The organism is Collinsella sp. TM05-37, assembly GCF_003436455.1.
Lineage (GTDB): Bacteria > Actinomycetota > Coriobacteriia > Coriobacteriales > Coriobacteriaceae > Collinsella.
Map to the genome: position 1 here is coordinate 1 of NZ_QSPN01000018.1, position 42,708 is coordinate 42,708.

Below are 42,708 nucleotides of genomic sequence, written 5' to 3' on the forward strand. Positions count from 1 at the left end.
GAGGCCACATTAAGTGGCCTCCTGTTCGTGCGGAACTCGCGATAAACCTAAGCCGGTGTCCCCGCTCTCCCGGGGCCTGTCGTGGCTTGGCCGTTGCATGCGGCTCGCTTTTCGGAACGGGGCTGACGGACACGTTCCGAAATCTACCACCGTCGCTGTGCAGGGTGTCTATAAAGAGCCGTGGCCAAAAAACATCAAATATGAGTACTGATACTCTTTTAGTAGCAGTAATTTTGACCACATTTAAGGTGATTTGACGTGTCGATCGAGCAGATAAGCTGCCGTATCTCCTCAAGTGTTCATTAAAGGAAGACCTTGATGCGAATAAATCTCATTAAGATCTTCTTTTATTAACGAAAATAATGTAGCTACAACGGTAACAGTACTCATATTTGCCGTTTTTTGGCCACAGTCCTTCGGAGGGTCCTCGAAAATAGTCCCGAGCCGGCACTTGGGGACGTTCCTATAATGCCGGCACTTAGGAGCGTCCCCAAGTGCCGGCACCGCGTCTGCCTGCGGCGGCCGCGCCCCGCTGCGTCGCTCCGCATCCTTGCGTGCTGCGCTGGAAAACGCTTCGCGTTTCCTCAGCTCCGCACCCTTGCGGGTTCGAATTCCTCCGCTTGCCCACAAGAAAGCGCCCTGGGCCGTTATGGGCTTAGGGCGCTCAGTTTTAATGGCTGGGACGGAGGGATTCGAACCCCCAACAGCCGGCACCAAAAACCGGAGTTCTACCGTTGAACTACGTCCCAATGTGTGGTGTTGCCCAAAAGCAACTCGTCTAGTTTACCTAATCTGCGAGGGCATCGCAAACGCCGTCGAGTAGGCGTACGGCGAGCGTCTGCGCGTCGCTGGCCGTGAAGGTGCCGTTGTAGCGCGTCATGCCCGTGAGCTCAATGCGAATGCGAGCCGGCTTCTGCTGCGCGGCGACATTGGCGGTGCGGATGCGCTGGGCCAGGTTGTGGCACTCGGCGAGGGCAATCGTGGCGCGTGGCGCGGCGTCGGCGGGCAGCTCGTCGCTTGCGATCTCGAGCACCAGGTCAACGTCGGTTGGGACCTCGGAGTCGCAGAGCATCATGCCGCTGTTGTCGGTCGTTGCCGTGGCGATGTTCCACATGCGCGAAGCAACGCTGCGTGCGATGGGGTCCTCACCGATAACGGCGATCTGGAAGCGCTCGAGCACGTTGGCGGCGCGAGCAAAACCGATGCGGGACTCGGCTTCGGTGACCGAGGGCTTGCCCTCCCACACATGGTGCAGGCGGTTGATGTAGGCGTAGGTGTCCTGGAAGGCCATGCCGTCGGCAAACAGGCCGACATTTTCCTGGAACTGCTGCAGGGCGGCCTCGGTATGCGGACCAAAGTAGCCGTCGTCTTCGCCACAGGCAAAGCCCAAAACGTTGAGAGCGCGCTGCAGGGCCTGCACATCGGCGCCATGGAAATTGGGCATGCGCAGATACAGAGTGCGGTCGCCCAGCTTATACGAGGCGTCGACCAGGGCGCTCCAACAGGGGATATCGACGGCATGACCGGCAGCAAGGCCGCTGTCGAGCCTGAAGGTGCTGACGGCCTGCTCGGTGGTGGTGCCAAAGCGCTTGTCGACAACCTCGGCGTCATCGATTGTATAGCCGAGCTGCAGAAGGCGGGACTGAACATCCTCGACGGCTGCTCCCTGCATGCCCGTGGTAATAGGTTCCATGAACGAACCCCTTTCGGCGTACCATTCGTACTATTTTGAGCGTGTGTCGGATAGACAACGCGAGACAATTTATAAACATGCACTCAATAGTGTAGCAACTTGTACCCAAACTCGCTGCCCACAGGTTTTATGACCCCCGCTAGTTAAGACGCTCCACAAAGAAATCTGCCATTGAGAGGAAGAGCTCGCGCGCATGCGGGTCGAGCTCGACGCCTTCGATAGCGGCCTTGGCCTTAGCGGTCAGGTCGAGCGCATAGGTGTGGGCGTAATCGATGGAGCCGGTCTCCTGGAAGATCTCCACGGCGCGTGCGAGCTGCGCAGGGTCCTCGGTGCCCGAGGAAAGGATTGCCTCGATCTCGTCGTGATAGCGCTCGTCTGACAGGGCATGCACGGCAACGAGGGTGCGCTTGCCCTCGGTGATATCGGTGCGGAAGTCCTTGTTGGCGGCCTCCTTGGTGCCGATCAAGTTGAGCAGGTCGTCTTGAATCTGGAAGGCAAGGCCCGTGTGCAGCCCAAAGGCGCGCAGTGCCTCAATCTGCTCTTCGCTGCCGCCGCCGATAATGGCTCCGGCGGCAAGCGGCGTCGCTCCGCTGTAGTACGCGGTCTTGTGCGTCGCCATGTCCAGGTAGTCATCAACCGAGATATCAAAGCGCTCGTCACGGACCCAACCCAGGTCAAGCGCTTGACCCTCGATGGTGCGGACGATCATCTCGGTAAGCTCGTGGAGCACACGCAGCTTCACGTCGGACTCGAGCGTGGGATCGTCGAGAACCGTCTTGGTGACCATGGTGAGCGCCAGGTCGCCACAATTGATGGCAAGGCCCGTGCCCTCGGTAAGGTGCATGCAGGGCTTGCCTCGACGAAGCTGTCCGTTGTCGGCGATGTCGTCGTGAATCAGCGCGCCTGACTGGAAATGCTCGATGGCCGCCGCTGCGCTGCGGGCGCTCTCAAAGCTGCCGCCTACCGCAGTGGCGGCGAGCATGCAGATGAGCGGGCGGTGGCGCTTGCCAGCGTTTGCCGTAAATGCCGAGAGCGGGGTATACAGGTAGCGCTCGATATCGGCGGAAGTCGCCTGTCCGTCAAAGAACGTGGCCAGATAGTCGTTAATCTGGTCAAAGTGCTGGGCTAAAAAGCTGGTAAACGGACTGGACACGGGTTCTCGCATTCTTTGATAGGTTGCATCGTTGCATTATGCAGACAACATATTGCCACATTAGGGCGTCGAGCGCGGCGGTTGAAGACGATTGGTCCATGCGGCCGCAAGTGCGGTAGGGGCTTGGCTAGATAAGCCCAAAGTGTTCGAGCGCGGTGACGACGCCGTCGTGGTCGATGCTGTCGGTGACATAGTCGGCCTTTTCCTTGAGGAAGTCCGGTGCATTGCCCATGGCGATGCCGACGTCGACGGCGTTCATCAGCGAGATGTCATTGCTGGCATCACCGATGCCATATACCGTTCCATGGTTGGGGTCGAGAGCGTCGAGTACGGACTGGATACCCTCGCGCTTGGTACATTCGCGAGGCGAAATCTCGGTCACTTCGAGCTCGAGCTCGTTAAAGCAGAGCAGCGGCTCAAACGTTTGATCCTGAGCGATGCGGTTGGCAAGCGACGTGGACATTAAGATCTTGTAGGCGCTGTAATGTTGCAGCTGCGTAATTGCATCGCCCACGGTGCGGGCGTATCCGGGGGCGTCGGGCACATCGGCACCCATGCGAACGACGCCATTGAGTCCCTCAAAACGAATCACTTCGTCCGATTGCTCAAGAATGGGAGCAAGGCGCTGCAGCATACCGGGCGTCATCGCCAAATCGCGGATCACGTGTCCCTCAAGTTCGACATAGCCACCCGCGAGGCAGACGATGCCGGTCCAGGGCAGATCGAGCAGCTTTGGATGGATGCAGCTCAGCGTGCGCCCTGTGCAGATAAACGCCATATTGCCCTTGGCGACAAAATCACGGATGGCTTGCGCAACCGCCTCGTTGGGATAGGGGGAGAGGTCTCGCTCGCTCTCGGGAAGCTCTTGTGCCACTCGAGGGTCTTGCCAGGCGAGTGTTCCGTCGATATCGAAGAAGCAGATATCGCCGCGCTTATGGGCTGCGCTGGCGGCAGGGGAGGCCGAGGTGGTGGGCACAAATCCCGGCTCGAGACCCATGATCTGGTCAAAATGCTCTTTAACGCGGGGAACGGAGATGCCGATAATCACCTGGGCGGTCTTGCCCGTAATGATGAGGCCCTTGGCGCCCACCGCGACAAACGACGCGTTATCTGCAACGATGGAAGGGTCTGCGACCTCGACGCGCAGGCGCGTGGCGCAGTTGGTTGCGCCCACGATATTGCCAACGCCACCTAAAAGCTGAATTACCCGCTCAGCGAGGACGTGATCTTGATCGGATTGAATACTGACCTCGCCATTGGGAGATTGCTCTTTGGCAAAGCCGCTTCCCGTTAAACGATCGATTGCCGCGCGATTGGAGACATGATCCTCGCGGCCCGGCGTCTTAAGGTCATAGACCAAGATGAGTGCTCGAAAACTAACAAAAAAGATGAGGCTAAAGGCAAGACCGATGCCGAGCGCCAAAAGGTAGGAGCCGGCATGCATTCGCATGAGTGGGATGAAGTTGAAGGCCGTCATTTCCATGAGACCGCCTGAGAAGATGCCGACGATACCGAAGAAGTTCATGGTCATGGCAAGGCAGGAGGATAGGACGGCGTAGAGCAAAAAGAGTCCGGGATAGGTGAACATAAAGAGAAACTCGAGCGGCTCGGTGACGCCACAGACCACCGAGGCGACGATGGCGGGCAAAAGGATGACCTTAAGGCCGGCGCGGCGTTCGGGTTTGGCGGTGAAATAGAATGCTGCCGCGATGGCGGGAAGGCCAAAGAGCTTGCCCCAGCCGGTGGCGGTAAAACCTGCCCAGGGCGCAAGTTCATTTAAAGGGCGCGTGCTATGGGAGAGAATGGGGAGCAGGTTGGTCCACGTGGCGTAAATACCGTCGTGAATGACCAGATTGTCGTAATAGATGGGCATATAGAGCAGATGGTGCAGCCCCATGGGCTCGAGTGCTCGCTCCAAAAACACAAAGATGCCCACGCCGAAGGGGCCGACGCCCGCAAGTGCGTGGCGCAGCGTTTCGGTCACAGCGTATGCGAAGGGCACGATGGCGGCCGAGATGGCGGCAAGGGCAAACACGGCAAAAAAGCTGATGAGGTAGACCAGCGAGGAACCCGAGAAGGTGCCGAGCCAATCGGGAACCTTGGCATCGTAGAAGCGGTCATGGATGGCGACGACGGTTGCCGATACCGCCAGCGGGCCGATAATGCCGGTGTCGAGCGTCTTGATGCCGTCGATGACGGTGATACCGCTGGCGGGGGTCAAAGATGATGGGTACTTAAGCCCAAGGTTGTCTCCGCTCAGCTTAATGATCTCGCTCAAAAAGAAGCAATAGGCAAAATAGGCCACGAGTGCCTCGAGGCAGCAGCGTGCCGGTTGCTTTTGGGCAAGACCGATAGGCAGCGCTACGGCAAAAAGGAGCGGGAGACGTTTAAAGACCGTCCACGAGCCGCGCTGGATGATGGTCCAGAAAACGTACCAAGGGGTTCCGTATACGGCGAGGTCGCCGACGATGTCTACGGTCGTGGCGAGGGCGGAGATGCCGACCATGAGGCCTGATATAGAAAACAGCATGGCGGGCGCGAACATGGCTCCGCCAAAACGTTGGATTTTCTGCAGCATAATATGCCTTCCGGATGCAACATGCTGTGCGAGCAAGAACGTTTAAACAATGAACTCATTGTAGAGGACTGGCTGCTTGCCGCATTGACGGTTTTGATTCGGTCCGATTTGGGTTTCGGGGGAACCGTCGACGGTAAATAATCCGTACTTTACCGATAATCGGTTTAAACAACTTTAAGAAATGCTATCGTGCCTAGCCATACATATTCATTAGAGGTGAAATCATGCCAAAAGCGATTTACGAAGGAATCTACCGCGAGATCCGTTCGCGCATCATCGACGGGACCTATGCGTTTCAGGAGATGCTGCCAACCGAAGCCGAGCTGACCGCGGAGTTTGGCTGCACGCGCAATACCGTTCGACGCGCCTTGAGCATGCTGGCCGACCAGATGTTTGTGCAGCCTATACACGGTAAGGGCGTGCGCGTTATTTGGCTTAAGGGCGAAACCGACATGCTGGGCGCACTCGAAGAGGTTGAGTCGTTTGGCGAGTTCGCAAAACGCAACAATGCCGTCGCATCGACCGAGGTCAAGTCTTTTGAACATTTGATTTGCACTGAGCAACTCTCTCGTCGCCTGGGCTTTAAGGTGGGCGAGGAGCTGATTCGCGTCGTGCGTGTCCGAAGCCTCAACGGCAGCGCGCGCCAGGTGGACCACGGCTACTTTTTGGCGTCGATCGCCAAGGGCCTGACCCCCGAGATCGCGGCGGATTCTATCTACGGCTATCTGGAGCACAAGCGCGGCATCAAAGTGATGGCGAGCCGCCGTACGGTGAGTGTCGAGCTCGCCAACGATGAGGACTGCAGCTACTTGGACCTTGGCAAGTACAACTGTGTCGCCGTCATGGAGAGCCAGTCGTACACTTCGGACGGCATCTTGTTCGAGGTCACGCATGCCCGCACGCATCCCGAGATCTTCCACTACCGCGTCAACTCCAAGCGATAGCCGGCTAGCTCGCAGCCTGACGAGACTCATGCCCTCAAAGAGAAAACGCCCGGTCAAACCGACGATGCATCGGCTTGATCGGGCGTTTTCTCTGCATTCGATAATAAATAATTGTTTATACAAAACTTGTCAAGTATCAAGTTGAAATTACCGTTCACCGAAGTTTTTCTACCGCTCTAGTAATACTTGTTCAAACAACTAGCCAAATAGCGTATTGTACAAGTCAGCAAAAGGGGCAAAGTCCCCGAGCCAATCTCCGAAGGCGGCGGCAAAGGGTGCCGCCACGGTGTGAAAGGGTGGATTGTAATGAAGAACGAAATGAGCAGAAGGCAGTTCCTGGGCTTTGCTGGTTCCGCGGCTGCGGTTCTTGGTCTGGGCCTCGTGGGCTGCGGTGGTTCTGCCGGCTCCGGCTCCTCTGCTTCTGGTGACGCTGCCGAGGTCTACTTCCTCCAGTTCAAGCCCGAGGTCGACAAGGAGTGGAAGGAGATCGCCAAGGCGTACAAGAAGGAGAAGGGCGTCGAGGTCAAGATCGTGACCGCCGCCTCCAACACCTACGAGGAGAAGCTCAAGTCCGAGATGTCCAAGAGCTCCGCTCCGACGCTGTTCCAGGTCAACGGCCCCACCGGCCTTAAGAACTGGAAGGACTACTGCGCCGATCTTTCCGACACCAAGCTCCGCGGCGAGCTCATCGACGACTCCCTGGCGCTGCAGTCCGACGGCAAGGATCTGGGTATCGACTGGGTTCAGGAGAGCTACGGCATCATCTACAACAAGGAGCTCCTCGAGAAGGCCGGCTACAAGGCCGAGGACATCAACTCCTTCGACAAGCTGAAGGCTTGCGCCGATGACATCCAGGCCCGCAAGGACGAGCTCGGCGTTGACGGTGCCTTCACTTCCGCCGGTATGGATGACTCTTCCAGCTGGCGCTACACCACCCACCTCGCCAACCTCCCGCTCTACTACGAGTTCGAGAAGGAGCACAACCAGGAGGACGACGAGATCAAGGGCGAGTATCTCGACAACTTTAAGCAGATCTTCGACCTGTACATCACCGACTCCACCTGTGATCCTTCGCAGCTCGCCTCCAAGACCGGTGACGACGCCACCAACGAGTTCGCAACCGGCAAGGCCGTCTTCTACCAGAACGGCTCTTGGGCCTACGCCGACCTCACCAAGGCCGGTATGACCGACGACCAGCTCGGCATGCTGCCGATCTACATCGGCGTCGACGGCGAGGAGAACCAGGGCCTGTGCTCCGGCGGCGAGAACTACTGGTGCGTCAGCTCCCAGGCATCCGAGGATGCCCAGAAGGCCACCGAGGACTTCATGTATTGGTGCGTCACTTCTGACACCGCCACCAGCATCATCGCTGACAAGATGGGTCTGACCGCCCCGTTCAAGAGCGCTAAGGAGACCACCAACGTCTTCTCGCAGCAGGCCGTTGCCATGGCCAAGGACGGCAAGAAGACCGTTGCTTGGGACTTCGTCTACATCCCCTCTGAGGAGTGGAAGAAGAACCTCAAGCAGGCTCTCATCGCTTATGCTGCCGACAACACCAAGTGGGACGGCGTCAAGAACGCCTTCGTCGATGGCTGGAAGACCGAGAAGGCTGCTTCCGAGTAAGCAGTTGCTGCCCAAGCTATCTGATTAGCGACAGGGGGCGGGCAGACGTTGGTTTGCCCGCCCCCTGCATATTGAAAGGACCCTTCTATGGGCAAAGCACTCAAACGCTGGTGGCCGCTCTTTATGCTGCCCACGTGCCTGGCGTTTATGATCGGGTTCGTGATTCCCTTTATCCAGGGTTTCTATCTCTCGTTCTGCCAGTTTATTACCATCAATAACGCGCACTTTGTCGGTATCGAGAACTACGTGCGCGCACTGACCGACCCGCAGTTCTCCACGTCGTTCTTCTTTACCGTGGCGTTTGCCTTCCTGTCAACGGTGCTCATCAACGTGATCGCGCTGGCTATTGCGCAGGCGCTCACTCGCAAGGCGCTCAAGGGCACCAACATCTTCCGTACGATTTTCTTTATGCCTAACCTGATTGGCGGCATTGTACTGGGCTACATTTGGCAGATTCTGATCAACTGCCTGCTCTCCAACGTGGGTGCCCAGCTTATCGCCCTCAACTCCGCCGCTGGCTTCTGGGGCCTTATCATCCTGACCCTGTGGCAGCAGGTCGGCTACATGATGATCATCTACATCGCTGGTCTGCAGTCCATTCCGTCCGACTACATCGAGGCCGCCAAGGTCGACGGCGCCACGGCATGGCAGACGTTTTGGAAGGTTAAGATCCCTAACCTGATGCCGACGATCACCATCTGCCTGTTCCTGTCCATCACCAACGGCTTTAAGCTGTTCGACCAGAACCTCGCCCTTACCGGTGGCGCCCCGGCGCACTCCACCGAGATGCTCGCCCTGAACATCTACAACACGTTCTATTCGCGTGCTGGCATCGCATGGCAGGGCATCGGTCAGGCCAAGGCAGTTATCTTCTGCATCCTGGTTGTCGCTATTTCTATGATCCAGCTTAAGGCTACGAGGTCCAAGGAGGTGCAGCAGTAATGAAACGCGATAAGGCTATCAACCGCGCGCTCTCGATTTTCTTTACGATCCTGTCGCTCGCGTGGATCTACCCCGTGTTCATGATTGCGCTCAATTCCTTTAAGAAGGGGACCGCAATCAGCACCACCACGGCGTTCGATCTGCTCACGCCCGAGACGTTCAACGGCTTTGCAAACTACGTGCATGCCTTAAACGAGCAGGGTTTTGCCTCGGCGTTTATGTATTCGCTCATCATCACGGTCACGTCGGTCGTGCTGATCTTGGTGTGCTGCTCCATGTGCGCTTGGTACGTGGTTCGTGTCAACAACAAGATCTCGAACTTCTTCTATTACCTGTTCGTGTTCTCGATGGTCGTACCGTTCCAGATGCTCATGTTCACGCTGTCCAATTTGGCGGACCGCATCGGCTTCAACACGCCGTTCAACATCTGCTTTATCTATCTGGGCTTTGGCGCGGGCCTCGCGGTCTTTATGTTCGCCGGCTTTGTAAAGAACATCCCGCTCGAGATCGAAGAGGCGGCCATGATTGACGGCTGCAACCCGGTCCAGGTGTTCTTTAAGATCGTCCTTCCCATCATGAAGCCCACCTATCTTTCGGTCGGCATCCTTGAGACCATGTGGGTCTGGAACGACTACCTGCTGCCCTACCTTACGCTCGACTCCACCAAGTACAAGACCATTCCTATCTTGATCCAGTACTTCCGCGGCGGCTATGGCCACGTCGAGCTCGGCCCCATGATGGCATGCATCATGATGGTCGTCATCCCCATCGTCATCATGTACATCTTCTGCCAGAAGTACATCATTGACGGCGTTGTGGCAGGTGCCGTCAAGGGCTGATGCCGTAACTGTTTTGCAAGTTTTGGCGGCGCCCCTCAGCGCGGCGCCGCGTATCGAAAGGTAAAGACATGGCCGAGATCGTTCTCAAACATGTTCAGAAGGTGTATCCCAACAACGAGTCAAAAAAGAAGGGCTTCTTTGGCAAAAAGAAGAAGACCGAGGAGAAGAAGCACAACCTTAAGGTTACCGAGGACGGTGTGCTCGCTGTAGAGGACTTCAACCTCACCGTTCACGACCAGGAGTTCATCGTCCTCGTTGGCCCTTCTGGCTGCGGTAAGTCCACGACGATGCGCATGGTCGCCGGCCTGGAGGATATCACCTCGGGAGATGTGCTCATCGACGGCAAGCGCGTCAACGACGTCGCTCCCAAGGACCGCGACATCGCCATGGTGTTCCAGAGCTACGCTCTGTACCCCAACATGACGGTGTACGAGAACATGGCGTTTACGCTTGAGCTCAAGAAAGTCCCCAAGGACGAGATCGACCGCAAGGTCCGCTCCGCTGCCGAGATCCTGGGTATTACCGAGTACCTCGACCGTAAGCCCAAGGCGCTTTCGGGCGGTCAGCGTCAGCGCGTCGCCATCGGCCGCGCCATCGTGCGTGACCCTAAGGTCTTCCTGATGGACGAGCCGCTGTCCAACCTGGACGCCAAGTTGCGCAACCAGATGCGCGCCGAGCTCATCAAGCTGCGCCACGAGATCAAGGGCACGTTCATCTACGTCACCCACGACCAGACCGAGGCCATGACCCTCGGTGACCGTATCGTGGTCATGAAGGACGGCGTCGTCCAGCAGATCGCCACCCCGCAGGAGGTCTTCAACCATCCCGCGAACATCTTCGTCGCCGGCTTTATCGGCGTGCCGCAGATGAACTTCTTCGATGCCCAGCTGGTGCGCTCGGGCAACGGCTTTACCGTCAAGACCGAGGATATGAACGTGGCGCTCGCCCCCGAGACCTGCGCTCAGCTTGCTCTCAACTGGGACGGCGGCGACGTGAAGGAGATCACGGCCGGCGTGCGTCCCGAGCAGATTCTGCTTGCCGACAAGGACGAGGAGGGCGCGCTCCAGGGTACCGTCGAGGTGACCGAGCTCATGGGTTCGACCGAGCATGTCCACGTGACCGCTCCCGATGGCCAGTTCGTCCTGATCATTCCCGTTGTCGACCTTGAGGCCAAGGGTGCGCTCAAGGCGGGCGACCCCATCTGGTTCAAGTTCGAGAAGAACGCGACCCACCTCTTCGATAAGGTGTCTGGCAAGAACCTTATCTAGGCCCGGTTCATCCAGGCCCTCCCTTTGGGCGACTGCGGTATTGCCATCCTTTTGCCGCGGTCACATATAAGGCTCCCCTCCCGTCCACTGGGCGAGAGGGGAGCCTTTCTTTGTGTTGGGACTGTCTGACCGGTCGTTTGTCTCGATCTGTAACGGATAGGGCCGATTTCGGACGTTAGATGTTACAGATCGAGACGGTTCCGCTGAGCTAACCATTTCATCTAAATCTGTAACACCAAAGGCGAATTTCACCTGCTAGATGTTACAGATTGAGATAAACCCGAGGGGAGGGGCCGGTATGTCTCAATCTGTAACGGCTGGGACCGTTTTGGTTGAGTAATTGCTACGGATCGAGATTGTTTGGCCGAGTCGGATCACAGGGTAACGTGCGGGCACAAAAAACGGAGCCGTGTTGCCACGACTCCGTTTCTCAAGAGGATGGGTAAGGGGAATGAGCTAGCTCAGGTGCCAGATCTCGTCGTTGTACTGGGAGATCGTACGGTCGGACGAGAAGGTGCCGGCGTTGGCGATATTGATGAGCGCCTTGCGCATCCAGGCGTCCTGGTCCTCGTAGTCGGCCAGCACGCGCTCCTTGGTCTGGATGTACTCCTCAATGTCGAGCAGGGCCATAAACCAGTCCTTGCCCTTAATGTCGTCGTGCAGGCGCTGCAGGCGCTCGGCGTTGCCGGTTGCCATAAAGGCCGGGTTGGTGATGAAGTCCACCAGCAGTTTAATGCCGGGCTTGCGGTAGAGCGCACTGGCGTTGTAGGTGCCGTCGGCGTAGAGCTGCTCGACCTGTTTGGACGAGGCACCAAAGGTATAGATGTTCTCGTCGCCCACGAGCTCGGCAATCTCCACGTTGGCACCGTCGAGCGTGCACAGGGTTAGGGCGCCGTTGAGCATGAACTTCATGTTGGAGGTGCCGCTCGCCTCCTTGGAGGCCAGGCTGATCTGCTCGGAGATGTCAGCGGCGGGGATCACGCGCTCGGCGGCGGTGACGTTGTAGTTCTCGATCATGACAACCTGCAGGTAGGGAGTCACGTCGGGGTCGTTTGCAATCCACTGCGACAGCGTCAGGATCAGATGGATGATGTCCTGCGCGATAGTGTAGGCAGGCGCCGCCTTGCCGCCAAAGATGATGGTGACGGGGTGCTTAGGCCTGTTGCCGTTCTTGATATCGATGTACTTCCAGATGATGTAGAGCGCGAGCATCTGCTGACGCTTGTACTCGTGGATGCGCTTGACCTGGACGTCGATGATGGCGTTGGAGGGAATGGTCACGCCCTGCTCGAGCGCCATGAACTGGCGCATGATGGCCTTGGCCTCGACCTTGGTGGCGGCCAGGCGCTCAAGAACGTCCTTGTCGTCGGCGAACTTGGCGAGTTTGCTCAGATCGCCGGTGCTGCGCCAGTCGGTGCCGATTACATCGTCGAGCAGGCTGGCGAGTGCGGGGTTGGCTCCATGGATCCAGCGGCGGAAGGTGATGCCGTTGGTCTTGTTGGAGAACTTCTCGGGATAGATCTCGTAGAACGGATGAAGCTCGGTGTCCTCCAGAATCTTGGTGTGGAGTGCGGCGACGCCATTGATGGAGAAGCCAAAGTGAATGTCCATGTGGGCCATGTGGACGGTGTCGTGCTCGTCGATGATGGCGACGCGCGGTTCGTCGTGCTCGGCCTTGGCAACCTCGTCGAGCTTGACGATGATGTCGGCGATGGCGGGCGAGACCTTCTGCAGGCTGGCGAGCGGCCACTTCTCGAGCGCCTCGGCAAGGATCGTGTGGTTGGTGTAGGCGACCATGGAGCGCACGATGGTAACGGCCTCGTCAAACTCGATGTCGTGCTCGGTGGTGAGCAGGCGGATGAGCTCGGGAATGACCATGGTGGGGTGCGTGTCGTTGATCTGGACCACGGCGTAGTCGGCCAGATCGTGCAGGTTGCTGCCGCGCTCGACGGCCTCGTCGATCAGGAGCTGGGCGGCGTTGCTCACCATGAAGTACTCCTGGTAGATGCGAAGCAGGCGGCCCTGCTCATCGGAATCATCCGGATAGAGGAACAAGGTGAGGTTCTTGGCGATCTTCGTCTTGTCGAAGTCGATGGAGCTGCCGGGGACCAGGCCGTCGTCGACACTTGCCAGGTCAAACAGACGCAGGCGGTTCTTGGTGGGCTGGTCGTAACCGGGCACATCGATGTTGACGAGCTTGGAGGTAACGGCAAAATCGCCAAACTCGACGGTGTAGGAGCGGTCGTCATCGATCAGGATGTCCTGCTCGCCAAGCCACTCGTCGGGGACGGCCTTTTGCTGGTTGTCGGCAAAGCGCTGACGGAACAGGCCGTAATGGTAATTGAGGCCCACGCCGTCACCGGTAAGACCCAGCGTGGCAATGGAATCCAGGAAGCACGCGGCCAGACGGCCCAGGCCGCCGTTGCCCAGCGACGGTTCGACCTCAAACTCCTCAATCTTGTTGAGGTCGTGGCCGGCAGCGGTGAGCTGGTCTTTAACCTCGGCATAGATGCCAAGGTCGATCATGTTGTTGATCAGCAGTTTTCCAATCAAAAACTCAGCAGAGATGTAGTAGAGCTTTTTCTTGCCATTGTTGAGTGGGCAGGCAGCAGAGCGCTCCTGCACGAGCTTGACCAGCAGTTTGTAAATGCGGCGGTCATCGAGTTGCTCGAGCGAAGTTCCAAAGGACTGCTCGGCAAGATCCGCAAGATTGATACAGGGCATGTTTCCTCCTGTGGCGAGTTGACGACATGTCAGAAATTCAAAAGAAGCCCGCGCGAGGGGATTGGAGTGGCCTCGCGCGGGAAAAGCGGTCGCGTCCGCACGGTGGGGTGGGGTCGGGCGCGGTGGCTCCTATTGAGGAAGCTCGATTTCGGCTTCCGATGGGATGCGGAAGTAGGTCTCGGTCCAGTCGGTGAGTTTATGCTCGAGCTCGCGGGTGATGGCGCCATCGAGCATGCGCCAGGTCCAGTTTCCGCCCAGGGTGGCGGGGGTGTTAATGCGCGCCTCGTTGCCCAGATTGAGCAGGTCCTGCATGGTGTAGATGCAGGTATCGCTCACGCTGGCGGCGATGGTGCGGTTGAGCGCATCGGCCATGGACTCGCCTGCCTGCTGGTGGGTATACAGGGCCGCCTGCTCGCGCTGACGCGGGGTGGCCGTTCCCTCATACCAGCCGCGTGCTGTTTCGTTGTCATGCGTTCCGACGTAGGCGACGGTGTTGGCAATGTAGTTGTGCGGCAGGTAGTACGAGTTGGTGCCCTCAAAGGCAAACTGCAGGATCTTCATGCCAGGGAAGCCCGTGGTGTCGCGCATGTCGATGACACCAGGGGTAAGAAAGCCCAGGTCTTCGGCAATGATGGGAAGCGTGCCGAGCTTTTCCTCGAGCACCTTGAAGAGCTTGAGGCCGGGTCCCTGCGTCCATGAACCATATGACGAATCGGGAGAGGAGAACGGCACCTCCCAAAATGCCTCGAAACCGCGGAAGTGGTCCAGACGGATGATGTCGTACATGTCGAGGGCGGCTCGGATGCGGCCTTCCCACCAGGAAAAGCCGTCCGACTCCATGGCGTCCCAGTCGTAGATGGGGTTGCCCCAATACTGGCCGGTGGCCGAGAACTGATCGGGCGGTGTTCCCGCGACGCTGACGGGATTGCCGGCGGCGTCGATCTTAAAGAGCTCGGGCGTGGCCCACATCTCGACGGAGTCGCGCGAGACGTAGATGGGCAGGTCGCCGATGATCAGGATGTCGCGCTCGTTGGCATAGGCCTTGAGGCGGCTCCACTGGCGATCGAAGAAGTACTGCGTCATCTGGTGGTAAAGCATGCGCTCGGGGTGGGCGGCGCAGATCTTGTTGGATGCCTCGCCGCGGCGGCGGAGCTCCTCGGGCCACTCCCAGAAGGCCTTGAGCCCGCACTCCTCTTTGACGGTCATGAACTCGCAGTAGGGGATGAGCCAGTCCTCGTTGGCTTGGATAAAGTCATCAAAATCGGCCGGCTTGTCGGCAGCAAAGCGCTCAGCGGCTCGGTCGAGAATCTGACGGCGGCCGCCAAAGATAGCACCGTAGTCGACATTGCTGGGATCGGAGCCCAGGTACACGCCGTCGATATCGTGCTGCTCCAGATAGCCGGCCTCGATAAGCTCGGCAAAGTCGATAAAGTTGGGGTTGCCCGCACGGGCCGAGAACGACTGATAGGGCGAGTCGCCATAGCTCGTCGTCGTAAGGGGCAGAATCTGCCAGTAATGTTGTTTGCACGAGGCAAGAAAATCGACGAAGTCGTAGGCATTCCAGCCAAAGCCGCCGATGCCGTAAGGCCCGGGCAATGACGAAACGGGCATCAGAACACCGCTTGCACGCTCCATGGATGCACTCACCGTCCTTTTGAATAAGGGGCTGCGCCGTAGATGGATAGACGGCTCGTCCCGAGTTTCCATTTCTATTGTCCCTATTGTAGAACATGTTGTTTAAACATGTATATAGAGAATGAAAAAGTTGCCGAATTTCGGTGAATGGTAGTGCGCCATAAAGACGATATGAGCAGAACAATGTGAGCCCCTGCTTCGTATCGTCTTTTGATTCGTGGGCCAAGGCTGACAATGGTCGTCGTCATTAAAATCCGGCAGCCAGCCAGGTTGCCACAATGCGAGACTGGCTCACAATGCCACATGTTGCCTCTATTGGCCTTGAGGTGCACGCCCGCAGCATCAAAGGATGCGCCTTCAATCCGTTCACGGGCGAGATCGGCGGGAAGCCCTTTCTCCTACGACCCCGCCTCCGTCGCCGACTCGATCCTTTCTATCGAGTCGCCCGGGGCAGTCTACGAGTCCGGCGTCACCGGCTTTCCCTTCTGCAGGGAGCCGCGCTGCCTCGGCGTGGACTGCGTCATCGGCGCGGTCTCCAAGATGCAGAGGCCCGCGGCCGACAAGCGACGCAAGACCGACAAGCGCGACGCCGAGTTTTCGGCCAAGCAGCTCGCACTGCACGAAATCGTCGAGGTCCACGTCCCCGACTGCGAGTGCGAGGGCGCCAGGGACCTCTCCCAGGCCCCCGCCGATGCCCGGGAGAGGTTACCGTGTTACCGTCAAGCAGCGCCTCTCCAAGTACCTGCCCAGGAATGGGCAGTGCCACCCCGGCGGAGACGACCAGAGAAGGAGGCTCGGGACGTGGACCAGGGCGCACTGGGCCTGGATCGAAGCCGCGGAGATGGCCGACCCCACGGCCCAGCAGACCCTCGACTGCTATAAGGAGCGCGTCAAGCGGGCGGTAGACGAGAAGAAGGACCTGGAATCCAAGGTGGAGTCCCAGTCGGAACAGCCCCGATGGAAGCCGACGATGGACGTGCTCAGCTGCATGAAGGGCATCGACGTCGTCATCTCCGCTGTTAGTGTTAGTGTATTTTTCACCGTTCAGTTTAATGCTACCACTGACAGTTGAAACGCCTGTGGAAGGGATAGCCTTGTTGGACGGGGACTATTCGTGATAGTATCGCGCCGCAACATCGAGGCGCGAATCGCCCATGTGGTGGCAGTGCGAGTTTCGTGAGGTGTGGTGTGGACGGGACGCAGCGTTTTATGGGTCTGGCCGGTCCGACTGGTGTGCAGTTCTGTCGGGCCGGCCGAGATTGGTGAAGAGATCGCGTTGTTGAATGAGCGAATTTTACAAGCAGCTCTTCAAGGCGCTCTGGGCGTTGGCTAGGGCTGCGCAGTCAATCGCATGCAGCGATAGGCGAGGTGATTGCTCGATGGGTTGGCGACTAGTTTTGTGCCGTACTTGCCCCGGTGCCGTCGTTATCTGCCGAGTACCAGAATGCGTAGGCCGCAACGACGGCATCGTAGACGGCTGCAACTACGTTATCCACGACGGCTGCGAAGTTGACTACAACGGGAATGGGGCCGGTTTTGGAATCCATCTTCTCTACTTCTGGGGTCTCGTACATGGGAACATCTCCTTAGAGTTGGGACAGGACGCTCAGGTCGCCTAGATCGTCATCGATTAGGTCGATATAGAGGTCGCCGTCCATATTGATGTCTGCAATCAACGATGAGATCTCTTCCATCTCGTCAATCGAGTGCATGCGATTGGCCAACGCGGTAATAACGGGTTTATCCCAAACGGTTGCCATTCCGGCATCGTAGTATTCCTGAAGACTGTGTTTGCGAACGTTTCCAATGATGAGAGGTATATAGGGGGATACGACGATATCGCCATTGGCGTGGATGGCCACTTGGTCAAATTGCATCTGCAGCTGGGGGAATCTGACCAAGTGGTCGATGGGGTCGCCCCACTCAAACATGAAGTAGCCTCGATAGCCTGGATCGTATCGAAGGTCGTTGATCGTGTTGACCAACCGACGGTATTGATTATTTGAAGGGCGAATTGTGCGGTTTTTTCGGGCTCTGCCGAGGAGCATAAGTGGCTGAACTCGAAGGTCAATTCGGTCGGTCCTGCTCGACGATTTCAGCTTGTCCCGGAGCATCGTGCAAACTGGTTTGAAATCGTCGACATTAAATGATGTTGGACAAAAGGCAATCGAAAGGTGCAGCGAAGTTTCGTTCAGCGTGATATCGATGGCGTCTAGTACCCGGTCGTATAGCCCCGGGAACCCCCGCATATGTTCATGAGAATCACGTAGGCCATCGAGGCTAAACTGTATGCCGTTTAAACCGGTATGTTCGAGCTCATGCAAAGTAATTGAGCTTGCGAGCAGTCCGTTTGACACGAGGTTGCATTTGACGCCAGATGTGCTGAGCCGCCGCAAAGATTCGACGACAAGATTCTTGCGCAGAAGGGTCTCGCCTCCGCAGAAGCAGAAGCTAAAGGGGTGCATTTGACAAATCGAGTCGACGAGTTCGAGGACTTCGCTATCGGATAATTCGTTTGCGAGGACGTCGTTTTCTCCACTGTTGTTGAAGCAGTGTAGACAACGAAGGTTGCATTTGTTTGTAATGTCGAGCGCAACGCTGTGAGGCGCTCCGATTATTGCTGTCATGCTCATTATTGCTCCTTATCGAGCGGACGAACAAATAGCTTGACGTCGCCCGAGTCGAGTTCGTCGGGCAGGGTGCCGACTAAGAAGAAGCCAAGGTGCTGGCTGGAACGGTCAAGTTGCTCGGCAATTGGGGTGGAATTAGGCGCATCTATTCTGAGCGTGCGGTAGGCTTTGGGAGCGGAAGATTCGTAGTATTCTGCAAGACGGTCGAGCACGCTGGCAAGCAGCGTAGGGCTGCAATTGTAAGACGTTTTGTTGTTTGACGATTAGGCTGTTATTGAAGGAGTGGACTTGAGTGATGGCGATGTCGGACGTTATAGTTCCAATGGTGGGGTCATGCCTGCTGCTGGTGTTCGGAATAATGATGTATCGAGGCAAGCTCACGGGATTGCTTGCTGGAATGTCATCGCTATCGGGAGGGCGTTTAGAGGAGGAAAAGCGGACGGCCGAGTCTCTAGGCACAAACCGAGCGGTGGGGGCGGTTATAGTTTTCTCCGCAATATGTCTCCTTTTTTCGTCCCTTTTTCCGGACAAAAGGGCGATTTTCGGTCTGATGGTGGCTGCCGTAATAATCGCCGCACTTGCCTATGTAAATAGGGAGTCTATTCGTATGTATATCAAGGCGAAACGGAATCCTGGGCATCGCAACCCGCGATAGTGTTTTGCGAGGATTAACAATAAGGAGTGTATGGGAGCGATTAAGCGGCGAACTAATTCAGTTTTGGATAAAAGGTCGCTTGATGGGGGCTGGCATGTTTAAGAAGACGGTTAACGAGTTATTTCGCTGTAAAGGGTCGCGGCTTTTCGTGATTCTCATGTCGGTGAATTATGCTCTCTCGTGCGTCATGCCCGCCTTAAACGGTGGGTTTGTAGATTTTCTCGTGACGAATAGGGATCCATCTCGCGTCGTATGGTTTGCAGCCTTTGTTGCCAGCATAGGGATATCGGCATCCTTCATGTCGTATGCGATGGGCGTGAACGTATCGCGCGTCATTTTGGAGATGACTACGAGACTGATGGGGGCCACGTGTGAGTCGTTTGAACGAGGGCCCTTGGAAAAGGGGGAGCAGGCGGATTCATCCTATACAACGCAGAGGGTGTATGCGGATTCGAATGCGGTGTCATCGTTTGTCGTGAACAACTTCCTGACAATCGGGCTTAACATCATTCTGATTGTGTTTATTTTCATCATTCTGTTTTCAATTAACCCGGTGTTTCTGGCGTTAAGTACATGTTCGCTTGGGGCATACTTCATTTTATTTAGGGTGTTGAAAAAGCCGCTGTACAACAGTTCGCTTGCGAACAAAGAGGGGTTGAGCAAGCTGTTCGCATCCGTGAGCGGCGAGCTGTCGCAGTTGTTTGACATTAAGTGCGATGGGGCATATGACCAGAGTGCCCGTACGCTCAAGGGGGTATTCGAGGGGTACTACCCGATTTACATGAAAGCAAGTAGGGTCTCGAATCTGGCCACCTCGAGCGACGGCCTGATCTCATCTGTGTTCCGGGGAGCGTTGCTTGTGATCTCCGGAATGGAAATATTAAGCGGAAGAATGAGCATTGGCGAGTTCACAATGGTGAACTCGTATTACTCGATGGCGTTCGGATGCTTCAAATATTATTTGAATTATTTCAAATCATATCAGGACGCGAGGGCCTCGTTCGACCGATTGGAGGCTCTGTCGGAAGGCGCCGAGGACCGCGGCACCATCTCGGTTGGGCACGTGGAGAGCATATCGTTGTCCAACATCGCGTACCGATATGCGGGAAAGCCCTACTTGTACCGCGATCTCTCCGTGGAGGTCGAGAGGGGGAAACCTATGCCATTACCGGGCCGAACGGATGCGGCAAAAGCACGTTTCTGAAGGTGCTTCTTGGACTATATTCTGCTGGGGGGCATCGGACTTTGGGGTCGGTGCCATATGAAGAGCTCGATATGGAGACGATCCGACATGACCTGTTTGCGGTGTGCCCGCAAAAGCTCTTTATTCCGAATGAAACGGTGGAACACTATCTTGAGAGGGCATCGATTCGGGGAACGGGCGAGCATCTCTGCGAGCTTGTGCCGAGTTTCTGCCGAACCGTCGAATCGTTAAAAGGTAAGAATTGTAGGGACCTTTCTGGTGGAGAGTATCGGAAGCTAAGGATAATCTCAGCACTTTGCAGGCAACCGGAAGTGCTTGTGTTTGACGAGCCGACGAATGATTTAGACGAAGAAAGCCGTCGGGAGTTCACGGAGTATGTCTCTCGAAACCCCTTTAATCAGCTAATTCTTGTTGTAAGCCACGATCAGGATTTGATTTTGGCATGCGATAAGAAACTGGATTTAAATTTCGACTCGAAAGATGGGCAATGCTGATGAGAAACGCTTGGAGTTCGGGATTGCGCGGCGTGAAGCGACCCTCTTCTTATCGAGTTCGTTACAATGTAGGAAAAACAGTAAGTAAGAAGACCTCTGATTGCTTTAGGAGGAGCTGTGGTGAATAGCGCCCAGAAGATCGATAAGTCCATCCAGAAGATGATGACTCTCGGAAGAAGGCTTGGGATTCTGTTTACGGCGCTGTTTATAGCGGTGTGTTGCTGTTCGGTGGTGGTGGTTATTTCCATTGGGCTTATGGCTGCTCAAGGAAACCTATATGATCCATCAAAGACGGTTTCCGTAGTGGTTCCTTTGATGTATCTTCTGATTTCCGGAGGGGCCACATGGACCCTGCGGGGAATCAGCATGGACATGGCTCATGGCGAATCGCCCTTTACCCTTTCGCATGCTCGAAGAATCTCGATTATCGGGTGGCTGTTTGTTGCAGCAGCAATAGGTGACCTCTTGTTTTCTCCGGGGTTTCTTTCGATAGTGATTGGCCCCTTCGACTTGCTGGGGAACGCCTATTCGATGTTTGAAAACCTGGCCCTGCCCATAGATATTGGTGCTGTGCTGGGGGCCGTTTGCTGCTTCTCGATTTCTGCGATATGGCGCTACGGAGCTCTGCTTCAAGACCAGACCGAGGATTTGGTGTGAGGGGCGGCATGGACTATCTGATTATTGAGCTTGAAAGCTTATTGCTTCGACGCGGAAAGACGAGTACGGATATCATTCGGGCGACCGGGCACACACCGGCAAGTATCTCAAAAATACGAAATGGCAAGGTGAAGGCAATTAGGTTAAAGACATTGCTGGATATTTGCGTAGAGCTTGATTGCCAGCCTGGCGATCTTATTAAGCGCGTCAACGAAAGAGAACTTGAGGAACTGGCGACGCGGCGCGCCCGCAACGCGCTGAGCAGGGCGACCGCGACGGATGATGACCCGGTCCTGGAGTCAGATCATGTTTACGTGGTCGATCTTAGAGACGACTGAGGCTGGAGAATAAAAAAGTATTGAGCAGGTGCAGCCCGTGAAAACAACGGTTTTCACGGGCTGTTCATTCAACGTCCTGCAGTGGCCTGTATTTCTCGCCGCGTCACTGGGGAACGAGAGAGTCATTTCCTGTGCTGGATGCAGGGGGGTGCTTACCTTGTGTAATATATAAATAAGCTTATATTGAAATATGATACATATTGAATTAGAATAACATTATCAATTCGGTATGCAAGGAAAGGAGGGAGAGATGGATTGGATTAACGAGCCGGAGGAAGGCGTTGCACCCGCGTGCGGCAACTGCTTCTTCTACGCGCACGGGGGATGCACGAAGAGGTGCCCCAATCAGTCCTGCACGTTCCGTTTCTAGGGGGCAGAGATGAACTGGCTTTCTACCGCGAAAGGAGGGGAATGAAATGGAATGGATTACCGAGCCGTCAGCCGGGGCTGAGCCCATGTGCAACAATTGCTTCTTTTACGCGCACGGCAGCTGCAGCACCAAGTGTTCTTCACAGGAGTGCACTATCCGCTTTTAGCGGATAGTGCACGCCGTACGGCGTGCACAGACTGTTCAAAGATATTTTGGCCAGCAGCGCCTGAGGGGCGATGTGGCATTGCAATATGGGGGGGCGAACCGACGTTACCTATAACCCCGCACAATTGCCATGTCGTCCCTTTTTATTGACGGGGAGGATGTCGTCCATGCGGGAAGTCCCAGTTGAATTGCGTGCCATATCCAAGAGATATGGCGGGTTTGAAGCGGTTAAATCAGTCTCGTTCTCTTTAATGGAAGGCGAGCTGTGTGCACTCATTGGGGAGAATGGTGCCGGCAAGAGCACGTTAATTCGATTGATCACGGGGCTTTCGGAGCCATCGTCAGGAACGATCTCGATGTTTGGGCAAACCGGGAGACGTGAAATACGGAGCTGCAGGGAAAGGCTGGGTTATATGCCCGACCTCAATGCTTCGTATCCTAATCTGACCGCGCGAGACAACTTGGTCGTTCGCTGTATTGAGTGGGGGCTTCCCACCGATCGTTCCATCGACGGTGTGTTATCAACCGTCGGTTTGGGGGAGGCCGGCGGGAAGAAAGTGAAGAACTTCTCAATGGGAATGAGGAGGCGTCTCGATCTGGCCATAGCGTTGCTGGGCGATCCGGAGCTGTTGATCCTGGACGAGCCGACAAACGGCCTGGATCCGATGGGGATAGTCGAAGTAAGAAAAATCCTTACGCATCTTAACAAAGATCAAGGTAAAACGATTCTCGTATCCAGCCACAATCTTGAGGAGATGCACAAGCTGGCAACTGATTACCTCTTCATAAGTCATGGTCGCCTCATTCGAAGGATGACCGCACCTCAGCTGGAAAAGTCATGCCGCGGTGGTTTCGTGTTGCATGTGGACGATCTGGAGCGAACGAGATCGGTTCTCGGAGATGAGACCTCACATTCTTTTCTGCCGGACGGCAGCGTCCTTATGCGCTATGAGGAGAAAAAGGAAGGGCGGGGCATTGCAATCGAAGCGCTCTCGACCGCAGGTGTGAGGGTTGCGGAGGCGTATTCTCATAGGAAGAGCCTTGAGGAGTTTTATTCGGAGCTCATCGGTCGAGAGAGCGAGCTGTGATGAAACGCGAGTTCATCTCAGCTTTTCGGAGCGAGGTATGGTTGCTCGCCAGGCACCCGGCGACCGCTCTGATGATTGCGCTTGCGGCTGTGCTGTATGTGGTTGCGGCTGCGACTTCGTCTGAGGTGCTGATCATGGTCGCCGGTGATGACCCGTATACGCTTGGAGGGGCTATAGGTTTTATTGGAAACCTAGTGGATGCAGGGGACGTTTTGGGCTCTGTTGCCCGGACGTCTTTTGCGTCTACAGTGGTCTGGATTCCGGTGACGATTCTCTACGCGGTTTACGCTACGTCGAGAGACTTTGAATCCGTGGCTTACGCCGTATCGAGATCGCGAGGGGTGTCGCAGGCGGCGATTGTGATCACGAAGCTGTTGGTGAACTGCACTCTGGTCGGTGCCGTGTATCTTCTTTCTACGACTGCGCTGTATTTAACCAAGATGGCCCAATGGGACGTTGGGGCCTCGTGCTCAGGGTTTGCCCAATTTGTATCGATTGCGCTGATGATCGCGCTGCTGCTCATTTCGATGTACGCCGCTACCTTCGCCCTGTATTTGCTCACGAGGAGTGTGGTGGCGAGCAGCGTCGTTGCAATAGCGGTTTCGACATTTGTGATGGTGTGGTTCCCAAGTACATACGGAAGCGGTCAGCCCAGCTTGCTGCTCATGCTCTCGCCCGTGTATTACCTGATGAACCTGTGTTCCCTGAGTATGCAGAATGTTGGGGTAATTCAGGTTTTGCTGTATGCGGGCGGCACTGTGCTTGTGTCGGTTGGAGTTGCGCTCGTCTCGCTATTTGTAAGGACGGCGGTTCGATGAATCTTGGGATGTCGGTCAGGGCGGAACTGTTCCGCGCAAGGAGAATGAAACTCGCCGTGATAATAGCGCTGATGTATTTGGGCATCGCGGGGATTTATGTGTTTGCCGGGTCCGGCGCATGGGTCTCCGCAGGGGGAGAGGGCCAGTTCTTTGGCTTTTCCGCCGATCCGGGCTATCTTTTCTCGATAGGGGTTGGGCCAACGGGTATCTCTTCCTGGCTAAGTGTCGTCTCCATGGCGCATACGGTGTTCTTCCCAATCGTCTCTGTTGTTGTGGCGGGGACGCTATTCGGTGATGCGACGAGCGTGTCGGCAAGGGGAGTTTCGATTGCTCGGGGCTTCCGCAGCTGGCAGCTGTTTGCGGCAAAGACATTGGCTTGCGAAGTGTATACGCTGTGCCCCTACATCGTGTTTACTCTCGGTGTCGCTGCGGTCTTTGCCGTGTGCTCCGGAAGCGGTCTAGACAGCCTTACGGTTGGTAATGTGACCTCGGCACTCCTGTCGAATATCGTTATAGACGCCGCTTATACGCTGATGGTTGCGGTTGCATATGAGGTGTTCAGGATCAGATCTCTTGTGTCGGGAGCCTTGCTGGTCGCAACGTTCGCGGGCCTTGTTATCGCGATGAGTTTCCCAACCGTTTTACCCCCGGTTCACATGGCTTATTGGATGAGGGCGTGCGGGGCTGCCGGCGGGACGGTCCTGATGGCTGCATGCGGCCATGCGGTCATCGTGTCGCTCGCATGTCTATTGCTGCTTTCGTGCAGTTTTTATCGAAGAAGGTAGTGCGCTGGCGTATGCGCAGCGTCTGAGGGTCGATATGGATTTGATTGGAAATGGAGATGGTGCGAAGTGAAACTGTCGCAATTTAATGTGGTGCATGAACATAACGGAAGTCTTCTTATCATGAATGCGTGAACCGGCGGCATCCTGTCGTTAAATCCGGAATACGCGCAGAAATTCAAAAGGATTCAAGAAGGGGACGTTCGAGATGCCGATGATCTTGTCGCGGAGCTGATAAGGGGAGGCATCCTAGTCAATGAGGAGAGGGACGAGCTTGGGGAGATCAGGTTGCAAAGTCGCGCCGCGCGCTTTGCGAATACTGCTCTGTCCCTTACCATTGCGCCAACGATGGCTTGCAACTTTTGCTGTCCCTACTGCTATGAAAAGGGACAGGCGTACACGACGATGGGCGAGGAGGTTTTGACACAGCTCTCCAAGTTCGTGAAAGATTACTATCCTGGTATCGCAAGTCTCTCAGTTGGATGGTACGGCGGCGAGCCTCTGCTCGGAATGAAGATGATCGAACGGATTACGTCGGATCTGAAAGATGTCGTGGGGCCAACGTGTGAATATTCCGCATCGATAGTGACAAATGGCTATCTGCTGACGCCTGATGTTGCAAGGAGGCTCGCGGCATGTGGTGTGACGAGCGCGCAAGTGACTATAGATGGATCGAAGTCGGATCACGATTCGAGAAGGATTCTTCACGACGGAAGCCCTACATACGAACGTATTCTCAAGAACGTCAAAGAGTGTGCCGACATCATCGATATTTCGATAAGGAGCAACGTCGACAAGACCAACATCGAGGCCGCTCAAGAGCTATTGGATTATCTCGAGCTAAATGGCCTGATGAATAAGGTTCACTTCTATTTAGCCCCTGTTGACGATATCAATCAGGTATGTGCGAACGACAGCCACTGCTTTACTGTAAAAGAGTTCTCGTATGAGGAGACTGAGTTTTATAAAAGGGCAATTGCGCGGGGCTTCAAAGTTCAACCTTTTGGTGGGACGAATTTCGGGATATGTTGCGCCGTTGGAATCAACTCGTACGTGGTTGATCCCGTCGGAGATTTGTATAAGTGCTGGGATGACATTGGAATGAAGGAGCGGAGGGTCGGAACTATTTTCGAGCCGCCAATGTTGAGCAAGAACATGATTAACTGGATGGCATATGAGCCGGATGACCCGGAATGCCAAGAGTGCTTTGCTTTTCCCATGTGCATGGGAGGGTGCCCCAACCACGCCTTAAACGGTGAGGGGAAACGTTGCGTTTCCTTCCGGTATGATGCCGAGCAAAAAATGCTGCTCTCCCAGATGATGAATACGGCAAAACGGGGTGCGGGGCAAAATGAGGCTGATGCTTAATCTCTGTAGAAAATATATACTGGGCGGTCGATTCTACGCCTATCTTGTCGTAACAGTTTTGGTCGGGCTGCTTGCGCTTGCGGGTCCCTTTCTTACCGGCATAGTGGTAAACCGATTGGCGATGCCGGCCAGCGCCGATCTTGCCGCCGTTCTCGTTTGTTGCCTTATTTTGGTTGCGGTCCAAGCGGTTCGAGCGGGACTAGTGTATTGCTCAGAGATGCTGTACATCAACCTTCAGTCGCATGCGGGGTTCGGCTTAAATGCGGATACGCTTGAGCACGTGAAGCACCTTCCCCAGGCATTCTTCGAGGGCTTCAACGCGTCGTATTATAACCAGCAAATCAATCACGACGCTAATGACCTTGTCATCTTCGTAATCAACTCGGTTGTGGGGGTTTCAAGCAACGTTATCACCCTTTTGTCCGCCCTGTTTGTTCTCGGTAGCCTGAATATCAAGTTGAGTGTGGTCTGCCTTGTTCTTGCGGCAGCGAGTGCCGCTTTTTATGCGGTTTCACGCGCAAGGCTGTTTGAGAGAAGTTTTGACGTACAAGAGCAGAGCGCGAGGTTTTTTTCCTGTCTACAAGATCAGTTGGAGAAAGTTGATTTCATCCGCAAACATGCTTTGTTCGATAGGTCCCGCGCTGTACTGGTCGAAGCTTTTAATGGGCTCTATCCAACGATGAGAGCAAATCAGGAAGTAGGGTCTAGATTTACCTTTGGCAACGCGTTGGTCGCTTCCGCCGCTCAAGGATGTCTTCTTGCTGTGGGCGCGGTTGAAGTGATGGGCGGGAGACTGTTGCCTGGTTTTCTCGTGACTGCTGTTGGATATTATTCGAACTTAAGCTCAGCGGTACAGTATTTGTTGGGCTGGGGAAGGGATTACCAGACTAATCGCGTATGCTATGAGCGGCTGAAAAGAATTTGGGATGTCCCGGTGGAAGCGAATGGCAAATTGGCGCTTGGTCCGATTGAGGAAATCCGTCTAGAGAACATCAAGCTACGTTATCCAGGGGCGGAAAGGGTCGCGTTAAGCATTGAGGGGCTCGCGTTTTCCAGGGGTCGGCTATATGGAATCTCGGGGCCGAATGGTTCGGGGAAGAGCTCGCTGCTGTCAGTGATATTGGGGCTATATCCAGATGACACAGAAGGGGCCGTTCGCTACAACGGGGTGTCACAGCGTTGCATCGATCGATATGCATTGCGGCGGTGTCGAGTCAGCATTACGGAGCAAGAACCCCCTATCGTTGAGGGGACGATTCTCGATAATCTTACGCTGCTTTCTGATGATTACGAGATGGATAAGCTGAACCGGATGCTTGTCATATTGGGGCTAGACGAAATGGTTGCTTCTGTGGAGAACGGGGCAACGGCGATGCTTGACGGCGGGAAAGGAGGGGTGTCCGGCGGCGAGAAGCAAAAGATTGCAATTGTGAGACAGCTGTTGAAATCGCCGGACGTTATGCTTTTTGATGAACCGACCTCAGCACTTGATGCGAAGAGTCGAGGCGCGCTGATCAAATTGCTTCATGAAATTAAGAGAGACCATATTGTAATCGTTGTCACTCATGACGAGGAGATGCTTGCCGCCTGTGACGAGGTCATTTCGACGGCTGGATGATTATCGGATTGTGGCGTTGAAGACCAAGAAACTTGAAATGGCGTGGGCTCTGGGTAGGTCTCCACGGGTACGCCGTCGGTGCTGTACTCGACCGCCCGGCAAGAAGGTTTTATAGCGTGTTTCCCCAGAGAGGTCCCTTTGTCCGGTAGTGGCGAGGGGAGCCTCTCTTTTGCTCACCTCTTGCGGCGGAGGGGGACACCATGCGCCTATGCAGGACAAACTGCGCGTTCTTGTCGAATGATGGGCTATGTGTAGAGATGATGGTCTCGGGTAGAGGCCGTGTCGCGCTCGGCTGCGATGAGCCAGGCAATTCAATCTTCATCCGGGAGGGCCTTGGCAAGACAAGCAGGGCGAAGACCTTGGCGACGTTCGGGAGCCGTGTGGCGCCCGGCTCCACGCTCATCCACGACATGGAGCCGGGCGCCACACGGCTCCCGTCAACAATCTGTCACTGAAGAGCCAGCACTACAACGCGAAGCTGCTCAAGGGCGTTCCCGACGGCCAGAACCCGCTGGGGCCCGTGAACCGGATGCGCTACTTCATGCAGTGCTTCCTGAGGGCTCATCCCGGCTCCAACCGGGACGACATGCGGGGCTGTGGCTATGAGTCCGCCCGAGGACAAGCTTGAGAAGGTCGCGATGGTGCTCGATCGGGCAATGCGATACCCGAAAACGCTCAGCTTCAGGCAGTTCTATGCAAGAAAGCCCAGTTCAGATGAGTTCGACGAGCAATATTTATCAACACAGTGCAAGGGGGGGGGATTATATTTGTATTTCATCCGTGTTGAGCTTCACACGGTGCGCGACTCATCGCAAACTGGCGGGCGCAGCGGAAAGAAAACCGACTGCAGACGAACGATCGATATCGGGAGCAAATAGCCACCGGATGCTTTTCGGTCTCCTACGCGTCGACCTCCGCGATTTCTTCTGCGTCTCGCCAAGTTGAAAGGAGCGATGTCGAAAACTCCTTTTCGGTTAGCGTCAAGACATCCTTCACGCAAAAACCTTTCAATTTGTCAGGAAGCCCAAAACGCGCTTTTTTCCTAATCGAGCTGGCAACCCGCTTCAACGCGGTCTTGTTCTTGTCCTCGTTGTATACCAAAACAAAGACGCAGTGCTCGCGAAACCATCTCGTCCTCTTTCCCCACAGGTCCGAGCAGATCAAAACGCTGTCCTTGCACTTCTCGATGAGGGCGTCCCTTTGGCCAAGATTGATACCAAGCTCTTCGTCATCCTTGGGATTGAGCCTCTTCCCCAGCGTCTCCTTCAGACTGCCGTTTTTAAATTCGACTAGATATAACGTTTCCCGATCGCAATACAGCGCATCGGCGGAGCGCGGGAGTTGCATCCACCTATTGACCTTCTTGCAGTAGCATTCTTTAACAGAGTCAAAATTGACAACAGGCAAATCGTCATCCACAAGAGAGACGCTCCCGTCTCTGGATGTTTTGGAGATGGTCGACGTGCAGTCCCTTAGGATACAGGTCCTGCAACGGGAGCAACCATCGCTGCCATCTGGCACCACGGGAGAGTTCGGATGAGGGCAGGAGGCGCACAGGTCGCTACTCAAGGCCGTACTCCTCCCTCTCAAGCGTATCAAAAGGAGCCGCCAGCTTCTCGTAGGCGACCTCAGTCGAGCCGGTTATTTCGGCAAAGCGAGAGCGTCCATCAGCGCAGGTCTCCGCAAGATAATATGAGCACAATCCATCAACAGCGTGCTTCTTAGAATACACTTCGATCGCATTCAAGAAATATGGACTATGGGTGCTCATTAAGACGTGCATCCCGAGCTCTTTCTGGAGCAGCACGATTATCTCGGCGAAGGCCAGCTGCCATGCAGGATGAAGATGAATCTCGGGTTCATCGAGGATAATAGTCCCTCCGGCATCTAGCGCGCCGGACTTCAAGAGCACCTTCATGATGGCGAACGTCTTCAAGCCAGCAGAAAGGTTCCCAGGCTCCAACCCCCGAGCGAAGCCCTCTTCGAGATACGTAAGGTGACCGCGACTTTCGCTCCTCTCGAAATACCCCGGACATAAGGAGGAGACCTTGTCCATGAGAACCTTCAGGTGCCGCTCCTTCGCGATCTCGTCGAACAGCGAGGACTCGCTGTCATCGTTACGGATGGTCGCCTGAATCAAATCTTGCCGCAGCTCCTCCTGGTGTCCAAGGAGGGGCCTGAACCGAAAAGCGGGGCCGTAGGGCCCTCCGAGAGAATCGATCAGGAACGGGTCGTCCAGATAATGCGCCCTGAATCGCAAAACCCTCCTATCGTGCACCTCCGCCACCTCGTCACCTGCAACCGAGAAAACCGTAGATGCGTCCTTTATCTGGAGTTCGACCTTCCCGGGCTCTTCGCCGAAAACCGAATTGATCTGGCCGTTGAACTCGCTTTGGAACCTGTTTGTCGCAATCGCACGAAATACCTCATCATCGGAGATATCCATGATCTCGATAATCTGATCGGCAACTCCTGCTACGCCATTCGTGAAATCGGATTCGATCTCACGGGAGATCTCCTCCCCGTAATACTCCTTTATCTCATCAATAAGCTCGTCCCTCGTGCACTCGCCCGAAAAAACCCTGTCGATGAAACCATTCATTCTTCCAGCAGTTCGCCTGTGGCGAGACGTGGAGTCGAGAGGGCCTCCCACATATGCCTTCCTGATGGCGCGTTCAACACTATTGCGCCTCATGCGGTCGATTTTGTTCTCCGAATCGGACATGCTGTTGAAGGCCGCATAAAGCGCTTTTCCAACCGTGCTTTTCCCCGTCCCGTTCTCCCCGGCGATCACGGCAATGCCATTAATCTCGATATCGGCCTCAGCGACCCTGCCGATGTTTTTCACCTTGATTTTCAATGCATATCACCAGCTCTAAACTCGCGAGACTCAATAGCTCGATTATCGCACAGGGAGATCGACTTCTCGAGGACTCCCTAAATGGAACGCGCGGGGAGGACATGGCTCGCCGCCGTCCGCTTTGCGTTCGCGCGGGGAAGGGTGACGACCAGGGGCCTCTCCGGGCTCATCAAGAGGAGCGCCGGATCCTCCTCGTCCATTTGAACTGTATTGTATCCCAGGACACTTGACTTAGAGGAATGGCGTTGAGCGGCGATAATCGTTTCAGCGCCAAAAAGAAAGGAGTGTTCAGTCATGGCAGATAGGCTCTCCTGCACAGCGGGGCACCGCACCGAGGCCGCAGACTTCGCCGTCGCGTCGGGGAAGCCCATCGCCCAAGTGGCCGCCGACCTCGGCATCAATGAGAAGATCCTGGGAAGATGGGTGACGGTCAGAAAGAAGGAACTGGCCAACCACCCGGTCGCGGCGGCCGCGGCCAAGACCGAGACCGCCGAGATGAGGGCCGCCCGCAAGTGCATGCGCGAGCTCGAGCTCGAGAACGAGTTCCTAAAAAGCCCCGACCTCACATTGGAGGCCGGGGCCAGTAGATTTTTGGGACATGTCTAGAAATCTACCCATGCGGGAAGCGGCATGTGCCGAGCATGTCGCGTGCTAGGTTTTGAGGCATGCCACAAAACCTAGCACGGGGGAGTGGCTACTCGGCGTCGGCGAAGCCGTTGGGGTTGTGGCTCTGCCAGTTCCAGCTATCGCGGCACATGTCCGCGATATCGTACTGGGCCTTCCAACCCATCATGCGCTCGGCCTTGGAGGCATCGCACCAGTTGGCGGCGATGTCGCCGGCGCGGCGCTCGCGAATCACGTAGGGCAGCTCCTTGCCGCACGCCTTGGAGAAGGCAGCAACGACCTCGAGCACCGAGGTGCCGGTGCCGGTGCCCAGGTTAAAGATCTCGACGCCGGTCTTGCCGTTCATCCAGTTGAGGGCGGCAACGTGGCCCGAGGCCAGGTCGCAAACGTGGATATAGTCGCGCACGCCCGTGCCGTCGGGAGTGGGGTAGTCATTGCCAAAGACCTGAACGGCCTCGAGCTTGCCCACGGCAACCTGCGCGACATAGGGCACCAGGTTGTTGGGGATACCCTTGGGGTCCTCGCCGATCAGGCCCGACGGATGGGCGCCGATGGGGTTGAAGTAGCGGAGCAGCACGACATCCCACTCGGGGTCGGCGGTGTGAACGTCCATAAGGATCTGCTCGATCATCCACTTGGTCCAACCATAGGGGTTGGTCGCGGGCTTCTTGGGGTCCTCTTCGGTGACGGGCGGGTTGTCCGGGTCGCCGTAGACGGTCGAGGAACTCGAGAAGATGATGGACTTGCAGCCATGATTGCGCATGACGTCGATGAGCACCAGGGTGTTCTCGATGTTGTTGTGGTAGTACTCGACGGGCTTGCTCACCGACTCACCGACGGCCTTAAAGCCGGCGAAGTGGATGACGCGGTCGATCTGGTGGGTATCGAAGATCTTGTTCATCGCATCGCGGTCGAGCACGTTGGCCTCGTAGAAGGTGAGGTTCTTGGCGGCCTCGTCGCCCACGATGGTCTTGACGCGGTCGATGGCAACGGCGCTGGAGTTGGAGAGGTCATCGACGACGACAACCTGGTAGCCGCCCTCGAGCAGCTGAACGACGGTGTGCGAGCCGATAAAGCCGGCGCCACCGGTAACGAGGACGCAGGTGTCTTTGGGGTCGAGTGCTTTGGACATGTAGTCTCCTATCGAATCAGGAACACTTCTTGAGGGGAGTATAGCGCAGCTGGGGGCGCCCAAATGGTGCACTGTAGAGAAAAGCAGAGGATTATGTTGACGTACTCATATAAGAGCTTGCTCAATTGTTACCTCAAATTTGACAATTGCTTACGAGCCGCCGACCTTGTAGTTTCCTGCCGTTCGTGGAAATCGTTGGGACGCGCCATATGTACGCTAATATGTATGAGTTGAGCGACATATAAATAAGCATGTAACGGAGTACATATGTCACCAAACAGCGATTCCATCCTTTCCCAGGAGCTCTCGCGCCGCACTGCCCTTAAGGCCCTGTTCGGCGCCGCTTCTGCGGCAGTTCTTTTTGGCCTGCCCACTCGCGCCCATGCGGCGGAGGCTTCCAAAGAAACCACCGATAAATTGAATGCCGCCCAGGCCCAACTCGACGAGGTTCAGGCCCAGCTCGACAGCATCGCAAATGAGTATGCGGCGCTGGCCAACAAGAATGCCCAGACCCTCAACGACATCGAGAATGTCCAGGGCAAGATTGACGACACGCAGGCCCAGATCGATGAAAAGAAGGCCGAGCTCAAGAAGAAGCGCAACGACCTTTCCGATCGCGTGGCCGCCAGCTACAAGTCCGGCGGTACGAACATCCTGTCGCTGCTGCTGGCCTCTGGCTCGTTTGAGGAACTCGTCGCCAACGCGCATTACGTTGAGAAGATCAACAAGAGCGACCGCGATGCCATCGAGGATATCCAGACGATTCAGGCTGAGCTCGACGCGCAGAAGACCGAGCTCGAAGCACAAAAGGCCAACCTGGAGAAACTCAAGGACCAGCAGACGGCTCAGATGCAGGATATGCAGGCCAAGCAGCAAGAAGTCCAGACCGTGCTGAACGGTCTTTCCGACGACGTCAAGGAGCTCATGGCTCAGCGCGATTCCGAGATTCTCGCTGCCGCCCAGGCCGAGGAGGCCGCTAGGAAGGCCGCCGCTGCCGCGGCCGCCGCGAACAAGAATAATTCCTACTCGGGTGGTTCGAGCTCGGGCGGTGGATCGTATGCGCCCGGAACTCCGCAGCAGAATGCCGGCTCGGGCAAGCAGCAGGCCGTCGTCAACGCGTGCTACTCCACGCCTTCGCCGGGTCAGAACTGGTGCGCGGCGTGGGTTACCAATGTCTTCCGCAATGCCGGCGTGGGCTATTTTGGCGGCAACGCGTGTGACATGTTCAACGCCTGGTGCTATAGCTCCGACCGCTCGGCGCTGCAGGTGGGCATGATCGTGGCCGATTCCTCGCACAGCGGCACGGGTGCTCCGGGCCTTATCTACGGTCATGTGGGTATCTACGTTGGCGGCGGCATCGTAATGAGCAACGAGGGCGCCATTACGTCTAAGTCGCTTGATTCGTTCATTAGCTTTTATGGTACTGGCTCTGGCGTGCGTTGGGGCTGGCTTGGCGGTATTGCGCTGTCGTAACGCAAGTTGGGCCGGGACTGTCCGAGAGGCATAAGGTTGCCTGCTCGGACAGTCCTGCTCGCACGGAGAGCACATTAAGTGCTCTCCGGCTCGTGCGGAACTCGCGATCAACCTTATGCCTCTCGGACAGTCCCGGCCCTCTCGGGTTCGGGGCGCGACACACCGGACTGGGTTATCTGAATAAATATGGTGAAGGCCCCTTTCGGGGCCTTCTTTGTTAGAGGAATTCGCCGACTCGGTGGACTTCGGGTTCGAGGTCTACGTCGAATTGGTCTTTGACGGTTGTTTGGATGTGGCGGATGAGTTCGTCGACATCGGCGGCGGTGGCGTGGTCGGCGTTGACGATGAAGCCGCAGTGCTTTTCGCTCACCTGCGCGCCGCCGATGGCGTGTCCTCGCAGGCCGGCGTCCATGATGAGCTTGCCGGCAAAGTAGCCCTCGGGGCGCTTGAAGGTGGAGCCGGCACTCGGCATGTCGAGCGGCTGCTTGTCCTCGCGGCGCTGGCGGTAGTCGTCCATGTCGGCCTTGATCATCGCGGCGTTGCCCGGGGCGAGATTGAAAGTGGCCGAAAGCACGATGAAACCGTCGTCGGCAATGCGGCTCTTGCGATAGCCCAGGTTGAGCTCATCGACATCGAACTCGATAATGCTGCCGCTACCGCGGGTGCCGTCGTCGAGCATGCGTGCGGGCTTGTAGACGCGCACGGACTCCAGCACATCGGCCATGCAAGCGCCGTATGCTCCGGCGTTCATGTAGCAGGCACCGCCGACCGATCCGGGAATGCCCGAGATGGGCTCCATGCCGGTAAGGCCGGCCTCGGCTGCCGCGGCTGCGACATCGGAAAGCAAGGCGCCGGCTGCCGCCGTGACGTGCGTGCCGTCGACCGTAATGTCGGAGAGGCCCTCGCCCAGCGCTACGACGACGCCGCGGATGCCCTTGTCGCCGACGAGCAAGTCGGAGCCGTTGCCCACGATGGTGAGTGGTAGATTGCAGCGATAGCAGGTATCGAGCGTGGCGACGAGGCCCTGCTCAGTATCGGGCGTGACAAAGACGTCGGCCGGACCGCCGATCTTAAACGTGGTGTGCTCGCGCATGGGCTCGCTCATCAGCACGTTGTCCTCGCCGGCAACGCCAGCGAGCGCGCACAGCAGGTCCTCGTTAAAAAAATCGTTCTCGTGCATACGGATATCCGCCTTTTGGTGGTCGTTGTCATCAATCGATTGCAATATACCCCACCCGGACGGATTTGGTGCGCTGGCGGCGATAAAACAGCCGTCCACCGGATTGGTAAAGTGTTTATCACCGAGGTAGAGGGGTAGTCGCTATACTTTCAAGAGATTGCGCGTAAACCCGGAAGGAGCGAGATGGCCAACAAAGTCACCCTCAAGCAGATCGCCCAGGAGGTGGGGCTTTCCCCCTCGTCGGTCTCGCTTGTTCTCAATAATCGGCCCTGTCGCATCTCGGAAGAAAACCGCAAGCTCATCAAAGAGGTCGCGGCGCGCAACCACTATGTTCCCAACCAGATTGCGCGCAGCCTGGTCATGCGCGAGTCGCGCACGCTGGGCCTTATCGTTCCCAATATCGAGAGCCGCTTTTTTGCCTCGCTCGCCGGTAGCCTGGAAAAGCGCTGCCGCGAGGACGGCTATGCGCTCTTCATTACCAGCTCGGGCGGAAGCGCCGATGACGATCTGGAGCTGCTGCGCCAGCTGGTGACGCGCGGCGTTGATGGCGTCTTCCTGGTGGTGGGTGACGAGTTCTCCGATGACCGCGCCCTGCGCGAAGAAGTCAGCCACCTGCCCATCCCGGCCGTAATGGTCGACCGTGCCATTGAGGGGCTCGAGTGCGACAAGGTGATGTTCGACCACGAGATGGGCGGCTATATGGCCACCCGCTATCTGATCGAGCAAGGTCATCGCCGCATCGCCTGCCTGGTTAATGCCCGCCGTTCCAATACGGGTCGCAAGCGACTTGCCGGCTATGAGCGCGCGCTGCGCGAGGTTGGCCTGCCGATCGACGCGCGTTTGGAGTTTGAGAGCGAGTACTACATTCCGAGCGCATACGAGGCCTCGGAGGCAGTGCTCGCAACTGACGCCACTGCCGTGTTCGCAAGCTCGGATAACATTGCCCTCGGTTTGCTCAAGCGCTTGCACGGGATGGGGAAGAGCATCCCGGGCGATATCTCGGTGGTGAGCTATGACAACTCGGCGGCCGACGTTCTCTTTGAGCCGGCGCTGACCGCGATTGAGCAGGACCCTGGTGTCCTTGCGGAGCATGCTTTTGGCTGCATGTCCAAGCGTCTTGCCGGTAGGGGCGGCAGGCGTGCCGAAGAGGTCGTTCTGGAGCCGGAGCTTATCGTTAAGGACAGCGTGCTCGAGCTTACTAAACACAACTAAACACGTTTACCAATTTGCAGAGACCGAATGTGGAGCACCTGTGACAATCAACGCCGCAGGTGAATGTCGCGTTTTGCTAACCGATGGGATTGATAAGGGTGGTAAAACGTTTTTTCACCATGATAAAACGTTTTAGCAAATATACTGGTCCCAACGAAAGGTTGCCGTATTGGAGGGTGACCGCACAGCGAAGGGACATAAACAATGGCTAAAACACTGGGGACGCCGTGGCAAAAGCTGGGCCACGAGGTGCCGGCTTCCGAGCTCGAGGGCGTCGACCTGTATTGGCGCGCATCGAACTATCTGTCCGTCGGTCAGATCTACCTTCGCTCTAACCCGCTAATGCGCCCCGACTTTGTTGATGAGAAAACCGGTGAGGTGCGCGACTTCGGTCGTCCGGACGTTAAGCACCGCCTGGTTGGCCACTGGGGCACCACGCCCGGCATCAACTTCCTGTTCGGTCACGTCAATCGACTGATCGCTGACCACAACCAGAACGCTATCTTCTTGATGGGCCCTGGTCACGGTGGCCCCGCCGGTACTGCTCAGTCGCTGCTCGACGGCACCTACCGCGAGATTCGCCCCGACATCACCAATGACGAGGCCGGCCTGCAGAAGTTCTTCCGCCAGTTCTCCTATCCCGGCGGCATCCCGAGCCACTTTGCGCCCGAGACGCCCGGTTCCATCCACGAGGGCGGCGAGCTCGGCTACACGCTCAGCCACGCTTGCGGTGCCGTTATGGACAACCCGAGCCTGCTGGCCGTGGCCGTGGTGGGCGACGGCGAGTCCGAGACCGGTCCGCTCGCGACCTCTTGGCAGTCCAACAAGCTCGTGAACCCGGCAACCGACGGTATCGTCCTGCCGATCCTGCACCTCAACGGTTACAAGATCGCCAACCCCACCATCCTCGCCCGCGTGTCCGATGAGGAGCTCACCAAGTTCTTCGAGGGCATGGGCTACAAGCCGCACTTCTTTGTCGCCGGCTTTGACGACGAGAGCCACGCAAGCATCCACGAGCGCTTTGCCGCACTGTTTGAGCAGGTCTTTGACGAGATCTGTGACATCAAGGCCACTGCGCAGGCCCAGGTCGCCGCAGGCGAGACCGTGGTCCGCCCGGCCTACCCCATGATCGTGTTCCGCACGCCCAAGGGCTGGACCTGCCCCAAGCAGATCGACGGCAAGAAGACCGAGGACTCCTGGCGCGCGCATCAGGTGCCGCTGGCGAGCGCCAAGGACACCCACGAGCACTTCCGCGTGCTGCGCGAGTGGCTGCGCTCCTACAAGCCCGAGCAGCTCTTTACGCCCGAGGGCCAGGTGCGTCCCGAGGTGACGGCCTTTATGCCGACCGGCGAGCTGCGCATTGGCGCTAACCCCAACGCGAACGGCGGCAAGGTGCGCCGCGAGCTCGAGCTCCCCGATATTCATGCCCACGAGATTCCCGTCGCAAGCAAGGGCCACGGCTGGGGCTCCACCGAGGCCGCCCGCGTCTTTGGCGAGTACACTGCCGACGTCCTGGCCAAGAACATGGATGACTTCCGCATCTTTGGTCCCGATGAGACCGCGTCCAACCGCCTGCAGGCTGCCTACAAGGTGACCAAGAAGCAGTGGGACGCTGGCTTCTACGAGGACGATGCCAACGACGAGCTGCTGGCAGGCTCCGGTAAGGTCGTCGAGCAGCTGTCCGAGCACCAGTGCGAGGGCTTCCTCGAGGCCTACGTGCTCACCGGCCGCTCCGGTGTGTGGAGCTCCTACGAGAGCTTTGTCCATGTGGTCGATTCCATGGTCAACCAGCACTGCAAGTGGCTCGAGGCCACCAAGCGCGAGATTCCGTGGCGTGCTCCCATCAGCGGCCTTAACATTTTGCTGTCGAGCCACGTCTGGCGTCAGGACCACAACGGCTTCTCGCATCAGGACCCCGGCTTTATCGACCTGCTACTCAACAAGGCCAACGACACGCATATCGTGAACGCTTACTATCCGGCCGACGCCAACATGGCTCTCGCCGTGGCCGAGCGCGTCTACCAGTCTACCGACTGCGTCAACGCCATCTTCTGCGGCAAGCAGCCTGCTCCGACCTTCCAGACGGTCGACGAGGCCAAGGCGGAGCTCGCCGAGGGCGTTGCGACCTGGGAGTGGGCATCGACCGCCGATTCGCTCGCCGAGGCCGACATCGTGGTCGCCACCTGCGGCGACGTGCCGACGCTTGAGGCTCTGGCTGCAACCGATATGCTGCGCGAGCTGGGCATTAAGGTGTGGTTCGTCAACGTGGTCGACCTGCTCAAGATTCAGAACGTCTGCGAGAACGACCAGGCCATCAGTGACGAGCGCTGGGCCGAGCTGTTCGGCCGCGGCGAGAAGTCCGTCCTCTTCGCATTCCACGCCTATGCCGGCACGATTCGCCGTCTGATCTGGAGCCGCCCCGGCCACGACGCCTTCCGCGTCCACGGCTACGAGGAGAAAGGCTCCACGACCACGCCCTTCGACATGCTGCGCCTGAACAACATGGATCGCTGGGCGCTGGCCGCCGACGTGCTGCGCATGGTCGACGCCGATAAGTTTGCCGAGCAAATTGATGAGTGGGAGGCATTCCGCACCGAGGCCTTTGAGTTTGCGTGTGATGAGGGCTACGACCATCCGGCCTTTACCGACTGGGTCTGGCCCGACGCCGCTGCTGCAACTGCTGCCGATGGCGCGCTCTCCGCAACGCAGATGACCGCAGGCGACAACGAGTAGGTAGGCATCCGGGACGGCCTCGCGCTGGGGCCGCCTCCGGGCGGGGAGACTTTGTCCGGGGAAGTGGGCTTCGCGAACTCCCCCGGACAAAGTCTCCCCGCCGGGCAAGGCCCTCTCGGCCGTTTCGTTTTGCGGGGGGCTGATTTTTTTAATGTAATGGGGACTTTGCTGAGGCTGCCTTGGATGTTGCGTGTGTAACTTTGGTCAGTCAGCGATACATTGCCGGGGCCGGGGTGCCTGCTTTGTTTTGAGAAGTTCGCGGAGCCCACTTCTCAAAACAAAGCAGGCACCCCGGCCCTCGTCCGTACGTAGTCCCCGCTGGGCGGGCCATAGACGCCACGCACCGATGCGATAAAGCAGTGGCTTGAAATTGGTGCTATATTCAGCATGAGTTGTTTAATGCTAGTACGGGAGGCTGATATGGGGCTGTTCAAGAAGAAAAACCCGCAGGATGCCTTTGATCCCGATGTGTTTACCATCACGGATACGATTTTGGACCCGCCGCGGTTTACATTTTTGCCGGCTATCTACCAGGATGCCACGCGCCGCAAGTGGGCTGTGCATCAACGCGGTGGCGAGCCGAAGATTTTTGACTATGCGGACGTGTTGCAGTGCGAAGTGGCCGAGGCGGGCGATCCGGAGGCCGAGGAAGTGGCTTCAAAACAGGAATTTGCCCAGCGTATCCTGGCAAATCCTGCCAAGGCGGCGAAAATAAACGCTGCCAAGCGTAATATGTGTCTTGGTATGGGCGTTGTTGTGGCGGTTCAGACGGGAAAAGACGAGGTTTCCAAATTAGAGATTCCCGTTATGACCGACGAGGTCAAACGCGATTCAAGTCTATATAAGTCGTATCGGAATGTCGCCGAGAAGATCAAGGCAGAATTTGATGCCATGGGAGGGCTGGCCTAATTTTGGCGGCATACGTTTCTGAATGAGGAGTCTGTGCAATGGCAGGCGAATCTTATGCAATTCCCCCCAAAGATCGTGCTGTTGAGGGAATTCTTTGGTATATCCAGCACCATCAGCTTGCCGGCGGCGATCGCCTGCCGGCCGAGCGCGTGCTGTGCGAAGAGATTGGCGTTTCGCGTACGGCGTTGCGTGCCGGTATCACGCGGCTTATCTCGTGTGGAACGCTCGAGAGCCGTCGCGGATCGGGCACGTATGTGTGTCCTCCCAAGCCGCTGAACATCTTCCAGGAAACGTATAACTTTTCCGATGCTGTGCGGACTGCCGGCCTGCACCCCTCTTCTCGTCTGGTTTCCACCGGGACCATCGAGGCGGATGAGGCGCTTGCCGACAAGCTTGGGGTGGCTGTAGGCGCTCCCTTGCTCCGCATGCAGCGCGTTCGACTTATTGAGGGCGAGCCGGCGTCAATCGAGACCGCTCACGTTAACCTGTCCCTGTGCCCATCGCTTCCCGAGCACGATTTTGAGTGTGAGAGCCTTTACGATGTCTTGCTCAAAGAAGGTGGCGTGCGTGTTGAGCATGGACGTGAGCATATCTCCATCTCGCGTTTGAACGCCGAAGAGGCCGAGCTGCTCCAGCAAGAAGAGGGGACGCCGGTGTTCTATGAGAGCACGATCGAATTTGATAAGGACATGCGTTTTGTGGAGCATTGCAAATCGGTGATTTTGCCCACAAAGTTCCGCTTTGCCGATAACGGTGAAAAGAACGGCATGAGGAGCGTGGCAGGTGAACAATGGCTGAAACAGTAGATGCCACCCCGGTTTATATGCGCATACGACGTCGCATTGAAGAGCGTATCGAACGCGGTATATATCCCACGGGTTCCATGATTCCGTCCGAAAAAGACCTCGCCGAGGAATTTGGTACGACACGCTTGACCATTCGAAGTGCTGTCGATGAGCTGGTTCGGCGCGGGCAGATTCGACGCGTCCGCGGAAAGGGCGCGTTTGTGGCGCAGAAAGTGCCCGTTGCCTACGAACGAACAGGAGGCTTTCGCGAGTCGGTTCGTGCTTCGGGCGGCGAGCCGTCCGTCCGCATCCTCGCGCGTTCCAAGCGTTATGCGGGCCCATATTATGCCAACCTGTTTGGCATTGCCGAGGACGATTTGCTGTATTCGATTCGGCGTTTGAACTGCGTCAACGGCGATCCCGTATCGATTGAGATGGCGTTCATCCCGTGCCTGCTGTTTCCCACAATCGAAGATATTGACGTGTCGGTCTTCAGTTTGTACGAGACCTATGAGATGTTGGGCCGAAAGCCGGTCATGGCACAGGAGAAGCTCGATATCGAGGCGGTGGGTGCACGCGACGCGGGCTTGCTTGGCTTGGAACAAGGGGATCTTGTTTTGCTTTTGGAATGCGTGAGCTATGACGCGAGCGGTCAGGCTATCGAGTATGTAAAGTCCTTCAATCGTGGCGATGCGGGCGGCTACACCTATACGTACTAGCTGGGGCTTTGCATCGCGCGCGGTAACAGCCGGTCTGTTTGGGCAATTTGACCGACTGTATATACAACCTTACATGGCTCAAAATCGACCGTTCGCCGATGGGGATAAATTAATCGACAAAGAGGCATCAAAAAGCCGTAGCCTGTAACTGTGATTGGTATCAAATACTAATGATTTGTTACGAGGTGAGACGATGAAGATGCTCGATTACGTTCAGCTTGCCCATGTGCGTATGGGGGAGAACCTCGAGCGTTCGTCTGAGCTGGTAGCGCAGCTCGTTGATATTTTCCAGTCCGGTTCTTTTGATGCACTGCGCATCGTTGCTTCGGGTTCGTCGCGCCATGCCGCCGATTGCGCCCGCGATTACCTGCAAGATGCGCTGCAGATGCAGGTGTCCGTTGTGACGCCCGAGGCCTTCGTCGATTTTGAACACACCTATCCGCAGCATGCGCTCAACATCGCCGTCTCGCAGAGCGGCTATTCGACCAATACGATTGCGGCGCTCGATTACATGCGTGCACACGATATGGCTGCAGTTGCGCTCACGGCAAACGTCGAGGCACCCATCAAGGAACACGCTGACATCGTTCTTGACTACGGTGTGGGTGTCGAGTCGGTGGACTTTGTGACTCTGGGCGTCGAGGTTCTCGTTGAGTACCTGGTGCTCTTTGGTATTTACGGCGGTCAGGCGCGCGGAACGATTGACGCCAAGGGCGTTGCTCAGCGTCTTGATGACCTGCGCGAGGCTATCCAGGCTAATGCCGTGGTGTGCAAGACCGCCGAGGCATATGTCCAAGATCACATGCTCGAGCTTTCTGAGCACATGCCCGCCATGGTCGTCGGCAACGGCCCCAACTATGGTGTTGCCGAGGAGGCAGCGCTCAAGCTGAGCGAGACCATCAAGATTCCTGCCATGCATCACGAAGGCGAGGAGTTCGTCCACGGTCCCGAGATGCAGATCGTTCCGGGCCATCTGGTGTTTATCGTCGACGATCCGCAGGGGTCGGAGCGTCTTGCGAATATCGCCGATGCGCTATCGAACGTTACGGCAAAAACGGTGCTGCTCACGGCCCATCCCAAGGGTAGGGCTCACGAGGTTGCGGTGCCTCAGGTGGCTCCGCTGCTCAGCGCAATTCCCAATCTTGTGTTCTTCCAGACGATTGCGGCCATGATCGCCGAGCGTCTGAAGTCATGGAACGTGCACCCGTATCTCGATACCGTCTCCAAGCAAATGGAGGTCAAGGCAGAGGGCTACGAAGAGTCAGTCAATGCGCTTAAGGCCAAAGCGGCTGAGTGTTACGGAATGTAAGCGGGTTTTGATGCCCGTTGGCATGGGGGATGTGGAAACAACCCCAGAAAGGAGAGACAAATGAAGGAAACCGAGAAGATCGAGATCATGCATTTCGACCAGGAGGGCTATCTCGAGGACGGCAAGGCGCTCTACGAGACCGGCAAGAAGATGACCGCGCTCGCCGACAAGGTCGCCGACGAGGGC

37 protein-coding genes and 1 tRNA gene are annotated in these 42,708 nt (G+C 56.8%); 25 read left to right on the plus strand and 13 right to left on the minus strand.

Annotated elements, in window-relative coordinates; all coding sequences use genetic code 11:
- Positions 1-674: 674 nt before the first annotated feature.
- The 4 genes from DXD48_RS08480 to DXD48_RS08495 all read right to left on the minus strand — a co-directional run bounded on the left by DXD48_RS08480 (position 675) and on the right by DXD48_RS08495 (position 5,424).
- A tRNA-Gln gene (locus DXD48_RS08480) sits at positions 675-749 on the minus strand.
- A 38-nt stretch (positions 750-787) separates the two neighbouring features.
- Positions 788-1,693 carry a peptidoglycan-binding protein gene (locus DXD48_RS08485; protein WP_187361857.1) on the minus strand — a complete coding sequence of 302 codons (906 nt, stop codon included), beginning with the start codon at positions 1,691-1,693 and terminating at the stop codon, positions 788-790.
- A gap of 139 nt (positions 1,694-1,832) precedes the next feature.
- Entirely contained in the window at positions 1,833-2,846 is a 1,014-nt protein-coding gene (locus DXD48_RS08490; RefSeq protein WP_117564836.1) for a polyprenyl synthetase family protein, read from the minus strand.
- Between the two features lie 127 nt (positions 2,847-2,973).
- Positions 2,974-5,424 (minus strand): PTS transporter subunit EIIC, encoded by a 2,451-nt coding sequence (locus tag DXD48_RS08495; RefSeq protein WP_117564837.1) that lies wholly within the window; start codon positions 5,422-5,424, stop codon positions 2,974-2,976.
- A gap of 224 nt (positions 5,425-5,648) precedes the next feature.
- Here DXD48_RS08495 and DXD48_RS08500 point away from each other — a divergent pair, with 224 nt between their 5' ends.
- The 5 genes from DXD48_RS08500 (at position 5,649) to DXD48_RS08520 (ending at position 11,040) form a co-directional block, all read left to right on the plus strand.
- On the plus strand, positions 5,649-6,368 hold the full coding sequence (locus DXD48_RS08500; RefSeq protein ID WP_117564838.1) for a GntR family transcriptional regulator: 720 nt from the start codon (positions 5,649-5,651) through the stop codon (positions 6,366-6,368).
- 306 nt (positions 6,369-6,674) lie between these two features.
- Positions 6,675-7,991 carry an ABC transporter substrate-binding protein gene (locus DXD48_RS08505; RefSeq protein WP_055252173.1) on the plus strand — a complete coding sequence of 439 codons (1,317 nt, stop codon included), beginning with the start codon at positions 6,675-6,677 and terminating at the stop codon, positions 7,989-7,991.
- An 87-nt stretch (positions 7,992-8,078) separates the two neighbouring features.
- Positions 8,079-8,933 carry a carbohydrate ABC transporter permease gene (locus DXD48_RS08510; protein WP_099432301.1) on the plus strand — a complete coding sequence of 285 codons (855 nt, stop codon included), beginning with the start codon at positions 8,079-8,081 and terminating at the stop codon, positions 8,931-8,933.
- On the plus strand, positions 8,933-9,772 hold the full coding sequence (locus DXD48_RS08515; RefSeq protein ID WP_117564839.1) for a carbohydrate ABC transporter permease: 840 nt from the start codon (positions 8,933-8,935) through the stop codon (positions 9,770-9,772). Before DXD48_RS08510 ends, DXD48_RS08515 begins: the two co-directional genes overlap by 1 nt.
- Before the next feature lie 68 nt (positions 9,773-9,840).
- Positions 9,841-11,040, plus strand: a complete 1,200-nt coding sequence (locus DXD48_RS08520) for an ABC transporter ATP-binding protein (RefSeq protein WP_055252176.1) — start codon at positions 9,841-9,843, stop codon at positions 11,038-11,040.
- Positions 11,041-11,496: 456 nt separating this feature from the next.
- Here DXD48_RS08520 and DXD48_RS08525 read toward each other — a convergent pair whose 3' ends face one another.
- Together DXD48_RS08525 and malQ are read right to left on the minus strand one after the other, a co-directional pair.
- The gene (locus DXD48_RS08525; protein WP_117564840.1) at positions 11,497-13,764 is read right to left on the minus strand and encodes a glycogen/starch/alpha-glucan phosphorylase; all 2,268 of its coding nucleotides are present in this window, start codon (positions 13,762-13,764) and stop codon (positions 11,497-11,499) included.
- A 129-nt stretch (positions 13,765-13,893) separates the two neighbouring features.
- On the minus strand, positions 13,894-15,471 hold the full coding sequence (gene malQ, locus DXD48_RS08530) for a 4-alpha-glucanotransferase (RefSeq protein ID WP_255413213.1): 1,578 nt from the start codon (positions 15,469-15,471) through the stop codon (positions 13,894-13,896).
- Positions 15,472-16,240: 769 nt separating this feature from the next.
- Between malQ and DXD48_RS08540 the strand changes: the two genes are divergently transcribed.
- Positions 16,241-16,471 carry a hypothetical protein gene (locus DXD48_RS08540; protein ID WP_117564843.1) on the plus strand — a complete coding sequence of 77 codons (231 nt, stop codon included), beginning with the start codon at positions 16,241-16,243 and terminating at the stop codon, positions 16,469-16,471.
- A gap of 319 nt (positions 16,472-16,790) precedes the next feature.
- Here DXD48_RS08540 and DXD48_RS08545 read toward each other — a convergent pair whose 3' ends face one another.
- Genes DXD48_RS08545 through DXD48_RS10035 form a run of 3 tightly spaced genes read right to left on the minus strand, consistent with a single transcriptional unit; the run spans position 16,791 to position 18,241 of the window.
- Entirely contained in the window at positions 16,791-16,973 is a 183-nt protein-coding gene (locus DXD48_RS08545) for a hypothetical protein (RefSeq protein WP_117564844.1), read from the minus strand.
- A 12-nt stretch (positions 16,974-16,985) separates the two neighbouring features.
- Complete coding sequence (locus DXD48_RS08550; protein WP_117564845.1) at positions 16,986-18,032, minus strand: radical SAM/SPASM domain-containing protein; 1,047 nt, start codon at positions 18,030-18,032, stop codon at positions 16,986-16,988.
- Positions 18,032-18,241 carry a hypothetical protein gene (locus DXD48_RS10035; protein ID WP_147324162.1) on the minus strand — a complete coding sequence of 70 codons (210 nt, stop codon included), beginning with the start codon at positions 18,239-18,241 and terminating at the stop codon, positions 18,032-18,034. The genes DXD48_RS08550 and DXD48_RS10035 overlap by 1 nt, the downstream gene beginning before the upstream one ends.
- Before the next feature lie 110 nt (positions 18,242-18,351).
- On the opposite strand from DXD48_RS10035, the gene DXD48_RS10375 reads away from it, so the two are divergent.
- The 11 genes from DXD48_RS10375 to DXD48_RS08610 all read left to right on the plus strand — a co-directional run bounded on the left by DXD48_RS10375 (position 18,352) and on the right by DXD48_RS08610 (position 28,464).
- Positions 18,352-18,684 (plus strand): DUF3784 domain-containing protein, encoded by a 333-nt coding sequence (locus DXD48_RS10375; protein WP_369833065.1) that lies wholly within the window; start codon positions 18,352-18,354, stop codon positions 18,682-18,684.
- A 94-nt stretch (positions 18,685-18,778) separates the two neighbouring features.
- Positions 18,779-19,888, plus strand: a complete 1,110-nt coding sequence (locus DXD48_RS08560; RefSeq protein WP_158548971.1) for an ABC transporter ATP-binding protein — start codon at positions 18,779-18,781, stop codon at positions 19,886-19,888.
- A gap of 2 nt (positions 19,889-19,890) precedes the next feature.
- A complete protein-coding gene (locus DXD48_RS10190) occupies positions 19,891-20,382 on the plus strand; it encodes an ATP-binding cassette domain-containing protein (RefSeq protein WP_233505134.1) in 492 nt (163 codons plus the stop codon).
- 120 nt (positions 20,383-20,502) lie between these two features.
- Entirely contained in the window at positions 20,503-21,039 is a 537-nt protein-coding gene (locus tag DXD48_RS08570) for a hypothetical protein (protein WP_035137761.1), read from the plus strand.
- An 8-nt stretch (positions 21,040-21,047) separates the two neighbouring features.
- Complete coding sequence (locus DXD48_RS08575) at positions 21,048-21,377, plus strand: helix-turn-helix transcriptional regulator (protein ID WP_158548972.1); 330 nt, start codon at positions 21,048-21,050, stop codon at positions 21,375-21,377.
- A gap of 702 nt (positions 21,378-22,079) precedes the next feature.
- Positions 22,080-23,000, plus strand: a complete 921-nt coding sequence (locus DXD48_RS08580; RefSeq protein WP_035137759.1) for an ABC transporter ATP-binding protein — start codon at positions 22,080-22,082, stop codon at positions 22,998-23,000.
- A complete protein-coding gene (locus DXD48_RS08585) occupies positions 23,000-23,818 on the plus strand; it encodes a hypothetical protein (RefSeq protein WP_117564851.1) in 819 nt (272 codons plus the stop codon). The genes DXD48_RS08580 and DXD48_RS08585 overlap by 1 nt, the downstream gene beginning before the upstream one ends.
- Positions 23,815-24,603 carry a hypothetical protein gene (locus DXD48_RS08590; RefSeq protein ID WP_035137757.1) on the plus strand — a complete coding sequence of 263 codons (789 nt, stop codon included), beginning with the start codon at positions 23,815-23,817 and terminating at the stop codon, positions 24,601-24,603. The genes DXD48_RS08585 and DXD48_RS08590 overlap by 4 nt, the downstream gene beginning before the upstream one ends.
- Positions 24,604-24,948: 345 nt before the next feature.
- Positions 24,949-25,968, plus strand: a complete 1,020-nt coding sequence (locus tag DXD48_RS08595; protein ID WP_147324164.1) for a radical SAM/SPASM domain-containing protein — start codon at positions 24,949-24,951, stop codon at positions 25,966-25,968.
- Positions 25,952-27,586 carry an ABC transporter ATP-binding protein gene (locus tag DXD48_RS08600; protein WP_084591801.1) on the plus strand — a complete coding sequence of 545 codons (1,635 nt, stop codon included), beginning with the start codon at positions 25,952-25,954 and terminating at the stop codon, positions 27,584-27,586. The genes DXD48_RS08595 and DXD48_RS08600 overlap by 17 nt, the downstream gene beginning before the upstream one ends.
- Before the next feature lie 602 nt (positions 27,587-28,188).
- Positions 28,189-28,464 carry a hypothetical protein gene (locus DXD48_RS08610; protein ID WP_117564854.1) on the plus strand — a complete coding sequence of 92 codons (276 nt, stop codon included), beginning with the start codon at positions 28,189-28,191 and terminating at the stop codon, positions 28,462-28,464.
- Between the two features lie 22 nt (positions 28,465-28,486).
- Here DXD48_RS08610 and DXD48_RS08615 read toward each other — a convergent pair whose 3' ends face one another.
- Positions 28,487-29,005 (minus strand): hypothetical protein, encoded by a 519-nt coding sequence (locus DXD48_RS08615; protein ID WP_124786586.1) that lies wholly within the window; start codon positions 29,003-29,005, stop codon positions 28,487-28,489.
- 142 nt (positions 29,006-29,147) lie between these two features.
- Positions 29,148-30,446, minus strand: a complete 1,299-nt coding sequence (locus DXD48_RS08620; RefSeq protein ID WP_035137751.1) for an ATP-binding protein — start codon at positions 30,444-30,446, stop codon at positions 29,148-29,150.
- A 294-nt stretch (positions 30,447-30,740) separates the two neighbouring features.
- Here DXD48_RS08620 and DXD48_RS08630 point away from each other — a divergent pair, with 294 nt between their 5' ends.
- Positions 30,741-31,052, plus strand: a complete 312-nt coding sequence (locus DXD48_RS08630; protein ID WP_117564855.1) for a hypothetical protein — start codon at positions 30,741-30,743, stop codon at positions 31,050-31,052.
- Positions 31,053-31,140: 88 nt separating this feature from the next.
- Here DXD48_RS08630 and galE read toward each other — a convergent pair whose 3' ends face one another.
- Entirely contained in the window at positions 31,141-32,202 is a 1,062-nt protein-coding gene (galE, locus tag DXD48_RS08635; RefSeq protein WP_117564856.1) for a UDP-glucose 4-epimerase GalE, read from the minus strand.
- A gap of 267 nt (positions 32,203-32,469) precedes the next feature.
- Here galE and DXD48_RS08640 point away from each other — a divergent pair, with 267 nt between their 5' ends.
- The gene (locus tag DXD48_RS08640; RefSeq protein WP_117564857.1) at positions 32,470-33,675 is read left to right on the plus strand and encodes a hypothetical protein; all 1,206 of its coding nucleotides are present in this window, start codon (positions 32,470-32,472) and stop codon (positions 33,673-33,675) included.
- A 217-nt stretch (positions 33,676-33,892) separates the two neighbouring features.
- On the opposite strand, the gene murB is transcribed toward DXD48_RS08640, so the two are convergent.
- Complete coding sequence (murB, locus tag DXD48_RS08645; RefSeq protein ID WP_117564858.1) at positions 33,893-34,855, minus strand: UDP-N-acetylmuramate dehydrogenase; 963 nt, start codon at positions 34,853-34,855, stop codon at positions 33,893-33,895.
- 183 nt (positions 34,856-35,038) lie between these two features.
- Here murB and DXD48_RS08650 point away from each other — a divergent pair, with 183 nt between their 5' ends.
- From DXD48_RS08650 to DXD48_RS08675, 6 genes are all read left to right on the plus strand, one after another.
- The gene (locus tag DXD48_RS08650) at positions 35,039-36,067 is read left to right on the plus strand and encodes a LacI family DNA-binding transcriptional regulator (protein ID WP_117564859.1); all 1,029 of its coding nucleotides are present in this window, start codon (positions 35,039-35,041) and stop codon (positions 36,065-36,067) included.
- Positions 36,068-36,271: 204 nt separating this feature from the next.
- Positions 36,272-38,800, plus strand: coding sequence for a phosphoketolase (locus DXD48_RS08655; protein WP_117564860.1), 2,529 nt, complete (start codon positions 36,272-36,274; stop codon positions 38,798-38,800).
- 420 nt (positions 38,801-39,220) lie between these two features.
- Entirely contained in the window at positions 39,221-39,709 is a 489-nt protein-coding gene (locus DXD48_RS08660) for a hypothetical protein (protein WP_117564861.1), read from the plus strand.
- A 38-nt stretch (positions 39,710-39,747) separates the two neighbouring features.
- Positions 39,748-40,515: a GntR family transcriptional regulator gene (locus DXD48_RS08665; protein ID WP_117564862.1), complete on the plus strand. Its 768-nt coding sequence runs from the start codon at positions 39,748-39,750 to the stop codon at positions 40,513-40,515.
- Positions 40,500-41,213, plus strand: coding sequence for a GntR family transcriptional regulator (locus DXD48_RS08670; protein WP_117564863.1), 714 nt, complete (start codon positions 40,500-40,502; stop codon positions 41,211-41,213). The genes DXD48_RS08665 and DXD48_RS08670 overlap by 16 nt, the downstream gene beginning before the upstream one ends.
- Before the next feature lie 193 nt (positions 41,214-41,406).
- Positions 41,407-42,522, plus strand: a complete 1,116-nt coding sequence (locus tag DXD48_RS08675) for an SIS domain-containing protein (RefSeq protein WP_117564864.1) — start codon at positions 41,407-41,409, stop codon at positions 42,520-42,522.
- The last annotated feature ends 186 nt before the right edge of the window (positions 42,523-42,708 follow it).

Bases quoted from the DNA above. Each gene is read 5' to 3' on its own strand.
- DXD48_RS08485 (WP_187361857.1), bottom strand. From the start codon at position 1,693: ATGGAACCTATTACCACGGGCATGCAGGGAGCAGCCGTCGAGGATGTT.
- DXD48_RS08495 (WP_117564837.1), bottom strand. From the start codon at position 5,424: ATGCTGCAGAAAATCCAACGTTTTGGCGGAGCCATGTTCGCGCCCGCC.
- DXD48_RS08500 (WP_117564838.1), top strand. From the start codon at position 5,649: ATGCCAAAAGCGATTTACGAAGGAATCTACCGCGAGATCCGTTCGCGC.
- DXD48_RS08505 (WP_055252173.1), top strand. From the start codon at position 6,675: ATGAAGAACGAAATGAGCAGAAGGCAGTTCCTGGGCTTTGCTGGTTCC.
- DXD48_RS08510 (WP_099432301.1), top strand. From the start codon at position 8,079: ATGGGCAAAGCACTCAAACGCTGGTGGCCGCTCTTTATGCTGCCCACG.
- DXD48_RS08515 (WP_117564839.1), top strand. From the start codon at position 8,933: ATGAAACGCGATAAGGCTATCAACCGCGCGCTCTCGATTTTCTTTACG.
- DXD48_RS08520 (WP_055252176.1), top strand. From the start codon at position 9,841: ATGGCCGAGATCGTTCTCAAACATGTTCAGAAGGTGTATCCCAACAAC.
- DXD48_RS08525 (WP_117564840.1), bottom strand. From the start codon at position 13,764: ATGCCCTGTATCAATCTTGCGGATCTTGCCGAGCAGTCCTTTGGAACT.
- malQ (WP_255413213.1), bottom strand. From the start codon at position 15,471: ATGGAAACTCGGGACGAGCCGTCTATCCATCTACGGCGCAGCCCCTTA.
- DXD48_RS08540 (WP_117564843.1), top strand. From the start codon at position 16,241: ATGGCCGACCCCACGGCCCAGCAGACCCTCGACTGCTATAAGGAGCGC.
- DXD48_RS08545 (WP_117564844.1), bottom strand. From the start codon at position 16,973: ATGTACGAGACCCCAGAAGTAGAGAAGATGGATTCCAAAACCGGCCCC.
- DXD48_RS08550 (WP_117564845.1), bottom strand. From the start codon at position 18,032: ATGAGCATGACAGCAATAATCGGAGCGCCTCACAGCGTTGCGCTCGAC.
- DXD48_RS10375 (WP_369833065.1), top strand. From the start codon at position 18,352: ATGGTGGGGTCATGCCTGCTGCTGGTGTTCGGAATAATGATGTATCGA.
- DXD48_RS08560 (WP_158548971.1), top strand. From the start codon at position 18,779: ATGTTTAAGAAGACGGTTAACGAGTTATTTCGCTGTAAAGGGTCGCGG.
- DXD48_RS08575 (WP_158548972.1), top strand. From the start codon at position 21,048: ATGGACTATCTGATTATTGAGCTTGAAAGCTTATTGCTTCGACGCGGA.
- DXD48_RS08580 (WP_035137759.1), top strand. From the start codon at position 22,080: ATGCGGGAAGTCCCAGTTGAATTGCGTGCCATATCCAAGAGATATGGC.
- DXD48_RS08585 (WP_117564851.1), top strand. From the start codon at position 23,000: ATGAAACGCGAGTTCATCTCAGCTTTTCGGAGCGAGGTATGGTTGCTC.
- DXD48_RS08590 (WP_035137757.1), top strand. From the start codon at position 23,815: ATGAATCTTGGGATGTCGGTCAGGGCGGAACTGTTCCGCGCAAGGAGA.
- DXD48_RS08595 (WP_147324164.1), top strand. From the start codon at position 24,949: ATGGCTTGCAACTTTTGCTGTCCCTACTGCTATGAAAAGGGACAGGCG.
- DXD48_RS08600 (WP_084591801.1), top strand. From the start codon at position 25,952: ATGAGGCTGATGCTTAATCTCTGTAGAAAATATATACTGGGCGGTCGA.
- DXD48_RS08610 (WP_117564854.1), top strand. From the start codon at position 28,189: ATGAGTCCGCCCGAGGACAAGCTTGAGAAGGTCGCGATGGTGCTCGAT.
- DXD48_RS08630 (WP_117564855.1), top strand. From the start codon at position 30,741: ATGGCAGATAGGCTCTCCTGCACAGCGGGGCACCGCACCGAGGCCGCA.
- galE (WP_117564856.1), bottom strand. From the start codon at position 32,202: ATGTCCAAAGCACTCGACCCCAAAGACACCTGCGTCCTCGTTACCGGT.
- DXD48_RS08640 (WP_117564857.1), top strand. From the start codon at position 32,470: ATGTCACCAAACAGCGATTCCATCCTTTCCCAGGAGCTCTCGCGCCGC.
- murB (WP_117564858.1), bottom strand. From the start codon at position 34,855: ATGCACGAGAACGATTTTTTTAACGAGGACCTGCTGTGCGCGCTCGCT.
- DXD48_RS08650 (WP_117564859.1), top strand. From the start codon at position 35,039: ATGGCCAACAAAGTCACCCTCAAGCAGATCGCCCAGGAGGTGGGGCTT.
- DXD48_RS08655 (WP_117564860.1), top strand. From the start codon at position 36,272: ATGGCTAAAACACTGGGGACGCCGTGGCAAAAGCTGGGCCACGAGGTG.
- DXD48_RS08660 (WP_117564861.1), top strand. From the start codon at position 39,221: ATGGGGCTGTTCAAGAAGAAAAACCCGCAGGATGCCTTTGATCCCGAT.
- DXD48_RS08665 (WP_117564862.1), top strand. From the start codon at position 39,748: ATGGCAGGCGAATCTTATGCAATTCCCCCCAAAGATCGTGCTGTTGAG.
- DXD48_RS08670 (WP_117564863.1), top strand. From the start codon at position 40,500: ATGGCTGAAACAGTAGATGCCACCCCGGTTTATATGCGCATACGACGT.
- DXD48_RS08675 (WP_117564864.1), top strand. From the start codon at position 41,407: ATGAAGATGCTCGATTACGTTCAGCTTGCCCATGTGCGTATGGGGGAG.